The sequence below is a fragment of the Kineococcus rhizosphaerae genome (assembly GCF_003002055.1).
In the GTDB taxonomy this organism is placed as follows: Bacteria; Actinomycetota; Actinomycetes; order Actinomycetales; family Kineococcaceae; genus Kineococcus; species Kineococcus rhizosphaerae.
The window spans coordinates 113,535-160,712 of sequence record NZ_PVZF01000014.1; the positions used below are offsets into that span (position 1 = coordinate 113,535).

At 73.4% G+C, this 47,178-nt stretch carries 43 protein-coding genes and 1 riboswitch (1 of these 44 cut by a window edge); of the genes, 15 read left to right on the forward strand and 28 right to left on the reverse strand.

Annotation, left to right across the window (positions count from 1 at the left end; translation table 11 throughout):
* The 3 genes from thiD to thiM all read right to left on the reverse strand — a co-directional run.
* Window positions 1-303 carry the 5' portion of a bifunctional hydroxymethylpyrimidine kinase/phosphomethylpyrimidine kinase gene (gene thiD, locus CLV37_RS22715; protein WP_106214776.1) on the reverse strand. 528 nt of this gene lie to the left of the window's left edge, so 303 of the gene's 831 nt are visible here — the first part of the coding sequence; the start codon lies at window positions 301-303; the stop codon falls past the left edge of the window.
* 115 nt (window positions 304-418) lie between these two features.
* The gene (gene thiE, locus CLV37_RS22720) at window positions 419-1,042 is read right to left on the reverse strand and encodes a thiamine phosphate synthase (RefSeq protein WP_106214778.1); all 624 of its coding nucleotides are present in this window, start codon (window positions 1,040-1,042) and stop codon (window positions 419-421) included.
* On the reverse strand, window positions 1,039-1,842 hold the full coding sequence (gene thiM / locus CLV37_RS22725) for a hydroxyethylthiazole kinase (protein WP_106214780.1): 804 nt from the start codon (window positions 1,840-1,842) through the stop codon (window positions 1,039-1,041). Before thiM ends, thiE begins: the two co-directional genes overlap by 4 nt.
* A riboswitch (TPP riboswitch) is annotated at window positions 1,835-1,935 on the reverse strand. (Overlaps the previous gene by 8 nt.)
* A 69-nt stretch (window positions 1,936-2,004) precedes the next feature.
* Between thiM and CLV37_RS22730 the strand changes: the two genes are divergently transcribed.
* Window positions 2,005-2,460 (forward strand): DUF4383 domain-containing protein, encoded by a 456-nt coding sequence (locus tag CLV37_RS22730; RefSeq protein WP_106214782.1) that lies wholly within the window; start codon window positions 2,005-2,007, stop codon window positions 2,458-2,460.
* Window positions 2,461-2,493: 33 nt separating this feature from the next.
* Here the strand turns inward: CLV37_RS22730 and mgrA are convergent, their stop codons facing one another.
* From mgrA to CLV37_RS22750, 4 genes are read right to left on the reverse strand one after another with little or no spacing between them, the layout of a single operon-like run.
* Window positions 2,494-3,528: an L-glyceraldehyde 3-phosphate reductase gene (gene mgrA, locus CLV37_RS22735; RefSeq protein WP_106214784.1), complete on the reverse strand. Its 1,035-nt coding sequence runs from the start codon at window positions 3,526-3,528 to the stop codon at window positions 2,494-2,496.
* Between the two features lie 19 nt (window positions 3,529-3,547).
* The gene (eda, locus tag CLV37_RS22740) at window positions 3,548-4,165 is read right to left on the reverse strand and encodes a bifunctional 4-hydroxy-2-oxoglutarate aldolase/2-dehydro-3-deoxy-phosphogluconate aldolase (protein ID WP_106214786.1); all 618 of its coding nucleotides are present in this window, start codon (window positions 4,163-4,165) and stop codon (window positions 3,548-3,550) included.
* A gap of 56 nt (window positions 4,166-4,221) precedes the next feature.
* Entirely contained in the window at window positions 4,222-5,238 is a 1,017-nt protein-coding gene (locus tag CLV37_RS22745; protein ID WP_106214788.1) for a nucleoside hydrolase, read from the reverse strand.
* A gap of 40 nt (window positions 5,239-5,278) precedes the next feature.
* Window positions 5,279-5,998, reverse strand: a complete 720-nt coding sequence (locus CLV37_RS22750) for an LmeA family phospholipid-binding protein (RefSeq protein WP_170127448.1) — start codon at window positions 5,996-5,998, stop codon at window positions 5,279-5,281.
* Between the two features lie 50 nt (window positions 5,999-6,048).
* Between CLV37_RS22750 and trxA the strand changes: the two genes are divergently transcribed.
* Both trxA and CLV37_RS22760 read left to right on the forward strand, forming a co-directional pair.
* A complete protein-coding gene (trxA, locus tag CLV37_RS22755; RefSeq protein ID WP_106214792.1) occupies window positions 6,049-6,492 on the forward strand; it encodes a thioredoxin in 444 nt (147 codons plus the stop codon).
* Between the two features lie 117 nt (window positions 6,493-6,609).
* Window positions 6,610-8,790, forward strand: coding sequence for an ATP-binding SpoIIE family protein phosphatase (locus CLV37_RS22760; protein WP_146149549.1), 2,181 nt, complete (start codon window positions 6,610-6,612; stop codon window positions 8,788-8,790).
* A 67-nt stretch (window positions 8,791-8,857) separates the two neighbouring features.
* Here CLV37_RS22760 and CLV37_RS22765 read toward each other — a convergent pair whose 3' ends face one another.
* Genes CLV37_RS22765 through CLV37_RS22775 form a run of 3 tightly spaced genes read right to left on the reverse strand, consistent with a single transcriptional unit; the run spans window position 8,858 to window position 12,587 of the window.
* Window positions 8,858-10,309 (reverse strand): amino acid permease, encoded by a 1,452-nt coding sequence (locus CLV37_RS22765; protein ID WP_106214883.1) that lies wholly within the window; start codon window positions 10,307-10,309, stop codon window positions 8,858-8,860.
* Window positions 10,310-10,368: 59 nt separating this feature from the next.
* Window positions 10,369-11,205: a universal stress protein gene (locus CLV37_RS22770; protein WP_170127449.1), complete on the reverse strand. Its 837-nt coding sequence runs from the start codon at window positions 11,203-11,205 to the stop codon at window positions 10,369-10,371.
* Window positions 11,202-12,587, reverse strand: a complete 1,386-nt coding sequence (locus CLV37_RS22775) for a flavin monoamine oxidase family protein (protein ID WP_281260554.1) — start codon at window positions 12,585-12,587, stop codon at window positions 11,202-11,204. Before CLV37_RS22775 ends, CLV37_RS22770 begins: the two co-directional genes overlap by 4 nt.
* A gap of 94 nt (window positions 12,588-12,681) precedes the next feature.
* Here CLV37_RS22775 and CLV37_RS22780 point away from each other — a divergent pair, with 94 nt between their 5' ends.
* The gene (locus CLV37_RS22780) at window positions 12,682-13,335 is read left to right on the forward strand and encodes a TetR/AcrR family transcriptional regulator (RefSeq protein ID WP_245885700.1); all 654 of its coding nucleotides are present in this window, start codon (window positions 12,682-12,684) and stop codon (window positions 13,333-13,335) included.
* On the opposite strand, the gene CLV37_RS22785 is transcribed toward CLV37_RS22780, so the two are convergent.
* The 4 genes from CLV37_RS22785 to CLV37_RS22800 are packed head-to-tail and all read right to left on the reverse strand — an operon-like array spanning window position 13,323 to window position 17,308.
* The gene (locus tag CLV37_RS22785; protein WP_106214803.1) at window positions 13,323-14,777 is read right to left on the reverse strand and encodes an aldehyde dehydrogenase family protein; all 1,455 of its coding nucleotides are present in this window, start codon (window positions 14,775-14,777) and stop codon (window positions 13,323-13,325) included. The two genes, CLV37_RS22780 and CLV37_RS22785, sit on opposite strands and share 13 nt — an antisense overlap.
* A gap of 19 nt (window positions 14,778-14,796) precedes the next feature.
* Complete coding sequence (locus CLV37_RS22790) at window positions 14,797-15,450, reverse strand: 3-oxoacid CoA-transferase subunit B (RefSeq protein WP_106214805.1); 654 nt, start codon at window positions 15,448-15,450, stop codon at window positions 14,797-14,799.
* On the reverse strand, window positions 15,447-16,124 hold the full coding sequence (locus CLV37_RS22795; protein ID WP_106214807.1) for a 3-oxoacid CoA-transferase subunit A: 678 nt from the start codon (window positions 16,122-16,124) through the stop codon (window positions 15,447-15,449). The genes CLV37_RS22790 and CLV37_RS22795 overlap by 4 nt, the downstream gene beginning before the upstream one ends.
* Complete coding sequence (locus CLV37_RS22800) at window positions 16,121-17,308, reverse strand: thiolase family protein (protein ID WP_106214809.1); 1,188 nt, start codon at window positions 17,306-17,308, stop codon at window positions 16,121-16,123. Before CLV37_RS22800 ends, CLV37_RS22795 begins: the two co-directional genes overlap by 4 nt.
* Before the next feature lie 78 nt (window positions 17,309-17,386).
* Between CLV37_RS22800 and CLV37_RS22805 the strand changes: the two genes are divergently transcribed.
* The 6 genes from CLV37_RS22805 to CLV37_RS22835 all read left to right on the forward strand — a co-directional run bounded on the left by CLV37_RS22805 (window position 17,387) and on the right by CLV37_RS22835 (window position 25,824).
* Entirely contained in the window at window positions 17,387-18,262 is an 876-nt protein-coding gene (locus CLV37_RS22805) for a LysR family transcriptional regulator (RefSeq protein ID WP_170127450.1), read from the forward strand.
* Window positions 18,263-18,525: 263 nt separating this feature from the next.
* Window positions 18,526-20,856, forward strand: a complete 2,331-nt coding sequence (locus CLV37_RS22810; protein WP_483868413.1) for an MFS transporter — start codon at window positions 18,526-18,528, stop codon at window positions 20,854-20,856.
* Between the two features lie 8 nt (window positions 20,857-20,864).
* A complete protein-coding gene (locus tag CLV37_RS22815; protein ID WP_170127451.1) occupies window positions 20,865-21,311 on the forward strand; it encodes a MarR family winged helix-turn-helix transcriptional regulator in 447 nt (148 codons plus the stop codon).
* Between the two features lie 4 nt (window positions 21,312-21,315).
* Window positions 21,316-21,762, forward strand: a complete 447-nt coding sequence (locus tag CLV37_RS22820) for a universal stress protein (protein ID WP_106214818.1) — start codon at window positions 21,316-21,318, stop codon at window positions 21,760-21,762.
* Between the two features lie 868 nt (window positions 21,763-22,630).
* The gene (locus tag CLV37_RS22830; protein WP_342762305.1) at window positions 22,631-24,307 is read left to right on the forward strand and encodes a thiamine pyrophosphate-dependent enzyme; all 1,677 of its coding nucleotides are present in this window, start codon (window positions 22,631-22,633) and stop codon (window positions 24,305-24,307) included.
* A 50-nt stretch (window positions 24,308-24,357) separates the two neighbouring features.
* Complete coding sequence (locus CLV37_RS22835; RefSeq protein WP_106214885.1) at window positions 24,358-25,824, forward strand: NAD-dependent succinate-semialdehyde dehydrogenase; 1,467 nt, start codon at window positions 24,358-24,360, stop codon at window positions 25,822-25,824.
* 31 nt (window positions 25,825-25,855) lie between these two features.
* Here CLV37_RS22835 and CLV37_RS22840 read toward each other — a convergent pair whose 3' ends face one another.
* The gene (locus CLV37_RS22840) at window positions 25,856-26,416 is read right to left on the reverse strand and encodes a CvpA family protein (protein WP_170127452.1); all 561 of its coding nucleotides are present in this window, start codon (window positions 26,414-26,416) and stop codon (window positions 25,856-25,858) included.
* Between the two features lie 131 nt (window positions 26,417-26,547).
* Entirely contained in the window at window positions 26,548-27,426 is an 879-nt protein-coding gene (locus CLV37_RS22845) for an ATP-binding cassette domain-containing protein (protein WP_106214826.1), read from the reverse strand.
* A 125-nt stretch (window positions 27,427-27,551) separates the two neighbouring features.
* On the opposite strand from CLV37_RS22845, the gene CLV37_RS22850 reads away from it, so the two are divergent.
* Window positions 27,552-28,394, forward strand: a complete 843-nt coding sequence (locus tag CLV37_RS22850) for a GntR family transcriptional regulator (RefSeq protein WP_146149550.1) — start codon at window positions 27,552-27,554, stop codon at window positions 28,392-28,394.
* A 4-nt stretch (window positions 28,395-28,398) separates the two neighbouring features.
* Here CLV37_RS22850 and CLV37_RS22855 read toward each other — a convergent pair whose 3' ends face one another.
* The 12 genes from CLV37_RS22855 to CLV37_RS22910 are packed head-to-tail and all read right to left on the reverse strand — an operon-like array spanning window position 28,399 to window position 43,104.
* A complete protein-coding gene (locus tag CLV37_RS22855) occupies window positions 28,399-29,688 on the reverse strand; it encodes an NtaA/DmoA family FMN-dependent monooxygenase (protein WP_211298867.1) in 1,290 nt (429 codons plus the stop codon).
* The gene (locus tag CLV37_RS27840; RefSeq protein ID WP_106214830.1) at window positions 29,688-30,623 is read right to left on the reverse strand and encodes an LLM class flavin-dependent oxidoreductase; all 936 of its coding nucleotides are present in this window, start codon (window positions 30,621-30,623) and stop codon (window positions 29,688-29,690) included. Before CLV37_RS27840 ends, CLV37_RS22855 begins: the two co-directional genes overlap by 1 nt.
* Window positions 30,620-31,846 carry an LLM class flavin-dependent oxidoreductase gene (locus CLV37_RS22865; protein WP_106214832.1) on the reverse strand — a complete coding sequence of 409 codons (1,227 nt, stop codon included), beginning with the start codon at window positions 31,844-31,846 and terminating at the stop codon, window positions 30,620-30,622. Before CLV37_RS22865 ends, CLV37_RS27840 begins: the two co-directional genes overlap by 4 nt.
* A gap of 12 nt (window positions 31,847-31,858) precedes the next feature.
* Window positions 31,859-33,148: an NtaA/DmoA family FMN-dependent monooxygenase gene (locus tag CLV37_RS22870; RefSeq protein WP_106214890.1), complete on the reverse strand. Its 1,290-nt coding sequence runs from the start codon at window positions 33,146-33,148 to the stop codon at window positions 31,859-31,861.
* A gap of 28 nt (window positions 33,149-33,176) precedes the next feature.
* On the reverse strand, window positions 33,177-34,577 hold the full coding sequence (locus CLV37_RS22875) for an MFS transporter (RefSeq protein ID WP_106214834.1): 1,401 nt from the start codon (window positions 34,575-34,577) through the stop codon (window positions 33,177-33,179).
* Window positions 34,578-34,582: 5 nt separating this feature from the next.
* Window positions 34,583-35,875 (reverse strand): NtaA/DmoA family FMN-dependent monooxygenase, encoded by a 1,293-nt coding sequence (locus CLV37_RS22880; protein WP_106214892.1) that lies wholly within the window; start codon window positions 35,873-35,875, stop codon window positions 34,583-34,585.
* 24 nt (window positions 35,876-35,899) lie between these two features.
* Window positions 35,900-37,210: an NtaA/DmoA family FMN-dependent monooxygenase gene (locus CLV37_RS22885; RefSeq protein ID WP_106214836.1), complete on the reverse strand. Its 1,311-nt coding sequence runs from the start codon at window positions 37,208-37,210 to the stop codon at window positions 35,900-35,902.
* Window positions 37,211-37,220: 10 nt separating this feature from the next.
* A complete protein-coding gene (locus CLV37_RS22890) occupies window positions 37,221-38,564 on the reverse strand; it encodes an NtaA/DmoA family FMN-dependent monooxygenase (RefSeq protein WP_106214838.1) in 1,344 nt (447 codons plus the stop codon).
* The gene (locus CLV37_RS22895; protein WP_106214840.1) at window positions 38,561-40,249 is read right to left on the reverse strand and encodes an ABC transporter substrate-binding protein; all 1,689 of its coding nucleotides are present in this window, start codon (window positions 40,247-40,249) and stop codon (window positions 38,561-38,563) included. Before CLV37_RS22895 ends, CLV37_RS22890 begins: the two co-directional genes overlap by 4 nt.
* Before the next feature lie 55 nt (window positions 40,250-40,304).
* Window positions 40,305-41,189, reverse strand: coding sequence for an ABC transporter permease (locus CLV37_RS22900; RefSeq protein WP_106214843.1), 885 nt, complete (start codon window positions 41,187-41,189; stop codon window positions 40,305-40,307).
* Window positions 41,186-42,265: an ABC transporter permease gene (locus CLV37_RS22905; RefSeq protein WP_211298869.1), complete on the reverse strand. Its 1,080-nt coding sequence runs from the start codon at window positions 42,263-42,265 to the stop codon at window positions 41,186-41,188. Before CLV37_RS22905 ends, CLV37_RS22900 begins: the two co-directional genes overlap by 4 nt.
* A 35-nt stretch (window positions 42,266-42,300) precedes the next feature.
* Window positions 42,301-43,104 (reverse strand): ABC transporter ATP-binding protein, encoded by an 804-nt coding sequence (locus CLV37_RS22910; RefSeq protein WP_211298870.1) that lies wholly within the window; start codon window positions 43,102-43,104, stop codon window positions 42,301-42,303.
* Window positions 43,105-43,488: 384 nt separating this feature from the next.
* Here CLV37_RS22910 and CLV37_RS22915 point away from each other — a divergent pair, with 384 nt between their 5' ends.
* The 4 genes from CLV37_RS22915 to CLV37_RS22930 are packed head-to-tail and all read left to right on the forward strand — an operon-like array spanning window position 43,489 to window position 47,009.
* A complete protein-coding gene (locus CLV37_RS22915) occupies window positions 43,489-44,796 on the forward strand; it encodes an NtaA/DmoA family FMN-dependent monooxygenase (protein ID WP_211298871.1) in 1,308 nt (435 codons plus the stop codon).
* Window position 44,797: 1 nt separating this feature from the next.
* Window positions 44,798-46,108 (forward strand): NtaA/DmoA family FMN-dependent monooxygenase, encoded by a 1,311-nt coding sequence (locus tag CLV37_RS22920; RefSeq protein ID WP_106214847.1) that lies wholly within the window; start codon window positions 44,798-44,800, stop codon window positions 46,106-46,108.
* Window positions 46,109-46,149: 41 nt separating this feature from the next.
* The gene (locus tag CLV37_RS22925; protein ID WP_245885704.1) at window positions 46,150-46,665 is read left to right on the forward strand and encodes a riboflavin kinase; all 516 of its coding nucleotides are present in this window, start codon (window positions 46,150-46,152) and stop codon (window positions 46,663-46,665) included.
* Window positions 46,662-47,009: a TetR/AcrR family transcriptional regulator gene (locus CLV37_RS22930; protein ID WP_106214849.1), complete on the forward strand. Its 348-nt coding sequence runs from the start codon at window positions 46,662-46,664 to the stop codon at window positions 47,007-47,009. Before CLV37_RS22925 ends, CLV37_RS22930 begins: the two co-directional genes overlap by 4 nt.
* The last annotated feature ends 169 nt before the right edge of the window (window positions 47,010-47,178 follow it).

Here is a 47,178-nt window from a genome sequence, read left to right on the forward strand (position 1 = left end):
CCCCAGGTCGCGCCCGCGCACGGCGGCGGTCACGACCGCGACGACGTCCGCGTCGGCGAGCATCCCGATCTTCGTGGCGTGCACCGCGATGTCGTCGAGGACGGCGTCGAGCTGCTCGCCGACGAAACCCGCCGGCACGACGTGGACGCCGCGCACGCCGCGGGTGTTCTGCGCGGTCAGCGCCGTCAGGACGCTCGTCCCGAACACCCCGTGCGCGGCGAACGTCTTCAGGTCGGCCTGGATCCCCGCTCCCCCGCCGGAGTCGCTGCCCGCGATCGTGAGGGCGACGCGGCTGTCGCTCACGCTGTGCCTCCGGTCCGCTCCGTCACGGCGCCGGTGACGGCGCCCTCCCTCGCGACCGCGCAACGACTCCGTCGGCGCGTTCGCTCGGTCCGGACGCCGTCGCGCCGTTCGTCGCTCACGCGCGTCGCCACGACGCGAGGAGCTCACGAGCGGCCCGTTCCGGGTCGGCCGCGCCGCAGATCTCCGACACGACGCAGAACCCCGTGATCCCGGTGTCGCGCAGGGAGTCGAGGTTGTCGGGGTGGATCCCCCCGATCGCCACACAGGGCACGGGCGAGGCCGCCACGACCGCGCGGACCCCGTCGGCGCCGAGCGCGGCGGCCGCGTCGGGTTTCGTCGCGGTGTCCCGCACGGGCCCGACGCCGAGGTGGTCGACGACGGCGGGGTCGACCCGGCGGGCCTGCTCGACGCCGGAGACGGACAGCCCGATCAGCAGGTCGGGGGCGATCCGGCGCACGTCCTCGGCCGGCAGGTCGGACTGCCCGAGGTGCACGCCGTCGACCCCCGCGATCAGCGCGACGTCGACGGCGTCGTTCACGAGCAGCGGGACCCCGGTGCCGGCCAGCACGTCCCGCACGGCGACGACGAGGGCGAGGCGGTCGCGGTCCGAGCCGTGCTTGGCGCGGACCTGCACGGCGTCGACACCACCGGCCACCGCGGCCCGCACGACGGCCGGGACCCCCCGGTCGCCGCACTGGGCGGTGTCGGTGACGAGGTACAGCGAGGGCGCGAAGCTCACGCGAGCCGCCCAGCGGCCTCGCCCAGCGCCCCGGCGTCGACGGCGGACAGCTCGTCGATCCAGGCGATGGCGAACGACCCCGGCCCGTCGGTCCGGGCCGCGGCGCGCTCGGCGGCGAGCGCGACGTGCAGGTGGGCCGCGGTCGCGGCGACCAGCGGGTCGGGTTCGGCCCCCGCGTAGGCCGCGACGAGCGCGCCGAGGGAGCACCCCGCGCCGGTCGTGCGGGTCAGCAGCACGTGGCCGCCGGGGACCCGGACCGTCCGCCCGGCGTGGACCAGGACGTCGACGACGCCGGAGACCGCGACGACGCCGCCGGTGCGCGCGGACAGTTCCCGGGCCGCCTCGAGCGCGTCGTCCACCCCGTCGGTGGTGTCGACCCCGCGCCCGCCGGATCCTGCCCCGGCGAGCCCGAGGACCTCGGAGGCGTTGCCGCGCACCACGGTCGGGGCGTGCTCGAGCAGTTCGCGGGCGACGCGGGTGCGGAACTCCAGGCCGCCGACCGCGACGGGGTCCAGGACCCAGGCGGTCCCGTGCTCGCGCGCCGAGGCGGCCGCGGCCGCCATGGCCTGCGCCTTGGCGTCGTCGAGGGTTCCCACGTTCACCAGGACCCCGGAGGCGATCGCGGCGAACGCCGCGGCCTCGTGGACGTTGTCGACCATCGCCGGGGCGGCTCCCGCGGCGAGCAGGGCGTTCGCGGTGATGGTCTGGACGACGGAGTTGGTGAGGCACTGCACGAGCGGTGCCTGTTCGGCGACCGCGGACCGCGCCCGCGCGACGTCGACTGCAGTGACGGCTGCCATGCCGTGACATCCCTTCGTCAGCATTACCTGAATCAGGTTCTCCGGGTCTGATCTCAGCTGCGCGATCCGCACGCAGCACCCCGTGTCGCGGCCGACAGTACACCCGCGCCGCACCCGTCCCCGACACCGTTTGCGCCGGCGCCCAGCGGGTAGCGGCCCACCATGAGCCAGAACTTCGCGGGATCGGTCGAGCCGGTCCACCCGCGCACCACGGCGGGGCAGCACCTGTCGCTGCTGCTCGGCCTGGTGCTGCTGCTCCTGGGGATCGCGGGGTTCGCGGTGTCCGGGTTCTCCGACTGGACCGGCGGCACGCAGGAGCAGCAGGTCATCGGCTTCTCGGTGAACCCCGCCTCCAGCGCCGTCCACGTCGTGCTGGGCGTGCTGGGGGTGCTGGCCCGCACGGGGGCCCGGCGGGCGCGCGGGTACGGCGTCCTGCTGTTCGTCGTGCTCGGCGCGCTCTTCGCCTGGGGGCTGGCGAGCCGGGGGTCGGGCGACACCGCGCTCAACCTCGCCTGGCCGGTCACGACCCTGCACGGCGTCCTGGCCGTCTTCGCGCTCGTCGTCGTGCTCGTCCCGGTCCGCGCCGGGCGCCGGGAGTCGACGGCCGAACTGCGCTGATCCCCGGGATCCCGGGGACCAGCGCAGGTCAGGTCAGTTCTCGCCGCCGGTGCGGACCCCGGCCCACAGGTCGACGCCGGAGTCCACCGCGAACTCCTCGATGGCGGTCAGTTCCTCCGCCGTGAACTCCAGGTTCGCCACGGCCGCGACGTTGTCCTCGACCTGGCGCACCGAACTCGCCCCGATGAGCGTGGTGGTCACGCGCCGGTCCCGCAGCGTCCAGGCCAGCGCGAGCTGCGCGAGCGTCTGACCGCGGCCCGAGGCGATCTCCTGCAGACCGCGGATGCGGCGCAGGGTCTCCTCGTTCAGGATCGACGGGTCGAGCGACTTGCCCTGCGCCGCACGGGAGTCCTGCGGGATGCCGTTCAGGTAGCGGTCGGTCAGCAGCCCCTGCGCGAGCGCCGTGAACGGGATGCAGCCCACCCCCTCGGCCTCCAGGACGTCCAGCAACCCCGACTCGATCCAGCGGTTGAACATCGAGTACGAGGGCTGGTGGATCAGCAGCGGCGTGCCCAGGTCGCGCAGGATCCGGGAGGCCTGCAGCGTGCGTTCGGGGCCGTAGGAGGAGATCCCGACGTACAGCGCCTTGCCCGAGCGGACGATGGCGTCCAGTGCGCCCATCGTCTCCTCGAGCGGGGTGTCCGGGTCCGGGCGGTGGTGGTAGAAGATGTCGACGTACTCCAACCCCATGCGCTGCAGGGACTGGTCGAGGGAGGCGGTGAGGTACTTGCGCGAACCGCGGTCCCCGTACGGCCCGGGCCACATGTCCCAGCCGGCCTTGGAGGAGATGACGAGCTCGTCGCGGTAGGGCTTGAAGTCCTCGCGGAACAGCCGGCCGAAGTTCGTCTCGGCGCTGCCGTAGGGCGGGCCGTAGTTGTTGGCGAGGTCGAAGTGGGTGATCCCCAGGTCGAACGCGCGGCGGGCGGTGTCGCGCTGGGTCTGGAACGGCTTGTCGTCGCCGAAGTTGTGCCAGAAACCCAGCGAGAGCGCGGGCAGTTCGACGCCGCTGCGGCCGCAACGGCGGAAGGGCATGGACTCGTACCGTCCAGCGTCTGCGGTGTAGGTCACGGCACCGATCCTGCCACGCTCAGCGCAGCGCGACCGCCGCGCGGGCCAGTTCCTCGACCCGGCCGAAGTCGTGGTCGGCCAGGACGTCGGGCGCGGTGATCCAGCTGCCGCCGACGCAGCCCACGTTCGGCAGGGCCAGGTACTGCGGGGCGTTGGCCGGCGTCACTCCCCCCGTCGGGCAGAACCGCAGCTGCGGCAACGGCGAGCGCAGCGCCCCGAGGAACGCGGCGCCGCCGGCCTGCTCGGCGGGGAAGAACTTCAGCTCGTGCAGGCCCAGCTCCAGCGCCGCCAGCGCCTCCGAGACCGTGGCCACCCCCGGCAGCAGCGGGACGTCGCGGTCGCGGGCCGCCTCGACGATCGAGCGCGTCGTGCCGGGGCTGACGAGGAACTGCGCGCCCGCGTCGACGGCCCGGGCCACGTCCTCGGCCGAGACGACCGTCCCGACGCCCAGCAGGATCTCCGGGACCTCCGTCGCCACGGCCCGCACCGCGTCCAGGGCCGAGGCCGTGCGCAGCGTGAGTTCGACGATCCCGATCCCCCCGGCCAGCAGCGCCCGCGCCAGCGGGACGGCGTCCGCGGCGTCCTCGAGCACCACGACGGGGATGACGGGTGACACGTCGAGCACGCTGGGGACCACGGACCGTTCCTCCTCGAACCTCGGCCAGGACGGGGCCAACCTACCCCCGGGTCCGCTCAGGCCCGCCCGTCCCCCGCGAGCACCCCCAGGAAGTCGGCGAGGAACGCCTCGACGTCCACCTCGAGCACGACCCGGGTGTCGGGGGCGGGCTGCCCGGGCCGCGTCGCCGGTTCGAACGGCACGGGACCGCCCTCCGCGGTGCGCAGCAGGTGCGCGCGCCAGCGCTCACCGTCCGGGACCAGACCCACCGGCCCGTCCTCGGAGCGGGTGATCCAGCCGGGCACGACGAGCAGCGCGGCCGCCAGGCCGTCCCAGGCCGGGGAGACCCGCCGGCCCCAGACCTGCTGGTAGAAGTCCATGTACGACTCCAGCAGCTGCGCGCTGAACCGGCCGACCGCGGTGGGGCTGGCGTGCAGGCGCTCCACGGCCGCCTCGTCGACGATGGCGCCCGCGCCGACGTTCACGCCGACGGTGACCAGGAGGGTGCGCGGCGCGGCGAAGACGATCCGGGCCGCGGCGGCGTCGTTGGCGATGTTCGCGTCCACGATCTGCGCGACCCCCAGCGGCGGGAACGGGCCCGAGCCGCCCATGACGACGGTGGAGGCGAACTTCGTCAGCAGGTCGGGGTCGAGCTCGATCGCGGCGGCCACGTTGGTCATCGGCCCCAGGACGAGCAGGTGGTGCTGGCCCGGTTCGCTCGCCGCGAGGTGGACGAGCTGCTCGGCGGCGGTGCGCGGCTCGACGGGGACCTCGGGGCGGTCCCCGCCGAGGTCGCCGAGGCCGTCGTGCCCGTGGACGTACGCGGCGAAGTGGGCGGGGCGCCCGTCGATGGGGCCCGCCGCGCCGACCGAGACGGGGATGCCGCCCTCGCCGATGCTCAGCCCCGCCACGGCGAGGGTCGCGCCCACGTTGCGCGTCGCGTCCTCGACCGTGCAGTTGCCGTAGACGGCCGTGACCGCGGCGATCTCGACGTCCTCACGGCCCGCCAGCCAGAGCAGGGCCAGGGCGTCGTCGATGCCGGTGTCGGTGTCGACGACGACGCTCGTGCGGGGGCGGGTCGGCTCGGTGCTCACGCGGTTCCTCCTGGGGTGGTGGGTGTGGGGGTGGTGGGGCTCAGCGGACGTCCACGGCGCTGGGCAGGACGGTCCCCGACACCACGACCCCGGAGTCCACGACCTGCAGGTCCTCCAGCCGCACCTGGGCGGGGACCCCCGTGAGCGGGAACACCAGTCCGTCGTACCCGGCGGCCCGCAGGAGCTGCTCGGCCCGCCCCAGCGGGACCGAGGCCCCCGCCAGCTGCGCGCTGACCGGTTCGAGCCGCACGTCCGCACCGTCGAGGACGGGACGCCCCGTGACGGCGAGGTCCACCCCGAGGCCGAAGACGCGCACGCTCGTCGAGGCGCGCACGGCGTCCCCGGCGCGAGTCAGCTCCACGTCGAGCGGTCCCACCGACGCCTGGCGCGCCAGCGCAGCGAACGGGACCTGCGCCCGCAGCGTCCCGCCCGACAGGTCCACCGTCCCCGTCCCGCCCGTCAGCACCGACCGGGGGACGTCGACCTCGGGCAGCCGCACCCGCACGTCCTGCAGGGTCAGGGAGCCGGTGGCGTAGTCGTCGACCGTCACGGTCACGTCGTCGAACCGGCCCCGCGCCGCCTGCCACAGGAACGAGCCCCCGCCGACGCTGACGCGCGGGTCGGCGTCCAGCCCGTACGTCTGCCGCAGCTGCTGCGCGACGCGGCCGGTGGCCCACGACCGTGCGCCGAGGTCGGCGGCCACCGCGATGACCGCGAGCGCCACGACCGTCACCAGGGTCCTGACCAGACGCGCGCGCACGATCGCGACGCTACGGGAAGGTCTGGGCGCCCGTCGTGGTTGGGTCCGGCATGACCACTCAGGCACTGACCCTGGAGACGCACGACGAGACCGTGAAGGACGGCATCGTCCTCATCGACTTCTGGGCCGACTGGTGCGGTCCGTGCAAGCAGTTCGCGCCGGTCTTCGAGCAGGCGTCGGAGAAGCACGAGGACATCACCTTCACCAAGGTCGACACCGAGGACCAGCAGGCCCTCGCCGCCCGCTACGGGATCACCTCGATCCCCACGCTCGTGGCCTACCGCGACGGCATCCCCGTCTTCGGTCAGCCCGGGGCGCTGCCGGGTCCGGCGCTGGAGGACCTCATCGGCCAGGTCCGCGCCCTGGACATGGAGCAGGTCAAGGAGCAGTACGCGCAGGCGCTGGCCGCCGAGCAGGCCCGCCAGCAGGCCCAGCAGCAGGGCGTCCCGGCCCGCGAGGGCGTCCGGGCGGGCACCGACCCGGCCGCGTTCTGACCCCCTGACCCCACCCCTCACGGGAGCCCCCGTCCGCACCGGACGGGGGCTCCCGTGCGTGGGGGCAGACACGGCCTGCCGGGGGTGGTTCGATGAACCGCGACGACGGGAGCGGTGGTGGGCGACGTCAGGGACCGGGGCGACGGAGCGCGCCCCGTCGACATGGCCGCGGTGTTCCGTGCCCTGCCGACGGCGTACACGCTGCTGGACCCGGCCTTCACCGTCGTCGACGTCAACGCCGAGTTCCTGCGCCTGACCGGCCGCGAACGGCACGAGGTGCTGGGCCGCGACGGGTTCGAGGTCTACCCGACGTTCCCCGCGACGCTGGTCGACGGCCGCAACCCGTTGCGGGAGCTGTTCGACCGCGTGCTGGGCTCGGGGCAGCCGGAGTCCGTGCCGCTGCTGCGCTACGACGTCGCCCCCACCGCGCAGGGCCGGCCGCTGGAGCGGTGGTGGTCGCTGGCCTGCTCGCCGCTGCTGGACGACGCCGGGGCCGTGGAGTTCCTGCTCTTCCACGCCGAGGACGTCAGCGCCTACGTCCTGGACCACGAGCGCGGGCTCCCGCACGAGACCGACCCCGCCCTCGGCGCGCGGCTGCTCGCGCGGCTGGAGGCCGGGCGGGTCGCGCAGGCCGCCCGGGCGGAGGCGGCGCGCCGGCTGTCCGCGCTGGCCGAGACGGCGCTGCGGCTGGCCTCGGCGCGGACGGTGGACGACGTGGTCCGCGCCGTCGCCGGTCACGCCCTGGCCTCCATCGGGGCCGACGCGGCCCGGATCGCCGTACCGGGTGGGACCGGCTGGCGGGTGGTGAGCCTCGGCGTCGACGGCGCTGCGGGGGGCGACCTGCAACGGCACGACCTGCCCCCCGACTCCCCCCTGCCGGTGTGCGTGAGCGCGCGCACGGGTGAGCGCGTGCTGCTGCCGGACGCCGCCGCGGTCGACGCCCACCACCCGCTGCTGGCCTCGCTGCGGGCCGCGAACGGCCGGCGGGCGTGGGCCGCGCTGCCGCTGACCGTGGAGGGGCGGGTCATCGGGGGGCTGTCGGCGGGCTGGAGCCGGGACCACGCGTTCACGGCGGAGGACCTCGAGCTCCTCGACGGCTGCGCGGCGCAGTGCGCGCAGGCGCTGGAGCGCATCGTCGGCGAACGGTCGGCGGCCGAGGAGGTGCGCGTCGTGCGCCGGTTGTCGGAGACGCTGCAGCGCAGCCTGCTGACCCGGCCCCCGGTCCGCGAGGGCCTGCGCCTGGCCATGCGCTACCAGCCGGCGACGCGCGGCGCGGAGGTCGGCGGTGACTGGTTCGACGCGTTCGCGACCCGCTCGGGGGGCACCGTCCTCGTCGTCGGCGACGTCGTCGGCCACGACCAGGTGGCCGCGGCCGCCATGGGTCAGGTCCGGAACATGGTGCGCGGCATCGCCTTCGACGGCGACGACCGCCCGGCGACGCTGCTGACCCGGCTGGACCAGGCGATGGCCGGGCTGGAGCTGGGAGCGCTGGCGACGGCCGTCCTGGCGGTCGTGGACCCGCCGCTGCCCGGGATCGGCGCGCGCCGGCTGCGCTGGACCAACGCCGGTCACCTGCCCCCGCTGCTGCGCCACACCGGTGGGCGGGTGGAGGTGCTCGACACGTGCGACGACCTGATGCTCGGGGTGGACGCGACCTCGCCGCGCCACGAGCACGTCGTCGCGCTCGAGCCCGGGGACGTGCTCGTGCTGTACACCGACGGGCTCGTCGAGCGCCGCGGGCTGGACATCGACGACGGCGTCGCCGGGGTCCGCGCGACCCTGCAGGCGCGCGACGTCCTGACCGCGCAGGGGTGGGCGGACTCGTTGCTGACGACGATGCGCGCCTCCGGCGGCGAGGACGACACCGCGCTGCTCGTGGTGCACGTGGAGGCCGCCGCCCCGGTGGGAGCGTCGTCCCCCGACGCCGCGGTGGACGTCGTGCTGCCCGCCGACCCGCGGTCGGTGCGCGACGCGCGCCGCCTGACGAACCGCTGCTGCAACCACAACGGCGTCGACGACGACACCACCGAGACCGTGGTCCTGCTGACGAGCGAACTGGTGACGAACGCGATCGTCCACGGCCGCAGCGACGCGCGGCTGAAGGTCGTCGCGGGCCCGCGGTCGGTGCACGTGGAGGTCGCCGACGACAACGACCGGGTCCCCGTCCTGCAGACCCACGACGACGAGGCGCTGTCGGGTCGCGGGATCTCGCTGCTGGAGGTGGCCGCGACGCGCTGGGGCGTCGAGGAGGCACCGATCGGCAAGGTGGTGTGGTTCACCCTCGACGCTTCGGGGTGAGTGCGGGGCCGGGTCGTCGGCCCCTCGTTTCCGTTGAACGGGGGCGAGGGGCCGACGATCCACCCCCTCACACGTCGGTCGTGCTGCGCCCCACGGAGATCGTCTGACCGCGGAAGAACCCGGGCCGGCGGGCGAACTGCACGAGCATCACGACGACCCCCAGGGCCAGGACGCCGACGCCGAGCAGGAACACCAGCCCGACGCCCCCGACCTGCGAACCCGACCCGTAGGAGGGGTCGGTGGAGTCGACGGCGGTCTGCACGAAGAACACCAGCAGCAGGATCCCGCCGACCAGCGGCGCCAGGCAGGTCGAGGCGAACGCCTTCACGCTGCCGGCCCACGACCCCCGGAAGTACCAGACGCACGCCAGGGCCGTGACGCCGTAGTAGAAGCAGACCATCATCCCCAGCGCGGTGATGGTGTCGGACAAGACGTTCACGGACACCACGCGCATGACGGCGTAGAACACCGAGGCGATGACGGCCGAGACGACGGTGGCGTACCCGGGCGACTGGAAGCGCCGGCTGACGTGGGCGTACTTCTTCGGCAGGGCGCCGTAGTGGCCCATGGCGAGCATCGTGCGGGCCGGGGAGATGAACGTCGACTGCAGCGAGGCCGCCGAGGAGGCGAGCACCGCGACGGACATGAGGACCGCGACGGGTCCCATGACGGGCCCGGCGAGGGCGGCGAAGATGTTCTCCTGGATGTCCTCGTTGCCCAGCCCCAGCCCCTCGGACCCGGTGCCGGAGAACGACAGGACCGCCAGGGCGATCGTCAGGTAGAGCACGACGATGACGGCGATGGTGGACACCGCGGCGCGGCCGGGGGTGGTGCGCGCGCCCTGGGTCTCCTCGTTCATCGTCAGGACGACGTCCCAGCCCCAGTAGATGAACACCGACAGGGAGACCCCGGCGGCGAACGCGGAGAACGAGCCGACGCCGAGCGGGTTGAACCAGCCCGCCTGGACGCTCAGGCCGCCGGGCGCGGAACCGTCGGCGACGCGCACGAACGCGGCGACGGCGAACCACACGAGGACGACGAGCTGGAACGCGACGAGGACGTACTGGAACACCTTCGTCGCCTCCAGCCCCCGGTAGGAGATCCAGCAGGCCAGGGCCATGAACACCAGGCAGGTCGCGATGTTCACGGGGACGTTCGCGGCGAGGTCGGCCAGGGAGTCCCTGCCGGTGATCTGGGCGAGCATCAGGTAGAAGAAGTCGACGGCGATGCCGGCGAGGTTGGACAGCACGAGGACGGTCGCGGCGAGCAGCCCCCACCCGCCCATCCACCCGATCCAGGGACCGAACGCCCGCGAGCCCCACGTGAAGGTCGTCCCGGCGTCGGGCATCGCGGAGTTCAGCGCCCGGTAGCCGAGGGCCACGAGCAGCATGGGGATGAACCCGACGAGGAAGATGGCGGGCAGGTGGTCGCCGACGACGGAGGCCGTCGGGCCGAGGGCACCGGTCAGGGTGTAGGCGGGGGCGATGGTCGAGACGCCGATGACGACGGCCCCGAGCATCCCGACGCGTCCGCCGCCGAGGCCCTTGGCCTCGCGGGTCGCCTCCTCCGGTGCGGCGCTCACGAGGCACCGCCGCGGGGGACCACGACGACGGGGACGGGGACGTGCCGCAGGATCCGCGCGGCCGTGGGGCCGAGGAACGTCTGCCGGCCCTGGGCCAGCCGGGAGGACCCGACGATCAGCAGACCGCCGGGGGCCCAGTCGATGGAACTCACTGCTTCCGCCATGGTGCGTCCTCGCCCCACTTCCGTGCTCACGTTCCCCGGTCCGGTGCGTCCCCGGACCTCCTCGACCGCCGCGTTCATCCTGGCCACCAGTTCCGGGTCGGCCCCGGAGTCCTCGTCCACCTCGACGAGACTCACGACGTGCAGCGGCAACCCGGTCCGCTCAGCGGCTTCGCACGCCTCGGCCAGCACCGCGGAAGCCCCCGGACGGGTGCCGACCGCGACGTAGAGGTGGTCGACGCGCCCGGGTGGTTCGCGGCGCGGGACCAGCAGCACCGGGACGGGCGAGGCGTGCAGGAGGGTGCGCGCCACGGTCCCGACGCCGAGCACTCCCCCGGTCGTGCCGACGACGATCGCGGTCGCGTCCGCCGCGGCCTCGAGCAGCCCCTCGGGCACGGAACCGGCGGTGCGGACCTCGGTGCGCACGTCGACGTCGGGCCCGAACTCGGCCAGGGCCTCGCGGGCCCAGCCCTGGGCCTGTTCGGTGACGACGTCGCTGAACGGCGGGTAGTGGCTGCCGAAGGGGTCGTCGCTGCGGACGACGACCACGACGTCGAGCCCGACCTCCAGGGAGCGGGCCAGGACCCCGGCCCAGCGCAGCGTCTCGCGCCCGCCGTCGTAGGCGACGACGTACCGCCGCGGGTACGCGAGCGTCCGGTCCACCGGACTCACGCGAGGAGCTCTGCGACGTCGGCCGCGGCGGCACGCCCGGAGCGCAGGGCGCCGTCGACGTGCTGGTAGCCCTCGGCGGCCAGGTCGGAGCAGGCCCAGTGGATGCGCCCGACGGGGGTGCGCTGGTCGGCGCCGTAGCGGGCGAGGCCGCCGAGGTCGAAGCTCGCGGCGTACGCGCCGCGGGTCCACTCCTCGCTGCCCCAGTCCGACTCGTAGTAGGCGACGGGTTCGAGGGCCTGATCCCCGAGGAACTGCGCGATGGAGGCCAGGATCGCCGCGCGCCGCTCGGCCTCGGGCAGGGCGAACACCGCGTCGGCCTTCTCGTCGGAGACGAACGCGACGAGGGTTCCCCGGTCGTCGCCGTGGATCGTGTTGTCGTACACCTCCTGCACGAGGGTGGAGGTGCCGAAGCAGGTCCCGGACAGCCCTGCCTCGCGCCAGAACGGCGTCGCGTACGTGGCATGCACCTTGATGACCAGACCCATGGACAGGTGCTGGTGCATCTGGTGCTGGCGGCGCGGCAGCGGCGGGTCGTAGCTGATGCGGGAGAACAGCGGCGGCGGCACGGCGACGACGACGCGCTGGGCGCGCACGGTGACCCGGTCGGACTCCACGACGACGCCGTCCTCGTCCTGGCGGATGGTCCGCACGGGCGTGGCGAGGTGGACGCGGTCGCCGAGCTCGGCGGCCAGGTGCTGCGAGACGGACTGCATCCCGCCGACGACGCGGCGGTCGAGGATGAAGCACTCGTCGGTCAGGTTCGTGAACGACCCCGCCGAGGCGGCCATGAGCACGGCCTGCAGCGTGGAGAACGCGTGCGCGGGTTTGGTCAGCATGGCGCCGGCGATGAACAGCGCGACGGCGGTGACGGCCTCCTCGTCGTCGGACTGGCGGCGCAGCCAGTCCTGGAAGGAGATCGTGTCGAGTTCGCGGGCGCGCGGGTGGGCCCAGGGTTCGCTCGCCCCCACGGACGCCGCGAGGTCGTCCATGAGCTCGGTCAGGCGGGTGATCTCCTTGGCGGTGGAGTCCGCGACGGGGAACGTCGTGCCCTCGTACTGCGTGCGGACCCCGTCGGCACCGATGAAGACGGAGCCGCCCTCGCGGTAGCGGGGGTAGGTCTGCAGGCCGATCTCGTCGAGCAGGCCCAGGAGCTCGGTCTGGTCCGGGGAGACCCACTGGCCGCCGATCTCGAGGGTCACGCCGTCGTGCTCCTCGGTGTGGGTGCGGCCCCCGACGCGGTCGCGGGCCTCGAGGACGACGACGTCGCGGCCCGCGCGGGTGAGGTGCCGGGCGGCGTTGAGGCCGGCGGGACCGGCGCCGACGACCACCACATCGGCTCGCAGGTCGGCACTGACGTCTGCGGTGACTTCGGTGGGGCTCACGGGACCTCCATGGTTCGATCGGCGAGAAAGTGATCGGGCTTCATTAATGACCTGCGGGACGCCCCTGTCAAGGCTGTGCGCGAAGATGACCCGCATGCCCGCGACGCCCCCGCCGACCCGCCGGGGACGCGGCCGCCCCACCCGTCCCGTGCTCACCGCCGACGGCATCACCGCCGAGGCCGTGCGACTGCTGGAGGAGCGCGGCCAGGACGGGCTGACCATGGCGGCGCTCGCCCGGCGCCTGGGTGTGGCGCCCAGCGCCCTGTACAACCACGTCGCGACCAAGCAGGACGTGCTGCGGGCCGTGCAGGACGACGTCAACCGCGGTATCGACTGCGACGGCTTCGAGGAGCTGGCGTGGGACGCGGCCCTGGCCCGCTGGGCGCTCTCCTACCGCGACGCCTACGCGCGCCACCCCGCCCTCGTTCCGATCATGGCCGTCACCCCCGTCGGCAGCTCGCCGCACACCGTGGCGATGTACGAGCGCGTCAGCGCGGGACTGCTCGCCGGCGGCTGGCCCGCGCACCTGGTGACGAACGTCGTCGTGGCGGTCGAGTCGTTCGTCCTGGGCTCGGCCCTGGACACCCAGGCCCCCGCGGACATCTTCGACCCGGGGGAACTGGACGCCCCGACGGTCCGGACGGCGAACGCCGCCCGGCCGGGAGGGGACACGGCGCGGGCGGCGTTCGACCTCGGGCTCGAGGCGCTGCTGACGGGGTTGCGGACCCTCCTGGTTCAGAAGGGGTAGCGGGCGATCCTGCTCTGCACCGTCACCCACCGGGTCTCGGTGAACGCCTCCACGTTCCCCTCGTGGCCCCCGAACCGGGCCCCGGTCCCCGACGCCCCGACCCCGCCGAACGGCGCCGTCGACTCGTCGTCGACCGTCTGGTCGTTGATGTGCACGATGCCGCTGGGGATGCGCGAACTCAGCTCGTAGGCCGCGAAGGCGTCCTTCGCCAGGATCCCCAGCGACAGCCCGTACTCGGAGGAACCGACGATCTCGACGAGGTCGTCGAGGGAGGAGAACGACACGACGGGGGCCACCGGCCCGAACACCTCCTCGGCGAACGCGCGGTGGTCCGGGCGCACCGCGTCGAGCACCGTCGGCGCGTAGAACAACCCCTCGTGGGTCCCCCCGGCCGCCAGCCGCGCACCCGCCGCCACGGTGTCCTGCACGATGGAGTCCACCTTCGCCAGCTGCCCGGCGTCGATGATCGGACCGAGCGGGGTCCCCGTCGTCGGGTCCCCCGCGGGCAGCGCGGACGCCTTGGCCGCCAGCCGTTCCACGTACTCGTCGTGGATCCGCTCGTGCACCAGGTGCCGCCCGGTGGTCATGCAGATCTGCCCCTGGTGCAGGAAGGAACCCCACGCCCCGGCCGACGCCGCCGCCTCGACGTCCACGTCGTCGAGGACCACGAGGGCGTTGTTCCCGCCGAGTTCGAGGTGGGCGCGCTTGAGGAGCCGACCGGCGGCCGCGCCGACGGCCCGCCCCGCCTGCGTCGACCCCGTGAACGAGATGACCCGCACGGCGGGTTCCTCGACCAGCGCCGTGCCGACGTCGGCCCCACCCGGCAGCACGTGGAACAACCCGTCGGGCAGCCCCGCCTCGGCCAGCACCGCCGCGAGGAACAACCCGCCGGCGACGGCCGTGCGGGGGTCCGGTTTGAGGACGACGGCGTTGCCCAGCGCCAGCGCGGGGGCGATGGAGCGGGCCGCGAGGATCCCCGGGAAGTTGAACGGCGAGATGACCCCGACGACCCCGACGGGGACCCGTTCGGCCAGGCTCAGCCGGGGCCGCGAACTGCGCAGCAGCTGACCGTACGGGACCTGCGCGGTCCCGGCCGCGAAGTGGAACTCCTCGGCGACGAGCCCGGCCTCGAACGCGGCCTTGCCCTGCCCCGACCCCGCCTCGCGGACCAGCCAGTCCTGCAGGACCCCGGCGTGCTCGACGACCAGGTCCCCGGCGCGCCGCAGCAGCGCCGCCTTCTCCTGGGCGGGGACCTGCGCCCAGTCCCGCTGCGCACGGACGGCCCGTTCGGTGGCGGCGGTGACGTCCTGCGGCGTCGCCACCCCGAAGCGGCCCAGTTCGGCGCCCGTCGCGGGTTCGACGGCGGGCGCGCTCGGCCCGCCCGTCCGCCAGCCGCCGGAGTAGAAGGCGCCGTCCCAGGTGCCCGGCTCGAAGAACGTCATCGTCCCCTCAGTCCTCTCGTCACACGATCGTCAGTCCCACCAGCAGATCACGGAGCTCGGCGACGCTGGTCCCCCAGGTCTCCTCCACGACCACCTCGCCCCCGCGCAGCGAGACCACGGCCTCCTCGCTGTAGACGCGCGAGACGCAGCCCACACCCGTCAGCGGGTACGTGCAGCGCGGGACGAGCTTGGGGGTCCCGTCGCGTCCGCGCAACGGCATGACGACGTACACGGCCCGCGCCCCCGTGGCCAGGTCCATCGCCCCGCCCACGGCGGGGATCGCGTCGGGCGCCCCGGTGTGCCAGTTCGCCAGGTCCCCGTTCACCGCGACCTGGTAGGCCCCCAGCACGCACACGTCCAGGTGGCCGCCGCGCATCATGGCGAAGCTGTCGGCGTGGTGGAAGTAGGAGGCGCCCGGCGTCTCGACGACGGGGACCTTGCCCGCGTTGACGAGATCGGGGTCGACCTCGTCGCCCACCGCGGCCCGGCCCATCCCGAGCATGCCGTTCTCGGTGTGCAGGACGACCCCCGACTCCGGGGAGAGGTGGTCCGCGACGAGCGTGGGGCGCCCGATCCCGAGGTTGACGTAGGCGCCGTCCGGGATGTCCCGCGCCACCCGGGCGGCGAGTTCGTCCTTGGTCAGCGGCCCCCGGTCCAGGTGCTCCACGCTCACGCCGCCCCTCCCTCGATCTTGACCACCCGGTCGACGTAGATCGCCGGTGTCACCACGTTCTCCGGGTCCAGCCCGCCGGTCGCCACGACCTCGGACACCTGCACGATCGTGGTCCGCGCGGCGGCGGCCATGACGGGCCCGAAGTTGCGGGCGGTCTTGCGGTAGACGAGGTTCCCGACGCCGTCGGCCACGTGCGCCTTCACGAGCGCCACGTCACCGTGGATCGGGAACTCCAGCAGGTGCTCACGGCCGTCGATGACCCGCGTCTCCTTGCCCTCGGCCAGCGGGGTCCCGACCGCGGTCGGGCAGTAGAACGCCCCGATCCCGGCCCCGGCCGCCCGCAGCCGTTCCGCGAGGTTGCCCTGCGGGACGAGTTCGAGCTCGATGCGCCCGGCGCGGTACAGCTCGTCGAAGACCCACGAGTCGCTCTGCCGCGGGAACGAGCAGACGATCTTGCGGACCCGGCCGGCCCCCAGCAGCGCGGCCAGCCCGAGGTCGCCGTTGCCGGCGTTGTTGCTGACGACGGTCAGGTCCTTCGCGCCCTGGCGCAGCAGCGCGTCGATGAGTTCCACGGGCTGCCCCGCGGCCCCGAAACCTCCCACGAGGACGGTGGACCCGTCGGCGACGTCGGCGACCGCGGCGTCGGCGTCGACGGGGAACTGCGTGCGGCTCACCGGCTCTCCTCCATCGTGTTCTCCAGGACGACGGCGAGCGCCTGCCCGACGCCGATGCAGATGGCGGCGACGCCCCAGCGGACGCCTTCGGCGCGCAGCCGCGCGACGAGGGTTCCCAGGATCCGGCCGCCGGAGGCGCCGAGCGGGTGCCCGAGGGCGATCGCGCCGCCGCGGGTGTTGACGATCGCGGGGTCGATCCCCCAGGCGTCGACGCAGGCCAGGGACTGGACGGCGAAGGCCTCGTTGAGCTCGACGGCGCCGACCTGGTCCCAGCCGACGCCGGCGCGGGCCAGGGCCCGGTTCGCGGCCTCGACGGGGGCGAACCCGAAGTCCTGGGGGTCCAGCGCGAACGTCCCGCGGCCGGCGATGCGGGCCAGGGGTTCGCGCCCGACCGGCGCGTCCGCCGAGCCGACCAGGACGGCGGAGGCGCCGTCGGACAGCGGGGAGGCGTTGCCCGCGGTGATGGTGCCGTCGAAGGCGGGTTTCAGGCCGGCGAGGCGCTCGATGGTGGAGTCGGCGCGGATCCCCTCGTCGCGGGTGACGTCACCGACGGGCACCACGAGGTCGTCGTAGAAACCGTCGGCCCAGGCCGCAGCGGCGAGGCGGTGGGAGCGGACGGCGAACTCGTCCTGGCGTTCGCGGGAGATGCCGAACCTCTGCTGCAGGAGCTCGTTGGCGCCGCCGAGGCTGACGGTCCACTCCTTCGGCATCCGGGGGTTGACGAGCCGCCAGCCCAGGGTGGTGGACACGGCGGTGACGTCCCCGGCGGGGAAGGCGCGGGAGGGTTTGGGCAGCACCCAGGGCGCGCGGGACATGGACTCGACGCCGCCGACGAGCACGACGTCGGCGTCCCCGGTCTCGACGGCGCGCGAGCCGGCGAACAGGGCGTCCAGCCCGGACCCGCAGAGGCGGTTGACGGTGCTGCCTGGGACGGAGGTCGGCATCCCGGCGAGCAGGACGGCCATCCGGGCGACGTTGCGGTTGTCCTCCCCCGCGCCGTTGGCCAGGCCGAGGACGACCTCGTCGACGGCGGCGGGGTCGAGGTCCGGGGAACGGTCCAGCACGGCGCGGACCACGGCCGCGGCGAGGTCGTCGGGGCGGGTCTCGGCGAGGGAGCCGCCGAACTTGCCGAACGGGGTCCGCACGGCGTCGTAGACGTAGGCCGAGGCAGAGGGGGTGGGCACGGGTCCACTGTGCTCAGACCGGGCCCATACGTCCAACACCGGTTGCGAAGGACTTCGGTACTTCCCGAGTATGGACGGGTGACCCTGCGCCGCTTGGAGTACTTCGTCGCCGTCGCCGAGCAGCGATCGTTCTCGGCCGCCGCGCGCACCCTGCACACGGCCCAGCCGCCGCTGTCGACGCAGGTGCGGGCCCTGGAGCGCGAGCTGGGGGCCGAGCTGTTCGACCGCACGGGCCGCACCCCGGAGCTGAGCCCCGCGGGCCGGGCGCTGCTGCCGGAGGCCCGCCGGATCCTGGCCGCCTACGACCGGCTCGCGACGACGGCGCAGCGGGCCCGCGACGGCAGCGTCGGGCGGCTGCGGCTCGGGCTGGTGCCCTCGGCCACGGCGGGGCGGCTGCCGGCGGTCCTGCGCCGCCTGCGCGTGGACCTGCCCGGTCTGGAGGTCTCCCTCGTCGAGGGCCGCCCCCCGGAGCTGCTGCGCCGCCTCGACCTCGACGACCTCGACGTCGTGCTCCTCTACACCGTGGTCGACGGCCCGGCCCTGGCCTCCCGCGTCCTGGCCACCGAGCCCCTCGTGCTGGCCGTCCCGCCCGGGCACCGGTTCGCCGCGCAACCCGCGGTGGCGGTCGCCGACCTGGAGCGCGAACCGCTCGTGCTGCCGGCCCGGCACGGCGATGACGGCCTGCGCGAGCGCACGTCGGCCCTGCTGGCGGGGGTCCACGTGCGGGTCGTGCAGGACGACCTGTGGATGGTGCAGACGATGGTCGCGCTGGTCGCGGCGGGACTGGGCTGCGCCGTCGTCCCGGCCTCCAGCGCGCACGTCGGCCCCGCCGAGGTCGAGCACCGGCCCTTCGCCGACGCCCGCACCGGGCTCGACCTCGTCGCGTCCTGGCGCGAGGACCGCGACCACCCGCCCGTCGCGCGCTTCCTCGCCGCGTGGGGGGCGGCCGGGTGACGGCACGTTGACTCCGCGGTCCCGATGAACGGGACCGGGGATGGAGCCGGCGCCCAGCGCCGGACAACGTGCCGATTCGGTGAGCCCGGCGCTGGCACTGCCGATCGGGTGACCCGACCCCTTTCGGTTGCATGCGGCAACCACCTGTCCTACGATGATTGAGACCCTCAACATTGAAGGTCTCAAGCTTCGCGGGAGATCGACGCATGAGCAGCACCACCCCCACCACGCACCCCGGGGCCCACCGCCCCGCCGACGAACCCATGTCGCACCGCCAGATCATGGAGGCCCTCTCGGGCCTGCTGATCGGCATGTTCGTCGCGATCCTGTCCTCGACGGTCGTCTCGAACGCCCTGCCGACGATCGTGGCCGACCTGCACGGCAGCGAGTCCGGCTACACCTGGGTCGTCACCGCCACCCTGCTGGCCACGACGATCTCCACCCCGATCTGGGGCAAGCTGTCGGACCTGTTCTCCAAGAAGCTGCTCATCCAGCTCGCCCTGGGGATCTTCGTGGTCGCCTCGGCCGTCGCCGGGCTCAGCCAGAGCATGGGGATGCTCATCGCCATGCGCGCCGTCCAGGGCCTGGGCGCCGGCGGCCTCACCGCGCTCGCGCAGGTGATCATGGCGTCGATGATCGCGCCCCGCGAGCGCGGCCGGTACTCCGGCTACCTCGGCGCGGTGTTCGCCCTCGGCACCGTCAGCGGCCCGCTCATCGGCGGGGCCCTCACCGAGCACCTGTCCTGGCACTGGTGCTTCTACGTCGGCGTCCCCTTCGCGCTGCTCGCGATCGTCGTCCTGCAGAAGACCCTGCACCTGACCACCGTCCGCAAGGACCACGTCCGCATCGACTACCTCGGCGCCACCCTGCTCGCCGCGGGGGTCGCGAGCCTGCTCGTGTGGGTCTCCCTGGCCGGTCAGCAGTTCGACTGGGGTTCGTGGCAGACCGCCGCGATGGTCGGCGGCGGGATCGTCCTGCTCGCCCTGACCGTCCTCGTCGAGTCCCGCGCGGCGGAACCGATCATCCCGCTGCGGTTCTTCCGCAACCCGACCGTCGTCCTGTCGGCCGTCGCCAGCCTGTTCGTCGGCGTCGCGATGTTCGGCGGCACCGTCTTCCTCTCGCAGTACTTCCAGCTCGCCCGCGGCGCCAGCCCCACCGCGTCGGGCCTGCGCACCCTGCCGATGATCCTGGGCCTGTTCGTGGCCTCCACCGTCGCGGGGCAGTTCATCACCCGCACCGGCCGCTGGAAGGGCTGGATCCTCACCGGTGGCATCCTGCTCACCGCCGGCCTGGGCCTGATGGGCACCGTGGAGTGGGACACGAACTACTGGGTCACCGCCGCCTGGATGGCCCTCATCGGCCTGGGCGTGGGCATGATGATGCAGAACCTCGTCCTGGCCGTGCAGAACGTCGTCGCCCCGCAGGACCTCGGGTCGGCCAGCTCGTTCGTCGCCTTCGCCCGCAGCCTCGGCGGGGCCATCGGGGTCTCGGCCCTCGGCGCCGTCCTCGCCCACCGCGTCACCGACCACCTCACCGACGGGCTGCGCAGCGCCGGGATCTCCGCGGGTTCCGCGCTCGGCGGTTCCGGCGTCCCGAACCTCAAGGCCATCCCCGAACCCGTGCGCGGGATCGTCCAGGCCGCCTACGGTTCCTCCGTCGCCGACGTGTTCCTCGTCGCCGCGCCGTTCGCGCTCCTCGCCCTCCTGGTCAGCTTCTTCTTCAAGGAGGTCGCGCTGCGCGGCGCCGGGACGGCCGAGGCCGCGCAGAGCCCGGCCGAACCCGTCGCGGTGGACGACCGGGTGCAGACGGTCGTGGCCCTCGGCGTGACCGGGACGGTGCGCCGGCACGGCGGGACCGGCCTGGCCGACGCCGTCGTCACCCTCACCGACGCCGCGGGCCGCCAGGTCTCGCGCACCCGCACCGACGCCACGGGCCGCTACACCGTCGCCGCCCCCACCGGCGGGACCTACCTCGTCATCGTCGCCGCCCCGCACACCGCGCCGTCGGCCACGCTGGTCCCCGTCGCCGACCGGGCCACCGTGCACGACGTCGTCCTGGCCGGGCGCTCGGCCATCACCGGCCGGGTCCTGGCCGGCGAACCGGCCCAGACCGTCACGGACGCCCTCGTGACCCTCACCGACGTCACCGGCGAGGTCGTCGGCACCGCGCACAGCGACACCGACGGCACGTACTCCTTCGGGGACCTGATGGGCGGCGCCTACGTCCTGACCGCGCAGCTGCCCGGGCACCGCCCGCAGGCCCGCGCCCTCGACGTGCCCGACGCCGGGGTCCTCGCGGTCGACCTGCAGGTGGCCGGCGGTGGCCGGCTCGTCGGCACCGTCGTCGCGGCGGCCGACGGGCGTCCCGTCCCCGAGGCGCTCGTGACGGTCCTGGACGGGACCGGGCAGGTCGTGGCCAGCACCACCACGCCCGCGGACGGCCGCTACCGCTTCGACGACCTGCCCGGCGGGGACTACACCGTGACCGCGGCCGGGTACTCCCCCGTGGCCCGCACCGCCGAGGTCGAGGACGACGTCGAGACCCGTGTGGACGTCGCGCTGGGTGCGGCGCTCCCCCAGGGAGCCGTCCGATGATGTCCGGCGTGGCGACGCACGAGGACACCCCGACCCCCCTCCTGGCCGGCCTGGAGGCGGAGTTCGCCGCTCTGTGGCAGTTGCGGAAGGTGCGGGCGCGGGAGTTCAGCCAGCTCCTGCACCCGCACCTGGACCCGACGGCGCTGCCGCTGCTCGGCGAGCTCGGCCAGAACGGGCCGCTGCGGCCCACCGACCTCGCCGACCGGCTGCACCTGGACCCCTCGACCGTGAGCCGGCAGCTCAACGCGACCGAGAAGCTGGACCTCGTCCGCCGCTTCCCCGACCCGACCGACGCCCGGGCCCGGCTCGTGGACCTGACCGAGCAGGCCCGGGACAAGTTCGAGGGGTACCGCGAGGAACTCCTCGGCCGGTGGCGGCGCTCGCTGGGGAACTGGGCCCCCGGCGAGGTGGAGACGCTGACCAGGCTCCTGCACCGGCTCCGGCAGGACTGGTGAGGACGTGCCCGCCGAGGGTGACGGACCGGGCACCGTCGTGGTCGGGGTCGACGGCTCGCCCGCCTCGCTGAACGCGCTCGCGTGGGCGGCGGGGCAGGCTCGCCGCCAGCGCAGCACGGTGCTGGCCGTCCACGCCCGCACCGTGCTCCCCGGCCTGGCGACCGTCACCGACCGCAGCGGGGTGGTGGCCCTGGCCGCCCGGGCCGATCTCGAGGAGATCGCCGCCGAACTCACCGGCCGGCTGCGGCTCATCGAGGGCGAGCTCGGCGTCGCGGTCTACCTCGTGGTGCGGGCCGGGGACCCCGCGGGTGTCCTGGCGGCGGTGGCCGAGGAGGTCCGGGCCGACGCGCTCGTCGTCGGAGCCTCCCGCAGCCTGGGCCACCGGGTCGCCGGTTCGGTGGCGACGCGGTTGTGCCGCAACGCCCGCTGTCCCGTCACCGTCGTGCCCTGAGGCCCGGCGGACCGTCCCGGAGTTCGCGGCGGCAGGCCGCCGACCCCTAGGCCGCGGCGGTCAGCCCGGCCCCCCGCGGCGGGTTCCCCGGCGGGTTCCGCGACAGCTTCCCCGGCGTCCAGCAGGAGACGGGCGAGAGAGCGCAGCGCGGGGTCGTCGGCGGTGAGCCGGTGGCGGTCGGCGACGGCAGCGAACACCTCCCCGAGGCCGGCCAGCAGGGCGTGGGGGTCGAGGGGCGGACCCCCGCCGTCCTCGGCGAGGTCCGGCACGAGGTCCGCGAGGGCTCCCAGGTACCTGGCCACCAGGTGGTGGGCCAGTTCACCGCCGTCGTCACAGGGCAGGTCGAGGTGGTGACGCGCCGAGCGGCGGTGCTCGTCGAGCGCCGGGCGTGCGGTGGGCGGCGTGGTCGTGGGCGTTCTCGTGGGCATGGCGGGACTCGTCTCGTGCGCAGGGGCGGGGTACGCGGCGGCGCGTGGTCGCCCCCCTGAGTCCGCCCTCGCGACGGTCGTCGTCACGAGGTCGGGGCGCCACCGTCGTGCGGTCGGCGCCTGCGGTGCGGGAGGTCAACCACGCGGGGTTACTCGTCCCCGGCCCGGGGCGACGCGGCGCAGGACGCGGTGCGTGTCGACGCCCATCCCTGCACCTCCCCTGCGCTCCGATCGGTGCCCCGCAGTGAACAGCAGGTCTCCTCGTCCGCGCAACCCCCGGCAGCGACCCCCGCGGTGCCGGATCGTTCTGCGCCTTCGCCGTACGAACAGGGTGAAGAACCTCCGATCTTCACGTCTCAGCAAGTCCCGGGGAACATTCGCCCGCGACAGCCGACCGCTGGGGCCGGAGGTCACTAGCGTCGCTGACCGTGACCGAACTCCTGGCGGCACCGACCTCACCGCTGACCTCCTCCCCCACCCGCCCCGCGCCCCGCACCGCGGGCCACGTCATCGTCGAAGCCCTTGCGGCGCACGGTGTCGAACGCGCCTACGTCGTCCCGGGCGAGAGCTACCTCGACGTCCTCGACGGGCTGCACGACTCCGGCATCGAGACGGTCGTGACGCGCCACGAGGGCGGCGCGGCCTACATGGCCGAGGCCGACGGGAAGATGCACCGGCGGCCGGGCATCGCCATGGTGACGCGCGGACCGGGCGCGGCCAACGCCCACGTGGGTCTGCACACCGCGTGGCAGGACTCGACCCCGATGGTGCTGTTCGTCGGGCTCATCCCCTTCGACCACCGGGACCGGGAGGCGTTCCAGGAGTTCGACGTCAAGGCGTGGTTCGACACCGGGGCCAAGCGCGTCATGGTGCTCGACAACGCCGAACGCGCGTCCGAGATCGTCGCCGAGGCCATGTTCGCCGCCAGCAGCGGCCGTCCCGGGCCCGTCGTCGTCGGACTGCCCGAGGACGTCCTGCGGCACGAGGTGCACACGCCCACGCACCCGCCGATCCCGGTCGCCACCGGCGGGATGACCGCCCGCGACGTCGACGCGCTGACGCAGGCCCTGGCCGGTGCCGCCAAACCCCTGTTCGTGACGGGCGGCAACGACTGGACCCCCGCCGCGGCGCAGCAGCTCACCGCCTGGCTGGAGAGGCACCGCATCCCCGCGGCGGCCGAGTGGCGCACCGAGGGGACGGTACCGTTCGACTCCCCCAGCTACGTCGGCCCGATCGGCTACGGCCGGCCCAAACCCACCTACGACCTGCTCGAGGAGACCGACCTGCTGGTCTTCGTCGGGACCGTCCCGGGTGACACCCTCACCGACGGGTTCGTCGTGCGCCAGGACTGGTCGCGCAAGAACTTCCTCGTGACGATGGACCCGTCGCTGCGCGGGCGCAGCGGCGCCGTCTCGTACCAGATCGTCGCCAAACCCGACGTGTTCGTGCGCGACCTCGCCGGCATCGACCTGCCGGTCCGGCCCGAGTGGGTCGCCTGGACCGAGCGCATGCGCGCCGAGCAGGTGCAGTTCGCGGCCCTGCCCCCGGCCACCCCGACGCCCGGGCCCGCACGCATGGACACGTTCATGGCCAACCTCGTCCCCGGCCTGCCGCGTGACGCGATCGTCACGTTCGGCGCCGGTGAGCACACGAACTGGGCGCACCGGTACTTCCCGACCCACGGGTTCGCCTCGATGCTCAGCGCCCGCAACGGCTCGATGGGGTACTCGATCCCCTCGGCCGTCGCCGCCTCCCTGTCCTACCCGGGCCGCCGCGTCGTCACCGTCGCCGGCGACGGGGAGTTCCTCATGAACGGTCAGGAACTGGCCACCGCCGCGCAGTACGGGGCGACCCCGCTCGTCGTCGTCGTCGACAACGCCGAGTACGGCACGATCCGCACCCACCAGGAACGCCACTACCCCGGCCGCGTCAGCGGGACCCAGCTGAAGAACCCCGACTTCGCCCTCATGGCGCGGGCCTTCGGCGGTTTCGGCGTCCGCGCCGAACGCGACGAGGACGTCCCCGCCGCGCTCGAGGCCGCCCTGCGGGCGATCGACTCCGACCGCATCTTCGCCCTCGTCCACCTCGTCGTCGAGCAGCGCACCCGCGCGTACTGAACCGCCCCCACCAGCGCAGGAGAACACCTCACGTGAGCACCACCTCCGCCCTGACCCCCGCACCGTCCCCGGCCCAGCACGTGGTCCAGACCGTCCCCGACGGCCTCTTCATCGGCGGCCGCTGGCGCCAGGCCCGCCGCGAGCAGCGCATCGAGGTGGAGAACCCCGCGACCGGTGAGGTCCTCACCACCGTCGCCGACGCCGACGTCACCGACGGCCGCGACGCCCTCGACGCCGCCGTCGCCGCCCAGGCCTCCTGGGCCCGGACCCCCACCCGCGTCCGCGCCGAGGTCCTGCGCCGCGCGTTCGACCTGCTGACCGCCCGCGCCGACGAGTTCGCCCTGCTCATGACCCTGGAGATGGGCAAACCGCTGGCCGAGGCCCGCGGCGAGGTCGCGTACGGCGCGGAGTTCCTGCGCTGGTTCTCCGAGGAGGCTCCCCGCATCCACGGCCGCTACGCGCCGAACCCGGTGGGCGGCAGCCGCCTGCTGACGACGAAGGCCCCCGTCGGCCCGACGTTGATGATCACGCCGTGGAACTTCCCGCTGGCCATGGCGACCCGCAAGGTCGCCCCCGCCGTCGCCGCCGGCTGCACCATGGTCGTCAAACCCGCCACGGCCACCCCGCTGACGATGCTGACGTTCGCCGAGCTCATGGCCGAGGCGGGCCTGCCCGACGGCGTCCTGAACGTCCTCACCACCTCCACCACCGGCCAGGTCACCGCGCCGCTGCTGGCCGACCCGCGCCTGCGCAAGCTCACCTTCACCGGCTCCACCGAGGTCGGCAAGCGCCTCATCGCCGCCTCGGCCGAGCAGGTCCTGCGCGTCTCGATGGAACTCGGAGGCAACGCCCCGTTCCTCGTCTTCGACGACGCCGACCTGGACAAGGCCGTCGACGGCGCCGTCGCCGCCAAGATGCGCAACACCGGCGAGGCGTGCACCGCCGCGAACCGGTTCTACGTCCAGCGCGGTGTCGCCGCCGAGTTCACCGAGCGGTTCGCCGAACGGCTCGGGAACCTCGTCGTCGGTGACGGCGTGGACCCGGGCACCCAGGTCGGCCCGCTCATCGACGCCGCCGCCCGCGCCGACGTCGCCGCCCGCGTCGACGAGGCCGTCCGGGCCGGCGCCACGGTGCTCACCGGCGGCTCAGCGGTGGGCGAGCACGGCTACTTCTACGCCCCGACCCTCGTCACCGACCTGTCCGCCGACTCTCGGTTGCTCACCGAGGAGACCTTCGGGCCCGTCGCCCCCGTCGTCACGTTCGACACCGAGGACGAGGCCCTGACGCTGGCGAACTCCACCGAGCACGGCCTCATCGCCTACGCCTTCACGCAGGACCTCGACCGGGGTCTGCGCGTGGCCGAGAACCTCCAGACCGGCATGGTCGGGCTCAACGCGGGTGTCGTCTCCAACGCCGCCGCACCCTTCGGCGGCACCAAGGCCAGCGGCTACGGCCGCGAGGGCGGGTTCGAGGGCATCGAGGAGTACCTGGAGACCAAGTACGTCGGCATCGGCTGACCCCCGGCGGCACCGGGCGGGCCCGGGTTCCTCAGCGGGTGGGTGCGGCGTCGGCGAGGCGCCCGGCCCCGCGCCCGACGATCTCGTCGGCCGCCTGGGCGACGACCTGGCGGGCGCGGTCCAGGCCCGCCCCGCCGAACCCGCCGGGTCCGGTCAGCCCACCGGCGGGGTTCCCCGGCAGGAGGGGCAGCACGAGGGCCAGCACGAGCACCGCGAGGCCGCCGCGCAGCACGGCCCCGGCGGCGCGGTCGACCACGCGCAGGTGCACCGCGCCCAGGGCCCGGGACAGCGCCGACCCGAGGGCGCCGCCCAGACCGGCGCCGACGACGGCGAGCACGACGACCGTCCCGGCGGTCAGGGCCAGCGCGTCCCAGCCCGTCTGCGGCCACCGGTCCTCGACGCGGCCGGCGACGGTGAGACCGGTCACCGCCCCGGCGGCGAGGCCGAGCAGGGCCAGGACGGGGCGCGAGGCCCCGCGGCGCCAGCCGGAGCGGGCGGCCAGGACGACGACGAGGACGGCCAGCGCCAGGACGAGGAGACCGGCGGGGCGCAGGCCGCCGGGCAGGTGCGGGGTGAGGGAGGAGATGTCCACGGCGTGACCGTAGGCACGTCCAGGACCCGGGGAGAAGGCGCAGGGCGCGAACTTCAGGGACGGTTCAGGTTCTCCCGCAGCAGGCACCGGATCCCCACGTCACGACCACGGAACCACCCCTCTCCCGAACCTCAGGACGTCGACATGACGTCCGCGAGGGTCGGGAGCCACTGCCGGGTGCGGTCCGCCAGCGTGGGGACGCACTCGACGAGGGCACGGGTGTAGGGGTGCTCGGCGTGCTCGGCCAGCCGGGCCGAGTCGCCGAACTCCACGATCTCGCCGTCGTACATGACACCCACGACGTCGGTGTGCTCGAGGCAGAGCAGGATGTCGTGGCTGATGACGAGCAGGGCGACACCTTCGGACCGGGTGAGTTCGGTGAGCAGTTCCATGGCGCCGCGGGCCAGCGACGCGTCGAGCGCGCTGGTCGGCTCGTCGGCCACCAGCAGCCGCGGGCCACCGGCCAGGGCGATGGCGATCATGACCCGCTGGCGCATGCCCCCGGACAGCTCGTCCGGACGGGACCGCAGCACGCGCGTCACGTCACGCAGCCCGACCCTCTCGAGCCAGTGGCCGGCCGCGTCCCGGGCGGCGCGCCCGGTGGTGCCGGCCCCCGCGAGGACCGCTGCGAGCTGCTTGCCGACGGGCCGCACGGGGTCGAGCGCGTTCATGGCGTCCTGGAACACCACGGCGATGCCGGGGGTGCGCAGCGGGATCGCACCGCGGCCGCGGGAGACGACGGGACGGCCCTCGAACGTGAGCTGGTCCGCGCTGATCCGCACGTCCGTCGTGCCCGTGGAGGTGAGCAGTCCGGTCACGGCCAGCGCGAGCGTCGTCTTGCCGGAACCCGACTGACCGACCAGGGCCATCCGCTGACCGGCTTGCAGGTCGAACGACGCGCCGGCGACGGCCAGGTGGTCCGCGCCGTCGCCGCTGCGATAGCGCACGTCCAGACCACGCACGCGCAGCAGCGGGTGCGCGGAACTCTGCTGGGGGACGACGGGGCTCACGGGACCACCTCTTCTTGACGGGCTGTCTGCGGATGGCGCGCGGAGCCGGGTCCACGCCCCGGTGCTCGGTGCCTATTGTGTGCTGCGGGAGGGGTTTGCGGAAGAGTTCGAAGGAGCGGTGACCGGTGCCCACAGAAAATCCCCAGGACGCTCGCCGGCTGGAGTTCGAGCGTGCCCGGCGGGCTCGTGCCGAGGAGGTGCAGACGTCGCCGACGCGCGTCTACGAACTGATCCGGTCGATGATCCGCGACGGGACCGTGCCCCAGGACGGGGCGCTGGGCGAGGCCGACCTCGTCCGGCACCTCGGCGCGAGCCGCAACGCCGTGCGCCGGGCCCTGCAGATGCTCGCCGACGACGGGGTCGTGGTCCGTCAGCGCCGGGCCGGGACCAGCGTCCTGCACGACATCGTCGCGGTCCGGGACGGCGAGGTCGGTCCGCGCGCCTACGAGGGGGCGGCCGACGAGGGACGGTTGCGCGTCAGCACCCTGGAGTGCCGTCGCATCCCCGTCCCCCCGCCCGTCCGGCGGGGGCTGGGCACGGACGCGACGTCCGTCCTGCTGCTCGAGCAGGTCGGGTTCGTCGGCGGGTCGCCGCTCTACCTGCGGGTGGGCTACAACGTGACCGACCTGAGCGTGGAGGAGTTCCTCCGGCGCATCGAGGCGAACCACGTGCGCTACCCGCCGATCGCGGAGGTCTTCGAGAGCCTCTTCGACGTCCCCTACGGCAGCAGCAGTTCCGTGGTGGAGGCGGTGTCCTGCGAGGAGCGCGCCGCGGGCCTGCTCGGGATCCCCGAGGGTTCCCCGGTCCTGCTGCGCGAGCTCATGACCCGGCAGACCGACGGCACCCCGCGGGAACTGAGCTTCACCCACTTCCGGGGCGACCGCGTCGCGATCTTCGGCGGGGACCACAGCGGCCCGAGCGTCGCCGGCACCGCCGGTTTCACCGACCTGGACCTGCCGCTGACGTAGCACCTCAGGCCGACAGCAGGTTTTCGCGGAACGTGCGGTGCGGGTACTCCGTGCGCAGCAGACCGCGCCGGCGCAGGGCCGGCGCCAGGCCGTCGCCGATCTCGGTGAGGTTCTTGCGCGTGACGGGCGCGGCGATGAGGAACCCGTCGCCGCCGACCTCCTCCATGATCTCCCCCATCCGCTCCGCGACGGTGTCCGGGGTCCCGCACAGCTCCACCGACTCGGTGGTCCGGTGGTTGGTCACGATCTCCCGCAGCGTCTTGCCGCTGCGGACCATGTCCGCCACGGTCCCCTGGTGGCCGTTGTTGCCCGACAGGTCCGGCAGCGGCGCGTCGACGTCGAACTGCGAGAAGTCGGTGCTGGTGAAGTAGGACATGGCCGCGAGCACCCCGTCGACGTTCGCGCGCTGGGTCTCGCGCAACCGGTCCCGCTTGGCGAGGGCCTCGTCGTCGGTGTCACCGAGGATCGGGTTCACCAGGAACAGCACCTTGGCGTCGTCGGCGCCGCGGCCGTTGTCCACCAGGCGCTTGGTGATGTCGAGCTTGTAGTCGCGCATGGCCTCGATCCCGGTCTGGGCCGCGATGATGGTGTCCGCGTGCCGGGCACCGAACGCGCGTCCGGCGGGCGAGGCCCCGGCCTGGCAGAGCACAGGCCCACCCTGAGGACCCATCGGCAGGTTCAGCGGCCCGCGGGAGCGGTAGTGCTCGCCCACGTGGTCGACTGTGTGGATCTTCGTGTGGTCGGCGAACACGCCGGACTCGGGGTCGAGGACGAGCGCGTCGGGTTCCCACGACGCCCAGAGCTTGCGGCACACCTCGACCCACTCGTCGGCCATCTCGTAGCGCAGGTCGTGCTGGATGTGCTTGTCCATCCCGTAGTTCTGCGCCGCGCCGTCGGCGGAGGCCGTCACCAGGTTCATCCCGACCCGCCCGCCCGTGACGTGGTCCAGGGTCTGGAAGAGCCGGGCGGCCAGGAAGGGCGGGTAGAAGCTCGTCGCGACGGTGGCGACGATCCCGATGTGCCGGGTCGCCGCGGCCATGAGCGGGACGAGCGGCAACGGGTCGAACCGTACCTGCACCCCCCGCTTCACCGAGCTCTCGAAGGTCCCCCGGAAGACGTCGGGCAGGACCGAGGAGTCCTCGAGCATGATGTAGTCGAAACCGGCCCGCTCCAGGGTCGTCGCCATGTCGACGAACAACCCGGGCTTGCCGAGGTCCTGGGGCTGGTTGCCGGACCACGGCTGGTTCCAGCCGTAGACGCCGAAACCGGTCGTCGCGAACCATCCGAGGTGCATCAGTTCTCCTCCAGGAGTTCTCGCAGAGTGGGGCCGGGAGCCCGGACGGGCGCGAGGAGCCCGTCGCGGACGAGGTCGGGGACCAGGCCGGCGGTGATGGCGGTGAGCGTGCGGTCCAGGGCCGGACCCGCGACGAGGGGCACGTCGAGCAGGAACCCGTCCGCGCCGCGGTCGCGGACGGCTGCGACGACGTCGGCGGCGGGGGTGTCCGCCGGCAGCCGGACCAGGACGGCGCAGGCCGAGACGTCGCGGCCGGCCGCCACGAGTCCGGCGCGCAACCGGGCGACCGCGTCGGCGTGCTCGTCGCGCGAGCCGGCCGGCCCACCGGGCCCGGTGTCGCGTCCGGTGTCGAGGACGAGGACGTCGGCCCGCCGGGCCGCGACGTCGACGACCGCCGGTGCGCTGCCGTCGAGGACGACGACGGGCCGCGCGCGGGGGGGCACGGTGTTCAGCGGCCCCCGCACCGCGTAGTGCGTCCCGGTGTGCTCGATCGGGTGGACCTTGCGGTGGTCGGCGTAGGCGCCGCTCACCCGGTCCTGGACGACGGCGTCGGGTTCCCACGAGGCGCACAACCGGGCGACGACGTCGAGGTGCTCGTCGGCGCGCCCGGGGTGCTCGGTGACGTCGATGCACCACCACCCCGACCGGCCGTGGGTCAGGTGGTCCAGGGTCACCAGCTCCCGGGCCAGCAGGTAGGGCGGGACCTCGGCGCTGCGCACCCCGGCCAGGACCGCCGGGGCCGCGGGGACGGCGGAGGCGAACCCGGCGAGGGCCGTCCCCTCCAGCTGCGGGCCGTCCCCCGCCGGGTCGACGAGGACGAGGCCGGCCCCCGCCCGGCCGAGGCGGCGCAGCAGTTCCACGGGCACGTCGCCGTCTGCGGCCCAGCGGGGGAAGGTCGTCACGGCGCCCCAGCGCCAGCGGGTCATGCGGGTCACGGCGCGACCTCCAGGACGTCGGCGTCGCTGCGCCGCCGGCTCAGCCGTTCGCGCAGGCCCCGGACGGGGCCCGGATCCCCGGCCAGCCCGCGACGGCGCAGTTCGGGCATCAGCCCGTCGCAGACCTCGCGCACGTAGCGGCGGGTCAGGACCCCGCCGCCGCCGCCGAACAGCAGGAACCCGTCGCCGCCGACCTCGTCGAGGACCTCGCCCATCCGGTCGGCCACGGTGGCAGCCGTCCCGACGAGGCGCACCGACTCGGTGCGCTGCGTGCTGAGCACCTCCCGCAGGGTCCGTCCGGCGGCCATGGCCCGCAGGTTGTCCAGGATGCTGCGGCTGCCTTCGGTGCTCGTGGACTCCGGCAGGGGGGCGTCGAGGTCGAAGGCGGAGTAGTCGATGTCCCCGGACAGCTGCACGATCCGCCGCCACAGCGCGGCGTCGGTCGGGGCGTAGAACCGCTCGGCGTACTGCTGCGCGAGGTCGTCGGTCTCGGCCAGGAGCGGGGTCACCATGAACAGCACCTGCACGTCGTCGGCGGAGCGTCCCGCGGCGACGGCCGCGGCCCGCACCCGCTCGCGGTAGGCGCGCATCGCCGCCACCCCGTGCGGGGCGGCGACGACGACGTCGGCGAAGCGGCCGGCGAGCGCGGTGCCCGCCGGCGAGGCCCCGGCCTGGCAGATCACCGGGCGGTCCCCGACCGGCGGGGTCGACGAACCCCACAGGGCGTGGACCGTCTCGAGGTACTCCTGCGCCCGGGCGTAGCGCTCCGCGTGCGGCGGCAGGACGTCCATGCCGAAGTTCTGCGCGGCCCGGTCCCCCGTCGACGTCACGACGTTCCAGCCGGCCCGGCCACCGGAGAGGTGGTCCAGCGTGGCGTACTTCCGGGCGAGCAGCTCCGGAGGGTAGAAGGTGCTCGACGCCGTGGCGATGAGCCCGATCGTCGAGGTCTCGGCCGCGAGCCGGGCGACCAGCGGCAGCGGGTCGGACTTCGGGGCGCGCGAGTTCGTCCGCAGCTCCGCCTCGAACGTGCCGCCGACGATGTCAGCGAGGTAGCTGATGTCCTCGAGCATGACGAGGTCGACGCCGGCACGTTCGAGTTCGCGGACGGTCTCGATCGCGAACGTGCCGTCGATCCACTCGCGGCCGGCGTCACCGGCCCACGGGCCGGTCCAGTCGGGGACGAGGTAGCTGGTGAACCAGCCGACGGTGAAGGGTCGGGGCACAGGGGTCCTCCGTCAGAAGTCGAGCAGGTTGTCGCGGAACCGTTCGTGGTTGTACGCGGTGCGGGTCAGGCCGCGCCGTTGCAGGGCCGGGACGAGGCCCTCGGTGATCCCGCCCACGAAGCGCCGGCCGATGTTGCCGGTGAACAGGAACCCGTCGCCGCCGACGTGGTCCATCGTCTCGCCCATCTGCTCGGCGACCGACTCGGGGGTTCCCACGAAGTGCAGCACCTTGTTCATCGACGCGATCGCCGCCTCCCGGACGGTGTTCCCGTTCTTCAGGAAGCTCGCCAGCGACGACTGGTGGCCGTTGGTGCGCACGTCGAGGTCGGCGATCGGGGTGTCCAGGTCGAAGGCGGCGAAGTCGACCTCGCTCACGGCGGACATGTGCGCCAGGGAGACCTCGATCTTGGTCTCGCTCGGGGTGCGCATCACCTCGGCCTTGGCCTGCGCCTCCTCCAGCGTGTCCCCCAGCACGGGGGTCGTGATGAACATGATCTTGCAGTCGTCCGGGTCGCGGCCGATCGCCACCATGCGGGCCCGCACGTCGTCGCGGTACTCCTTCATCTCGTCCGGGTCCGAGAGCATCGCCAGGACGGTGTCGGCGTTGCGGGCGGCGAAGTCGCGTCCGCGGGGAGAACCCCCGGCCTGGCAGAGGACGGGCCGGCCCTGCGGTGGGCGCATGAGGTTCAGCGGTCCGCGGGTCGCGAAGTGCTTCCCGCGGTGGTCCAGCACGTGGACCTTCTCGTGGTCGACGTAGACCCCGCGGTCCCGGTCCAGGACCAGGGCGTCGGGTTCCCAGCTGTCCCAGAGCCGGGCCACGACCTCGACGAACTCGTCGGCCCGCTCGTAGCGCTCGTCGTGCGGGGGCAGTGCGTCCAGGCCGTGGTTCTGCGCGGCGCGGTCCTCGCTGGAGGTCACGACGTTCCAGCCGATGCGCCCGTGCGAGATGTGGTCGAGCGTGGCGAACCGGCGGGCCAGCAACCACGGCGGGTAGAAGGAGGTAGAAGCGGTGGCGACGATGCCGATGCGCTCGGTGGCGGCGGCCAGCATCGGCGCCAGGGCGACCGGGTCGTGCTTGGGGGCGTAGAGGCCGTGCTTGAGGTCGGCGCGCATCGAGCCCTCGTAGGCGTCGCTCACCATCGAGGAGTCCTCGAGCATGACGTAGTCGAAGCAGGCACGTTCGAGGGCGCGGGTGAACTCGACGTGGGCGTGGCCGCGGGGCCAGTCTCGGCCCTCGGTGCCGGCCCACGGGTGGTTCCAGGGCGGGTTGCTGAAGTTGGTGAACCACCCGAGGTGGAACATCGGCACGGGGACTCCTTCTGTCGTCGGGTCAGGCGGCGAGCTGCGCGCCGCGGAGCCGGAAGGGCTCCTCGGCGTGCAGGCCGCGGTTCCAGGCGGGCACGAGGGCCAGCAGCGAGAGGCAGGCCAGGACGGCGAAGCAGACGACGACCCCCGCGGAACCGGTGATCGCCAGGCCCACCGCGACCGCGACGGTGACGGCGGTGTTGTCGACGGCCACGCGCATGCCGTTGACCATCCCGGCCCCGCCCGCGTCGCCGCCGACGTTGAGCGCGGCTGCGTTGGCGGTCTTGAAGATCCCACCGGTGAGGCCGATCGCGCAGAGCAGCGCCCCCAGCGGGACGAACTCCGCCGGGCCCGCGAAGTGCAGCGCGATGAGCGTCAGCACGAGGGTCGAACCGCCGATGGCGGCCGTGGTGAGGGCCCGACCGGAGAACAGCGGCGACAGCCGCCCGGCCACCAGCGAGGCGGCTGCCGTCCCGACGGCCAGCGCGGTCACCTGGACCCCCACCTCCAGGGGCGAGGCCCCGCGGTCCTGCTGCAGGTACCAGACGACGACGACCGCCACCGACCCCTCGGCCAGCGTCGACAACCCCGTGGCGCCGTAGGCGGCCCCCCGGAACCGTTCCCGCAGCAGGGTCAAGTCGACCACCGGGTCGCCGGCACGGCGTTCGACCACGAGCAGGAGGACACCGGCGACCACGGCCACCCCGAGGGCGCCGATCACCGTCGGCGTCCAGCCGGACGCGCCGGCCTGGTTCGCGGCGAACACCACCGCGGCCATGAACGTCGCCGACGTCAGGGCACCGGCCACGTCGGGCCGGCCGGTCCGGCGCAGGGCCCGCGGGACCCGCGGCAGGGCGAACGCGGCCCACACGAACCCGACGAGCCCCAGCGGCGCCGCGACCGCGAACACCGCGCGCCAGCCGACGCCCTCGGTGAGGACGCCGCTGACGAGCGGGCCGACCGCCGTCGCGACCGACATGATGCCGATGTTCGCGCCGATCCCGACGGCGAGCCGGCTCGGGGGGAAGACCTCCACCAGCAGGGCCGTCGAGTTGGTGATGACGCAGGCCGCCCCCAGCCCCTGCAGGCCCCGCAGCGCCACGACCAGCCACGGGTCGGTGGCGACGGTGATCCCGGCGACCGAGGCGGTGCACAGGGCCAGCCCCGTCAGGTACACGGGGCGACGTCCGCACGCGTCGGCCACCCGGCCGGCGACGAGGATGAGCGCCGAGCACGCGAGCAGGTAGGCGAGCAGGAACCACTGCCCCTGCACCGCGCTGGCGTCCAGGTCCTCGATCATCGCGGGCAGCGCGACCGGGACCATGCTCACGCTGGAGAACGCCACGACGAGCCCGAGGGCCGTCGAGGACACGGTGAGCCAGGCCGCGCGGGGGATCCGCACGGGCACGGGACGGTCGGAGGGCACGCGGATCAGAACTCCAGCAGGTTGTCGCGGAACTGCTCGTGGGTGTACCCGTCGCGGATGAGCCCCCGCTTGCGGAGCTCGGGGGCCAGCCCGTCGGTGATCTCGGCGATGTAGCGGCGGTTGACGTTGCCCGAGATGAGGAACCCGTCGCCGCCGACCTCCTCCACGATCTCGCCCATCTGCGCGGCCACCGCGTCGGGCGTGCCGACGAGGTCCACCGAGCGCCGCACGTTCGACTCCGCCGCCTGGCGCAGGGTCATGCCCTTGGCGTTCTCGGCCATCATGACCATCGACGAGCGGGTCGCGTTGGTCCCGGACAGGTCGGGGAACGGCTCGTCCAGGTCGTACTGCGCGAAGTCCACCCCGCTGGCGTAGGACATGTTCGCGAGGTTCACCGAGATGTCGGCCTTGAACCCGGCGAGCATCCGCTCGTTCTTCGCCTCGGCGTCCTCCTGGGTCTCCCCCAGCACGGGCGAGACGATGAACAGGACCTTGCACGAGTCCGGGTCGCGCCCGGCCTCGACCATGCGGGCCCGGACGTCGGCCCGGTACTCCTTCATCGCCTCGACGGACTCGACCTGGGCCAGCAGGGTGTCGCAGTGCTTGGCCGCCAGCGCCCGGCCCGGACCGGAACCGCCCGCCTGGCAGATCACCGGGTTGCCCTGCGGCGGCGCCAGCGTGTTCAGCGGCCCGCGGCTGCTGTGCCACTTCCCGTGGAAGTCGATCGGCCGGACCTTCGCCCCGTCCACGTACACGTTGCGCGCACGGTCCTGGACGAGCGCGTCGGCGTCCCACGAACCCCACAGCTGCTTGACCAGCTCGATCCACTCGTCGGCCATGTCGTAGCGCAGGTCGTGCTCGAAGATGTCCTCGTGCCCGAAGTTCTGCGCGGTGCGGGTGTTGTGCGAGGTGACCAGGTTCACGCCGGCGCGGCCGTGGGTGAGGTGGTCGATGGTCGCCATCGTCCGCGCCGCCATGTAGGGCGGGTAGAAGGACGTCGACATCGTCCCCACGAGCCCGAGGCGTTCGGTGTGCTGGGACAGGATCGGCAGCAGCTGCATCGGGTCCTGCTTGGGGACCGACCGTGCCCGGGCCAGCCACCAGTCGTGGTTGCCGCCGTAGGAGTCCGGGACGAAGGCGCCGTCCTCGAACATGATGTAGTCGAAACCGGCCCGCTCCAGCGACTTGGTCATGTCGACGTAGAGGTCGGGGTGGTTCCACTCGTCGCCACCCTCACCGGACCACGTGCCGTTCCAGCTCTGCACCTGCCAGCTGAGGAACCACGCGAGGTGGAACATCGTCACATCCCTCTCTCTCGTGGGTCAGAACGCGCGCAGGTTGTCGCGGAAGTGGGCGAACTCGTAGCGGTCGCGCGTCAGCCCGCGGCGCTTGAGCACCGGGGCCAGGCCGTCGGTGACCTCCGCGACGTAGCGGCGGTTCAGGGGGGCGCCCGCGATGAGGAACCCGTCCCCGCCGACCTCCTGCATGACGCCCTCCATCTGGTCGGCGACGTCCTCCGGCGTGCCGATGAACTCGATCGTGTCGATGGCGGAGTGCGCGATGAGGCGCTCGCGCAGGGTCTGCGTCCCGTCCCCCTTGAACTCCGCGAAGCTGCTGCGGTGGCCGTTGCTCTCCAGGTCCGCGGGCAGCGGTGCGTCGAGGTCGTACTTCGACAGGTCGATGCCGGACAGGTGCGAGCGGCCGGCGAGCAGACCGTCGATGTTGCGGGCCTGCGCGTCCTTGCGGCGCTGCATCTTGGCCTTCGCCTCGGCCGTCGTCTCCCCGAAGACCGGCGAGATCAGGTAGAGGACCTTGACGTGGTCGGGGTCGCGGCCCTGCTCGGCGGCCAGGGTGCGGATCTCCTCGCGGTAGGCGCGCATGTTGGCGGTGCCGTGCGGGTTGGAGATGATCGCCTCGGCCCAGCGGGCGGCGAACGCCTTGCCCGCGCTCGATCCCCCGGCCTGCAGGATGACGGGCGACTTCTGCGGGCTGGGCACGGTGTTCAGCGGACCGCGGGAGGCGTAGTGCTTGCCCTGGAAGTCGAGGCGGTGGACCTTCTCGTGATCGGCGTAGACGCCGTTCTCGACGTCGGCCAGGACCGCGTCGTCCTCCCAGCTGTCCCAGAGCTTGTGGGCGAGCTCGACGAACTCGTCGGCCATCTCGTAGCGGACGTCGTGCTCGGGCATGTCGAAGCCGTAGTTCTGCGCGGCCCGGGTGTTGGAACCGGTGACGACGTTCCAGCCGATGCGCCCTCTGGCGATGTGGTCCAGCGTCGTCATCATGCGGGCGACGGTGTAGGGGTGGTAGAAGGTCGTCGTCAGCGTCGGGATGATCCCGAGGTGCTTCGTCTCGTGCGCGAGGATCGCGGCCAGCACCGCCGGGTCGTGCTTCGGCGCCGCCGACGCGGTGCGCAGGTAGTACTCCATCGACCCCTTGTAGGTGTCGGAGACCTGGACGGAGTCCTCCATGATGAGGAAGTCGAAGCAGGCCCGTTCGAGGGAGTGCGCGAGGTCGACGTACTGGTCGGGCAGCATCCAGTCCTGCGCGCCGGTGCCGGACCAGGGCTGGTTCCAGCTCTGGACGCCGAACCCGGCGCCCAGGAACCATCCGAGGTGGAACTTCGGTGACGTCATGTCGAACCCTTCAGAACTCGAGGAGGTTGTCGCGCAGGTGCGTGTGCGCGTACTCGGTGCGGACGAGGCCGCGTCGTTGCAGCGCGGGCACGAGGCCGTCGGTGACCTCGGCGACGTACTGGCGCGTGGGGGGCTGCATCCAGAGCATGAACCCGTCGCCACCGACCTCGGCCATCGCGGCCTCCATCTGGTCGGCGACGGAGTCGGGGGTCCCGACCAGCTCGATCGCCTCGGTCCGGTAGTCCTCGACGGCCTGCCGCAGCGTGCGCTCGCCCGCCCACCTCCGGAAGGTGTCGAGGGTGGACTGGTGACCGTTGGTGCGGGCGGTCCCGGGCAGGGTCTGGTCGAGGTCGAACCGGGAGAAGTCGATCTCCATGCTCCCCGACCACCCGACGAGCTGGCCGGTCGGGTCGGCGCGCACGGCCTCGCGCTTGCGGGCGAGGCGCTCGGCGGCCTCCGCCTCGGTGGCCCCGAGGATCGGCGAGACGATGAACATGACCTTGACGTCGTCGGGGTCGCGACCGAAGGCCTCGGCCCGGGCCCGGATGTCGTCGCGGTACTCCTTCATCGCCGCCGTCCCCTTCGGCAGGGCCAGCACCAGGTCCGCGCTGCGGGCGGCCAGGGCGCGCCCCGTGGGGGACCCACCGGCCTGGCTCACGACGGGCCGGCCCTGCGGTGGCGGCAGGGTGTTCAGCGGCCCCCGAGAGGCGTGGTGCTTGCCCCGGAAGTGGACGGGGTGGACCTTCGTGTGGTCGACGTAGGTCCCGCTCTCGCGGTCCATGACGAGGGCGTCCGGTTCCCACGACGCCCAGAGCGCGTCGACGAGCTCGACGTACTCCTGCGCGCGCTCGTAGCGCTCGTCGTGCGGGGGAAGGCCGTCCATGCCGAAGTTCTGGGCGGCGCGGTCCTCGCTGGAGGTGACGACGTTCCAGCCGATCCGGCCCCCGGAGAGGTGGTCCAGCGTCGACATCGTGCGCGCCAGCAGGTAGGGCGGGTAGAAGCTGGTGGAGGCGGTGATGGAGACACCCAGGTGCGTCGTGGCCTCCGTCAGCAGCGGGGCCAGAGCGACGGGATCGCCCTTGGGGGCCCACACCCCCCGCGCCAGCGTCGCCTCGGAGGTCCCGCCGTAGGTGTCGGACACCATGGAGGAGTCCTCCAGGAGCAGGACGTCGAAGCAGGCCCGTTCCAGCTGGCGGGCGAAGTCGACGTAGAAGCTGCCGTCGAGCCACTCCCGGTGGCTGCGCTCGGTGCCTTCGAAGGGCTGGTTCCAGCCGGGCGGGACGTAGGCGCCGAACCAGCCCAGGTGGAACTTGCGCGCGGCGCGCGGCGCGTCCTGGTCAGCGGTGGCCGTCATGCGATCTCCAGGTTGGAGTAGTCGATGCGGAAGTCGGTCCGCTGGGCGAAGCCGTGGATGTCGGCGCGCAGCACGGCCGCCGGCTTGACCCGGGCGATCATCACGTAGGGCGCCTGGGTGACCATGCGCAGCTCCGCGGTCTGCCAGTGGGTCATGGCCGGGGCGCCCAGGGCGTCGCCGGCGTCGAGCCCGGCGGCGACCTCGGCGAGGAACGGCGGGTCGTTCCACAGGGCGGTGTTCGACCCCCCGCCGGGCTGGGTGAGCAGCGACAGCATGTAGGGCGGGGTGTTCGTCACGGCGGCCCCGACGGCCAGGCTGGCCTCGAGCTTGCCGTCGAGGGAGTCCTGGTTCAGCTGCGCGGCGGGCAGCTCGGCGATCTTGACGGTGATCCCCGCGTCGGCCAGGGCGGACTGGATCTGGATCGCGGTGTCCTGGACCGAGGGGAGCTGGTTGTTCACGCTCAACGTGAAGGACAGGTCGTTCACCCCTGCCGCGGCGAGCAGTTCCTTGGCGTGCCCGGGGTCGAAGGTGAATTCGGGCAGCTTGCTGTCGTCGTAACCCGGCGCGGTGTCGTCCAGGATGTGGTTGTACTGGTAGGCGCGGTCGGAGTAGACGTCGGAGATGATCTGCCCGTAGGGGACGGCGAACGACATCGCGTAGCGGACCGCGGGGTCGTCGAAGGGCGCGCGCGTCGTGTTCATGGCCATCAGCAGGTAGCTGTTGGTCTTGGTGTCCGGCACCAGGACCGAGTCGTCGGCCTCCAGCGCCTTCTGGTCCGAGGGGCGCAGACCGAGCGCGACGTCGGCGTCACCCTGCTTGACCATGTTGGCCCGCGTGGCCGCGTCCTCGACCAGCCGTCGCGTCATCTTGGTGACGTGCGGCGCCCCCAGGACGAAGTCCGGGTTGGAGACCATGACGATCTCCTGGCCGGCGGTCACGGACTGCAGCTTGTAGGCGCCGAAGCCGAAGTTGCCGCGCATCATGTCGGCCACGCCCCACTGGACGGCGTACGGGTCCGCGGGGGTGGCGTTCGCCTTGAGGTAGGTGCTGTCGTAGATGGACCCGATGTTCTCGGCGAGGTTGGCCAGCAGGGTCAGCCCGTACCCGGCCTTGACCACGGTGAAGGTCACCGTGTGGTCGTCGACCTTGCGGATCTGCGTGGCCGGGTCCGTGAGCATCGGCTTGTAGTAGCCGGCCATGCCGCCCCCGGGGGTCGCGAACTTGCGCTCGAAGGACCACAGGACGTCGTCCGCGGTGAGCGGGTTGCCCTGCTGGCTGACGACGCCCTGCTTGAGGTGGAACGTGAACGTCAGCCCGTCCGGGCTGGTCTCGTAGCTCTCCGCGAGGTACGGGTCGAAGGTGTACAGGTCCTGGTTCAGCGCGTTGCCGTCCTCGACGTACGGCTTGCGCAGCAGCTGGGCGTGCAGGTTGTTGGTGACGTCCTGGTTGTCGGTGCCGGCGGTGTAGCCGTAGTCGCGGACCACGTTGGAGGCCTGGTCGGGGGTCACGACGACGATCTCCGTGCGGGCGGCGGCGGCGCCGCTGCCGTTGGCGGGTGCTTCGTCGGAGCAGGCCGACAGGGCGCCCACGCCGACGGCGGCTCCCCCGGCGCCGAGGAGCTGCAGGGCTCGGCGGCGGCTGGGTCCGGAGGCGCGGGGGACGCTGGGGACGGGGCGGGGCGACATGCGTTCTCCTTGCGGGACGGCGGGAGGGGCAGGAGGCGGGAGTGCGTGGCGGGGGTCAGCGCCGGAGGTCGGCGGCCAGGCGGCGGCCGAAGAGGGAGACGGCGGCCACGGTGAGGCAGAGGGCGAGAGCGGGGGCGCCGGCCGCCCAGAACTTCCCGACGGCGGCGTCACCGGCACCCCGCGTGATCATCGCGCCCCACTCGGGCGTGGGCGGGGGCAGCCCGACGCCGAGGAACCCCAGCGCCGCGGTCAGGATGATCGTCACGCCGAACAGGACGGGTGCGTTCTGGAAGGCGGGGGTCACCGAGTTCGGCAGGACGTGGCGGACGACGAGCTCGAGCTCGGTCAGCCCGGCCTGCCGCCCCGCGTCGAGGTACGCGTCGTGCCGGACCCGCAGCACCTCGGTGCGCACGAGGCGGGCCTGCAGCGGGGCGAGGATGATCGCGAGGGTGAGCACCATGGTGGGGGTGCTGGTCCCGAAGAACGAGACCACGACCAGGGCCACGATGATGGTCGGGACCGCCTCGAGCAGGTCCATCCCGCGGGCGCAGCTGCGGGCCAGGAACCCCAGGAGGCCGCCACGGGACTCGTTCATGCCCACCACCAGCCCCACGGCGATCCCGGCGGTGGTCGCGACGAGCGTGGCGAGGGTGGCGATGACGACGTCGATGCGGGCGCCGGCCAGCACCCGGGAGAACACGTCCAGGCCGGCGTTGTCGGTGCCGAGCAGGAACTTCCCGCCGGGCGCCGAGGACGGTGCGCCCACGACGCGGGTCGGGTCCAGCGGCGCGATCCAGGGGCCGACCACCGCGACGGTCAGCACGACGACGACGGGCAGGAGGGCCAGGACGGTCCCGGCCCGCAGCCTGCGCCGACGGCGGGGTCCGGCGGCCCGCCCCGGTGCGGCGGGGGCGTCCGTGGTGGTCGAGAGGTCGGTCATGAGCCAGCCACCTGCCTCCCCGGTTTGCGGCGGGGATCGAGGACCATGTTGACGATGTCGACGAGGAGGAACACGAGCATCGACAGGGCACCCACCACGAGGAGCGAGCCCTGGAGGGCGACGAAGTCGGTGGTGCTGACGGCGTCCACGGCGTAGCTGCCCATGCCCCCGAGCCCGAACAGTGACTCGAGGATCACCGCTCCCCCGACCAGGGACCCGAAGACGTTGCCGCCCATCGTGACCACCGGCGGAAGCGCCCTGCGGTACGTCGCCCACCAGATCGAGCGGCGCCGGGCCCCGGTCGCCACCATGAACGCCGTGGGCTGCGACGCCGTCGTCTGCTCCAGGGAGGAGAGCAGCTGCTTCAGCAGCACGGGGCAGACCGAGACCACGAGCACGCACACGGGCAGCAGCAACCGGGAGGTCATCGAGTTCACCACGACGACGTCCCCGCGCAGCACCGCGTCGAGCAGCGGGAAGTGCGTGAGGGGTTCGGGAGCCGTCAGACCGGGGCGGATGCGGCCGGTGGGTGAGGGGACGACGTGCAGGGTGGCGTAGAAGAGGAAGATCCCGAACACGCCGACGACGAACTCGGGGACGGCTCCGGCGGCCTGCGCGTACCCGCGCACGACGCGGGCGGCCGCGGACCGGGGCCGGGCGACGACCACCGTGGACAGCAGCAGGGTCACCAGCACGAGCCACGAGAAGGCCATCACGGCCAGTTCGACCGTCCCGGGCAGGCGGTCGCCGATCTCGGCGGCGACCGACCTGCCGTTCGCGATGGACTGGCCGAGGTCGGCGTGCAGGAGCCTGCCCACGTAGGTGACGAGCTGGTCGGGCAGGCTCCCGTCCAGGCCCAGCCGTTCCCGGGTGGCCAGGTAGTCCTCCTGCGTGGCCTCCGGACCCACCACCTCGCGGGCCGGGTCCCCCGGGATGAGCCGCACCAGGAAGAAGGTCGCGACGGCGAAGAGGAACAGGTGCAGGGGCAGCACCACCAGGCGGGTCAGCCACCAGCGGTTCCGGGCGAGCAGGCGCCGGGGAGCCGAGGTGTTCCGCACGGTCGCGGGGGTGGTCACGTCCACCTCGCTCTGCTGGGTCTGCAGCCCCGCGCTCACGAGGCGGCTCGCAGGCCGGGGCCGGAGTGCGCGGCCAGGAGGGTGCGGGTGTACTCGTGGCGGGGGGAGTCCACGACCTGGTCCACCGTCCCGTGCTCGACGACCTGACCGGCCTTCATGACCAGCAGGTGCGAGGAGATGAAGGCCGTGGCGGGCAGGCCGTGGGACACGAAGACCAGACCGCAGCCGGTGGCGACGGCGTGCCGTCGGAGGTGGTTGAGCACGGCCCCCTGGACGGAGACGTCCAGCGCGGAGACCACCTCGTCGCAGATGAGGACGCGGGGTCCCACCACGAGGGCGCGAGCGATCGCGAACCGCTGGCGCTGACCGCCGGAGACGTTGCGCGGCAGCCGGTCAGCGAGGTGCGGGGCGATCTCCAAGGAGGTCAGGACCTCGTCCACGCGGGCGTCGGCCGCTGCGCGGTCCAGGCCCAGCAGGCGCAGCAGCGGCAGCCGGACCGAATCGCGCAGGGTGCGTCGCGGGTCGAAGGAGGAACTGGTGTCCTGCGCGATGTACTGGATCGCGCGCCGGACGTCGCGCCGGCCGGTGCGCGACGCCAGCAGGCCCGTGAGGGGTTCGCCGTCGAGGAGCACCCGGCCGCCGGTGGGTGCTTCGAGCCCGGCGAGCATGCGCGCCAGGGTCGACTTGCCCGACCCGGATTCCCCGACGATGCCGAGCGCGGTGTCCGGGCCGATCTCGAGGTCGATCCCCGCCACGGCCGGTGCGGCTCCGCGGCGGTAGACCTTGACGACCTGGTCGGCGATCAGTTGCGTGAGGCTGGCTGGTCGGTCCTCGCTCACGGCACCTCCTGGGTCGACGTTCTCCGGAACGGTTCCGGGGCGGCCGTCCGCCCCCGGGTCGCAGTCGTCGGCACGACGTCCGGGCTGCGTGGGGCCGAGCATGCCGCCGGAGGGTTTCAGGCGTGTCCCGAACACGTGTCGGACACATTTCGCCGGGCAGGAGTGCAGGTCAGGGGCGTGGACCGGCGATTAACGCCGATGAGCACGGCGCAGCGGCCGGACGACCCCACGACGGCCGGGCGGCGACCGGGCGGCGTTGTTCGCGACCTGCGTGCTCACACCGGTGGCGCAACAGGCCGTTAATGATCGTGACGCTCGGCGGAAACACGGGATCAGGAACACTCGGGCGGACACCCCACCTCCCACCCGTGAGGACTCGTCCCCTTGAGCGCTCCCCGGAAGATGCACCTCGGCTGGTTCATGAACTTCACGCGCCCCGCCTGGACCACACCGTGGGTCAGCGCGGACGAGGCCCGTGGGTGGACCGACGGCGACTACCACGTCGACTGGATCCGCGCGATGGAGCGGGCCAAGTTCGACTTCATGATGCTCGAGGACTCCTCCATGGTGTCCGACGGGTACCGCGGCACGATGGACGCCGACCTCAAGCACTCCCTCTACGCCCCCAAGCACGACCCGCTCGTGCTGGCCCCGGTGCTGGCGCGCGAGACCCGGCACATCGGCATCGTGAGCACGGCGTCGACGTCGTTCTACCCGCCGTTCCTGCTCGCGCGTTCGCTGGCGACGATCGACCACCTCTCGGGCGGCCGGGCCGGCTGGAACATCGTGACGTCCTCGGAGGACCGGGCCGCGCAGAACTTCGGCCTCGACGCCCTGTACGAGCACGACAGCCGCTACGACCGGGCCGACGAGTTCGTCGAGGTCGTGGAAGCGTTGTGGAACTCCTGGGGCGACGAGGCGCTGGTGGCGGACCGGGCGACCGGGACCTACGTGGACGCCCGGCACGTGCGGCCCATCCGCCACGAGGGACGGTTCTACAAGGTGCGCGGCCCGCTGAACACCCTGCCCTCCCCGCAGCGCCGGCCGGTGTACCTGCAGGCCGGGGGCTCACCGCGCGGCCGCGAGTTCGCCGCCCGCCACGCCGACGCGATCATCTGCGCGGCACAGGGTGTGCGGGACATGCGCGAGTTCCGCGACGACATCCGCAGCCGGGCCAAGGGCGTCGGCCGCGACCCCGACTCGATCAAGGTCATGTACATCGCCCTGCCCATCGTCGCTGCGTCGCAGTCCGAGGCCGACAGGGTCTACGAAGAGATGCGCAACCCCAGCGAGGCGGCCGTCGAGGTCAGCCTCGGTCACATGGGCGCCCTGACCGAGATCGACTTCTCCGGCGTCGACCCCGACGCCCCCCTGGGTGAACTGGAGACCAACGGGCACCGGACCACGCTGGAGAAGTTCCTCGCCCTCGGGTCGACGTTGCGCGAGGCGACCGGGGCGTGGGCCACCCGCTACACGAACCCGGCGTTCGTGGGGACCCCGGACAAGGTCGCCGCGGCGATGACCGAGGAGTTCGACGAGGTGGGCGGTGACGGGTACCTCATCACCGGCGGGGGCAGCCGCAAGGCGATCGCCGAGCTCACCGACGGTCTCGTCGGCGCCCTCGCCGACCTCGGCCGGGTGCGCCGCCGGTACGAGCACGAACTGTTCCGCGACAACCTCCTGGACTTCTGACGTGCACCTGGGATGGTTCACGAACTACCTCACCCCCTCCTGGAACCGGGAGTTCTCCGGACGGGCCGGGGACACGTGGATGTCGGGCGACTTCCACGTGAACCTGGCCCGCCGACTGGAGGAGGCGCGGTTCGACTACCTCCTGCTGGAGGACTCCAGCTACGTGTCGAACGCCTACGGCGGCTCCTTCGAGCTGGAACTGCGGCAGATGGCGCGCGCTCCCAAGAACGACCCCGTCCCCCTGGCCGCGGCGATCGCGCGCGAGACCCGCCACCTCGGGCTCGTCGTCACCGCGAACACGACCTTCTACCCGCCGTACCTGCTGGCCCGCACGATCCGGACGCTGGACCACCTCAGCCGGGGACGCGCCGGCTGGAACGTGGTGACCGGAGCCCCCGACCAGGCGCGGGCGAACTTCGGGCTCCGCGAGGAGTCGCTGCGCGACGGGGCGTCCGCCCACGACCTGCGCTACGACGTGGCGGAGGAGTTCATCGAGCTGGTGGTGCGGTTGTGGGAGTCTTGGGAGGAGGACGCCGTGGTGGCCGACCACGCCACCGACACCTACGTCGACGCCGCCAAGGTCCACACGGTGGACTTCGAGGGCAAGTGGTACTCCTCGCGCGGTCCGCTCAACTCCCCGCCCAGCCCCCAGTACCGGCCCGTGATCTGCCAGGCGGGGGGTTCCGCGCGCGGGCGCGCGTTCGCCGGCCGCCACGCCGACACGGTCGTGGCCCTGCCCAAGGGCGTCGAGCAGATGCGCGCCCACGTCGACGACGTGCGCCGGGCGGCCGAGGCCGCGGGCCGCGACCCGGCCGCGTGCAAGGTGCTGTTCATCGTGACGCCGACGATCGCCGAGACCGACGCCGAGGCGCGCGCGGTGCGGGAGCGGCAGTTCTCCCGGCGCGACGAGCGCGCCCGGCAGCGGCTGGCGATGATGAGCGGCGGTGCGGTCGACTGGTCGCGGTTCGACCTGGACGCACCGTTGCCGGCCATGCCGGACGACGGCCAGAGCATCACCGCGGAGTTCGCGCGGCGCCACGCGGGCAAGACGTTCCGCGACGCCCTGGTCGACGACCAGACCGAGAGCGTCGAGCTCGTGGGTTCACCCGACACGGTCGCCGCGCGGATGGTCGAGACCCTCGAGGCGACCGGGGGTGACGGGTTCCTGTTCTACTCCGGCTCCGGGCAACTCACGATGCGGTTCGTGGACGAGGTCGTCGACGGGGTCGTCCCGGTCCTGCAGCGGACCGGTCACGCCCGTCGCGAGTACTCCGCCACCACGCTGACCGGGCACCTGCGCGACGGCGCGTGAGCACCCCCCGACCACGAGAACGACGAGCAGAGGAGGACTTCGTGCGCCAGAACACGACGGACCGACCCGACCCGACCCCGACGACACCACCCGTGGAGGTCCCCGTCCCCCGGGGCGACGACGTCGCCCTGCGCATCGAAGGGGTCGTGGAGCACGGCGACGAACGCGGCCGGCTGCTCGGTTTCCCCACCGCCAACGTGGCCGTCCCCCCGCACGCCCTGAAGGACGGGGTGTGGGCCGGCACGGTGCTCCTGGACCCCGGCCCGGACGGGACCCCCGGCACGCTCCACGTCGCCGCCGTGTCCGTCGGGCACCGCCCCACCTACTACGGCAAGGACGGCGAGAGACTGCTGGAGGCCAACCTCCTCGACTACGACGGCGACCTGTACGGACGCACCCTGCGGATCGACCTGCACGTCAGGCTGCGTCCCCAGCGCCGCTGCACCGGGTCCACCGAACTGGTGGAGCTGCTGCGCCGCGACGTGCAGGACACCCGGCGGTGGGCCCGCGACACCGGCCTGGGGCACCTGCTGACCGGCCGGGACCGGTCGCGGTGACGTTCTCCGCCGCCCCCCACGCCGGCCGGCGCCGACCGGTGCGCCGCTCCGCCCACCGCCGCGCCGCGCGCGCCGACCCGACAGCCGCCGCGACGGAGCGGGCCGCGGAACTGGCCCACCGCCGCGCCCAGGGCGAGGAACGGCGAACACGTCTCGTCACCGACGCCGTGGACCACCTGCGCCGCCAGGGGCTGCTGCACGACGGCCGGCCCTCGCACGCCGACGTCGCCGCCCGCACCGGACTGCCCCTGGGTCAGGTCCTGTGGGCCTACCCCACCATCGACGACCTGCTTCACGCCGCCCACCCGACGTCCACCGACCACCCGAAAGGCCACCTGCCGTGACCGACCTGCACACCGACCTCGACGTCCCCGCCCTGGTCCCGTTCGCCGACGACCCCATGGCGCTGCGCACCACGTTCGCCCTGTTCCCCACCGGCGTCGCCGCCCTGTCCGCCGTCGTCCAGGGCGACAACGGCCCCGAACCGGTCGTCCTGGTCGCCTCCTCCTTCCA

Excerpts from the sequence above, each read along its gene's own strand:
- CLV37_RS22880 (WP_106214892.1), bottom strand. The coding sequence starts at position 35,875 with ATGTTCCACCTCGCGTGGTTCCTCAGCTGGCAGGTGCAGAGCTGGAAC.
- CLV37_RS22810 (WP_483868413.1), top strand. The coding sequence starts at position 18,526 with ATGTCGCACCGCCAGATCATGGAGGCCCTCTCGGGCCTGCTGATCGGC.
- CLV37_RS22855 (WP_211298867.1), bottom strand. The coding sequence starts at position 29,688 with ATGCACCTCGGATGGTTCGCGACGACCGGTTTCGGCGTCTACGGCTGG.
- trxA (WP_106214792.1), top strand. The coding sequence starts at position 6,049 with ATGACCACTCAGGCACTGACCCTGGAGACGCACGACGAGACCGTGAAG.
- CLV37_RS22890 (WP_106214838.1), bottom strand. The coding sequence starts at position 38,564 with ATGACGGCCACCGCTGACCAGGACGCGCCGCGCGCCGCGCGCAAGTTC.
- CLV37_RS22900 (WP_106214843.1), bottom strand. The coding sequence starts at position 41,189 with ATGACCGACCTCTCGACCACCACGGACGCCCCCGCCGCACCGGGGCGG.
- CLV37_RS22895 (WP_106214840.1), bottom strand. The coding sequence starts at position 40,249 with ATGTCGCCCCGCCCCGTCCCCAGCGTCCCCCGCGCCTCCGGACCCAGC.
- thiM (WP_106214780.1), bottom strand. The coding sequence starts at position 1,842 with ATGGCAGCCGTCACTGCAGTCGACGTCGCGCGGGCGCGGTCCGCGGTC.
- CLV37_RS22785 (WP_106214803.1), bottom strand. The coding sequence starts at position 14,777 with ATGACGTTCTTCGAGCCGGGCACCTGGGACGGCGCCTTCTACTCCGGC.
- CLV37_RS22870 (WP_106214890.1), bottom strand. The coding sequence starts at position 33,148 with ATGTTCCACCTCGGGTGGTTCACCAACTTCAGCAACCCGCCCTGGAAC.
- CLV37_RS22730 (WP_106214782.1), top strand. The coding sequence starts at position 2,005 with ATGAGCCAGAACTTCGCGGGATCGGTCGAGCCGGTCCACCCGCGCACC.
- CLV37_RS22780 (WP_245885700.1), top strand. The coding sequence starts at position 12,682 with ATGCCCGCGACGCCCCCGCCGACCCGCCGGGGACGCGGCCGCCCCACC.
- CLV37_RS22765 (WP_106214883.1), bottom strand. The coding sequence starts at position 10,309 with ATGCTCGGGGCCGTCGTCATCGGCGTCTCGACCATCGCCCCCGCCTAC.
- CLV37_RS22885 (WP_106214836.1), bottom strand. The coding sequence starts at position 37,210 with ATGACGTCACCGAAGTTCCACCTCGGATGGTTCCTGGGCGCCGGGTTC.